Here is a 57,671-nt window from a genome sequence, read left to right as displayed (position 1 = left end):
AGCGTTCCGATACGAGTAACGAGTAGCCGAGCCAAGCTAACGCAACGCCGACAGGAAACGCCGCCATCCGTTCGACGCCGTGCGGAAACATCGAGAGCAGGGGAGCGGCTACGGCCCCGACCGCCAACAGTCCTCCGGCCCGACGCGACAGCGTCCCTGCGCGGAACGTGGCGAAGCCTAGCAGCAGCGAGCCTAGCAAATACAAGATCCCCGTGGCCGGCCATAATACCGTAAGCGCCCGGAGATCGACTTCGTTCTCGGTCCCGACCACAAGGCCCAAGTACGCTTCGACGAACTTCGGCGACTCCGTCGCCAACACGGGCAAGATGAAAGCTTCCACGAATACGAATGCCAGCGTGATGATCCAGAAAAGGCCGAGCAGAAGAGCGCCGGCCAGCCCAGGCCAACCGATCCTGCCTGCTTGCCGCAGGTAGATTCCCGCGACACCGACCGCTCCGAAGAGGCACATGACGATCGTCAAGACATGGACGATCGCCCATCTGGCGGTCGTGACCGACGATACGAGCTCGGCGGGATGAATCAGCTGCAAGAAGATGAACAGCCCTCCCGCGGCGATCGCGCATATTCCCCCCCAGCGGTTGACATTCGGAACGTTCGTTACTTGTCTCTCGTTATGCATTGTCGTTGTCTCCTTTGTCATTCGAATTAGACGCAACCGGATTAACCGATAGCAACGGCAACGCTAGATCCCGAACTTGCCGCAGTAACCCGTGCAAGGCGGCTTGATCGGCGACCGGGCCGCTGAGAACGGTCGTTCCGTCGTTCTCGTAGCTGAACCGCATGCCTTCGAATCTGTCCTGCCACCGGACATCCAGTCGTCCTCTCAATCGAATCTCGTATCGTTGAGAATCGCGAGACCCCTGCTTTGACCGCTCGAACTCTTCGCTCATCGCGCACCTCGTTCCCTTCGGTTGCTAGTTCGATGATAGACGACCATGCAGCGATCGGGCATCATCACATGTGATGATCGAGGCATGAAAATAACGAAATAACCCCGGACCGCGGTCCGGGGTTAGGTAACGACGCTTAAGGTCAGAACAATCCGAGTTCTTCGGAACGCCGGACCGCGGCACGGCGATTGTTCACCGCAAGCTTGTCATATATGTGCTGGGTATGGGTTCGCACCGTATTCAAGGATACCATGAGCTCTCGGGCGATGTCCGGCCCGCTCCGATCCGTTCGAAGCAGCCGCAGTACTTCGCGCTCGCGTTCGCTTAGCGGTTCGATAATCGGATTGCCCGCCGCGGGCTTCGCCGGCGCGGGGCCGCGGATATGGATGAAAGCCGCCTGCAACCGGCGGACGTACGGCCGAGCGATCCCCCTTGTCGCGGCTGCTTCCAGCAGGGCTGCCATAGGCAAGCCTTCATCCGCGTAGATACGGACGTAACCCTCCGGCTCGGACAGCGTCAAGGCGCGCTCCAACGGCACGAGCGCGGAGACCGCGTCGCCTTGCATCCGGCAAGCGAGCGCCTGCGCGATCAGAATGTCGAGCGCGCTGCCCGCCCTTCCTCCATCGTCCGCCGACTGCAAGAGACGTGCCAGCAGCCCCTTCGCCTCCCGCAAGAACCGTTCGTCGCGTTCGTTCTCGTAACGTGCCAGAAGCAGCCTGGCCAAGGTAATATGCTCGAATTCGCGCAGATATCCGAGCTCGTCGCGGGCGGACAACCCTTGAGACCGCGCCCATTCGATGGCCTCGCCCAACCGTCCCGTAGCGATATGGATTCGCGCTCTCATGGCCGCGATCGGGCGCACGTTCGGGAACAAGTCTCCCGCGTAGCACTCCTCCGCCTCGTCGAGCAGCGCGATCGCATCGTCCGGATTGCCTTGCGCCGCTTGCAAACGCGCCATGGCGACCCGCCAGCGGTACCGGTATTGCGGGAACCCGGTATGCTCGCCTTGGCTCCGGCTTCTCGACAAGAGCTGCATGGCGGCCGGCAAGTCGTCTTGCTCCCGGCGCAGCTCGCTCATGCCCGCGTACATGTCAGCGGTTCCCCGCATGGCAGGCTCTCCCTGCTCCCTTGCGAGGCGCAGCCCCTGCTCGTAGATCTCCATCGCCTCGCGGATCCGTCCTTGCGAGATCCGAATATCTGCCAACGCGATCGAGCCGCCGATCGCGTCGGAGATGTTCCCGGCCAGCCGCAGACTGTCCATGCCGTTCGCGAACGTCCGGTACGCCGTCTCGATATCCCCGAGCGTCCAGGAAGCCAATCCCAGAAGACCCGCAGCCGCTCCTCGCGAATAACGGTCTTCCTCGGGCGCTCGCTCGAGCACCAGCCGGGCATACGGCATGGCCGCGGCCGCATCGCCGCGAGCAAGCGCAAGACCGGCGCGGTACATGGCGATCGAAGCCGGAAGCCGGCGGAATTGCTCCTCGTCCGCGACCGCCATCCCGATCGAGGTGTCATTCGCGCGCTCTCGCGGCTCCGATGTCCCGAGCCATCGTTCCGCATCCCTCAGCCGGTCCTCGACCCCTTCCGGCTTGCCGGCCGTTAGCAACGCGCCGGCGAACCATACGCCGAGCACGGGACGGCGACGGATATGCCCGTCGGGGAGCGCATTCAGCCAACCGAGCATCGTCGCTTCTTGCCTAAGTCTGCTCATCTCCGGGCAAACCAGCTCGATCATGGCCGCCGCCCGTTCGTAATCTTCCGCCGCCAACGCATGCCGTATCGCGTCGGCCGCCGTTCCGTTCCGTTCGAACCATTCGCTCGCTCGCCGATGAAGCGAGGCCATCCAGCCGGGCCTATCCGCCTTCAGATGGACGGCAAGAACTTCCGCGAACAGATGATGGTAACGATACCAGCCGCGACGATTATCCAGAGGAACGACGAAAAAATTGCCCCTCTCGAGCGCCTCCAACCGCTGTTGCCCGTCCTCTCCTCCGGTGACGGCGTCGCATAGCGGACCGTTCAGTCGTTCGAGAATGGAGGTCTGCAGCAAGAAGTCGCGTTCGGGCTCGGTCAGACGCCGCAGCACCTCTTCGGCCAGATAGTCGACGACGTAACGGTCGTCTCCGGCGAATGCCCGAATGTATCCAGGGATATCCTCGCGGCTTCGGAGCGAGAGGCCCGCCAGTTGAAGCCCCGTAATCCAGCCTTCCGTTCGGGACTCCAATACGGCCGCATCTTCCGCCGTCAGACTTAGACCCATTCCCCGGTTAAAGAAGTCCTCCGTCTCGGCGGAAGTGAAGCGGAGATCGACGGTGCGAAGCTCGGTCAATAGACCTCTGCCGCGCAAGCGGCCGAGGGGTAGCCGCGGATCGTCGCGGGAGGCGACGACCAAGTGCAGATTGTTCGGAAGATGCTCGAGCAGGAAACCGAGCGCTTCGTCGATGCCGTCTGCATCGATGACATGATAGTCGTCCAGGACGAGCAATAACGATGACGGAAGAGCCGCTATCTCGTTAATCAGGAGGGTCAATATCATTTCGACGGCCGGCGGCTGCGAGGAATCCAGCATACGGACGGCTTCGCTTCCGATCGTATCGGCGATCGTCCGAAACGCGGCAGTCAGGTGCGCGAGGAATCGCGCCGCGTCGTTATCCCCTTCGTCCAGCGACAGCCAGGCGACGGGCCGCCCGCAGCCGGCGACCCATTGGCCGACCAGCGTCGTCTTGCCGAAGCCCGCGGAAGCGGAGATCAAGGTCAGCTTGCGATCCATCCGTAATCCTTCGTTCATCCGGTCGACCAAGCGCGGCCGAGGTACGGCTGCCTTGCGCGGCGAGGGGATATATAACTTCGTGCTCAAGATCGGCCTATTCATCGCGCGTCTCTCCCCCAACCGGACTTCTTCCGGCTTCCGACGACATCCGTGATTGTCGCTACGACCACGCGTACCCGATCGCCGTCAGCCAAGCTCTCGCGATGATCATATGGCCGGTCTGCGTCGGATGAACCCGGTCCGCGGCCAGCTCGAGCGAGTAATGATGCTTCAGGTACGCGTCGAACGCCGACTGGACGTCGACGAATCGCGTGCCGTACCGCTCGCTGATCCTCTTGACGGCAGCGCCGTATTGCAAGGTCATGCTGCGGAGCAGGTCGTCCTCGTTGCTCTCGATGAAGAACGGCGTCATCAAGACGATCTCTTGCGCGCCCGAAGCGATCGTCTCCGCGACGAGCGCTCCGAGCGTCTCCTCGTACTCTTCGAGCGAGACGTGCAGCTCCGTCATCCGTCTCCGGTTATAATGCCGAAGAACGTCGTTGATGCCGATCATGATCGACACCCAATCCGGCTTCAGCTCGATGACGTCGGTCTGCCAACGCGCTTTCAGCTCCCGGACCGTATTGCCGGCGATGCCCATATTGACGATGCGCAGGTCCAGCTCCGGGTAGGTCGCGCCTAGCAAGGCGTGCACTTGGGCGACGTAGCCTCTCCCGTACGGATCTTCCTTGCCTTCGCCGATCGGGCGCGCCCGATCGCAGTCCGTAATCGAATCCCCGATCATGACCAGCTTGCTGCCGTTAGATATCAACGCATCATCTCTCCCCGTTATCCATTCACTAGCAATATACCAAACGGAAGCGAGATTAGGAATCATAGCACGATAAGTCAGTATTTTGCCCGTCCGATGAATTGCGCGGATTCGGCCTCTTCCGCTATCGTAGACGTAAACCCGAGTAAGTAATCGAAGCGGAGATGATGGGATGAACGCCTACTTATTCGTGCACTTCAGAGAGAAGAAGACGCCCGACGGGGAGCAAGTGTACTTCGGGCTCAGCACCGACGGCTTCGATTGGGAAGCGGTCAACGGCGGCAAGCCGGTACTCGAATCCTCCGTCGGCGAGCGCGGCGTGCGCGACCATGCCATCGTGAGAACGAAGCACGGCAAGTTCTATATTCTATCGACCGATCTGAGCCTGGCGAACGAATTCCACGGCAAGTACCGGGGCGATTGGGGCAACATCGCGACGGACGGCAGTCCGTGCTTGGTCATGTGGGAATCGGACAATCTCGTCGATTGGTCGAGCGGGCGGCTCGTCCGGTTAGGGGACGGAGAGTTCGGATGCCTGTGGGCGCCGGACGTCGTCTACGATTCGCATCAGGACGACTACGTGCTCCATTGGTCTTCCTCCCACGCCTCGAACGGCTACGGCCCGAAATCGATCTACTACGCGAGAACCCGGGACTTCGAGACGTTCACCACGCCGACGCTGCTCTGCAGCAAAAAAGACAGCGGAATCATCGATTCCGCTATCTATGAGGAGAACGGGTGCTTCTATCGGTTCCTCAAGAGCGAGGCGAATCCGGCGGGCATCATCTTGGAGAAGGGCAGCTCGATAACCGGCGACGATTACGAGCGGATCGCCGCCTTCGACGAGGAGATGGCCAAGCTCCGGCAAGGCGTCTATGAAGCGCCCGCCGCCTTCCGGCTGAACGACGGCAGATGGTGCGTCATGCTCGACTTCTACGGCGTCGAAGGAGACGGCCAAGGCTACGTGCCGTTCGTCGCCGATACGCTGGAGAGCGGGCGATTCGTCCGTTCGGACGAGCAATTCCGGTTCCCGTACGGATTCAAGCACGGAACGGTGCTCGAGATTACGATGGAGGAATACGAGCGGATTAAGGTGCGGTTCGGGTGATCGCGTTCACGCATGTCCGCACGCGCGCGCCTACTCGAACCGAACTTGAATATCGACGATCTCGGAGCGCGTGCCGATCCGAATCGGCGGACCCCAGAAGCCGAAACCCGAAGTCACGATCGAATGCATGCTTTCTTTGCGCAGATAGCCCCAATCATTCTCGTAGATCAGATCGGTAATGAGATTGCCGGGAAAAATCTGCCCGCGATGGGTATGGCCGGACAACATCAGATCGATGCCCAGCCGCTGCGCGATATCGAGCTCATGGGGCTGATGCTCCAATAGAATCGCGGGCTTCGCCGGATCTACGCCCTCCATGAGAGCATCCAGCGGCATTCGATAGCTATCGCTCTTGTCTCTGCGCCCGATGATCGTGAATTGGCCCTGCACCTCTACCGTCTCGTCGTACAGCACCCGAATGCCGCCGCGCTCGAGCGCTTCGATAAGCTCTTGAATCGTTCCGTCGTGCTTGTCGTGGTTGCCCAGCGACGCATATACGCCGTAAGGTGCTTGGAGTCCGGATAACACCCGATCGATCTTCTGATCGAGGAACGGCCGAACGTCGTCGTCGAACAGATCGCCCGGCAGCAGGATCAGGTCCGGGCTCAGCGCGTTCATCTCCTTCACCAACCGCTTCGCGTGATCGCGGCCCGACAGCAGACCGAAGTGCGTATCCGCCGCCATCGCGATATGAAGGGTATCGAGCGAAGACGATCCCTTATCCATCCGGATCTCGTAGTCGCGAACGACGGGGCTGTACGCGTTATAAGTGCCGTAGGCCATGAAGGTTATCAGCAGAACGAGCGTGACGGCTCCCGCCCACTTCTGCGTGCCGTGCCTCGGCAGCCTCGTGAGACGCAACAGGATTACCGTGAGATGGGCAAGCGGAACGAGCATTAACAGCAAGAAGAAGCACGCCATCCAATAGGCACCGACGATATTGATATACGAGACGCCGGACATGCGGCCGACGATGAACGACGTGGCGGCCAATACGACGACGACGATATAGATAAGCTTGAACCGCCGGCTCGAGGACTCCGGCCGAAGCCACCGATACCCCCGCCAGCCGATATAGTAGACGAGCCCGCCATAGATCAGCATGGCTAGTAGCAGTACGACAACGAACATCATTTCTTTGCGATTCCCCTTTTCCCGTCTATCTCGAGGTTAAGTAACTTATCCGTTATACGTTATCGCGCGATAGCGGGTTTCTTAATCTCGTTAAAGGCGGAACGAGCACATAAAAAAGGCGGTCCCTTGGTCATCTCAGATGACCAAGGGATCGCCTCTTCAACATGCTAAGAGCCGGCATTCGCAAGCGTCGCCGCCAGCTCCGTCATGTCGGCCGCGATCGATCGAAGCTGCCGCTGCGTCGCATCGACGCCGATAATCTCGTACGAGAAGCCGGCATCGCGCAGCTCGCGCTCGATAAGACTGCGGTTCACGTCGCTCGGCAATACGCCGAAGAACTTCGTCCGGGTCGGCGACAGCCTGGCGCGCATCGCATCCGACCCGATCCGCAGCTCCGGCAAGCTTCCGTCGGCGTTCGCGGCCAGCCGCTCGATATCGCGGCGAACTTGCCCTCCGCGCTCGGTGAGGATGATCTCGCGCTCGACGTCCGCGATCGTTCGGCTGAACGGCGTGCCCGCTTCTTCGGCCGCTTCCCGCAGCTCGCGCCAGACGTCGCGCGCGTACGCCCGCAACTCCGTCCGTTCGGCCGCCGACAACGAGGAGATGCTGCCTCTGGCGACGCTGAGTTCTCTAGCCGCGCTGCTGCCGGCTTTCGCTTCGAATACGGCCATGATCTCCAGCACGCCGTCCTGTCGGATCGCCAATAGGCCGTCCGTGATCTGGCGACCCGAAGCATCGCGGACGAGATGCCCGGGGATGAACTCAAGCTGACGGGCGCCCGTCTGTATGCCGAGCGCGAACGAGCCGGCACGATCGCGCAACCAGGGCACGAGGCGCGATTCCAGCAGCTCCTCGAGCAGCTGTCCTTTCAGGTGGTCCACGTTCGGTCCTCTCTCCAGAATCCGTTGGAACGCTTGCGCGTCCAGGCTGTTCAGAACGGGATTCGACGCGCGAAGCCGGTTGAACAAGTTCAGCACCGCTTGGTCCAACGCGGATAAGGCCGGAGCCGCTTGGCTCACGACTTGCGGAAGCGCGGTCGCGACTCTCTGCGCGAGCGGTCTCGCGACGCTCCGTTGCGTCCGCAGGGCGGCTTCCGCTTCGTCGATCGTCCGCATTGCCCTCCCCGCGGCCGAGACGCGGCTTCCGGCTTGAATCGTCCGGCTCCATGCCGCAGCGTCGCGCCCGTACAAGGCGACCAATCGCGCTTCGCTATAGAGCAACCTCCCTCCCTTCACTAACCTGCCCGCCAAAGGCAGCAGCACCGTAGCGGCCAGAACTGCCCGCTCCGTATCGGTCAGCCGATAGCCGAATAGATCGACGCCCTCGTAAGCTTCGTAAGCGGCAACCAGATTGCCAACGACCGGAATCAATCCGATCGCCAGCTCGACCGCTTCGACCGAGGCCGGCCTCCGGACCGGTCCTTCGCTGATCTCCGTATCGAGCGGCAGCGTCTGCGCCATTCGCAGGAGCGCAACCATGTCTTGACGCTCGCGCAAGAAGGTCGCGAGTCCCGCCCTGGCGCTCATGCGAAGGAACGCGCGATCGATCCGGCGCGACTCGAACCATAGCATCAACTCGTCGGCGATAATCCGCATGATGCGAGGGACTTCCGGATTCTCTCGCATCAGGTAGCTCCTCCCGGTCCGATCGTCGACGACCGACCGGTGCCGCATATCCGGAGAAGCGACGAGCTGGCGTCCGAGCTCCACGTACTCCAATCTCAATCGGAGATAAGCCTCCGAAGCAGCGTCGCTCGCCTGATGGGGATACAGCTCGTCCCTTGCGGCTTGGATCGAGTCGAGGCGCCATTGCTCCGGTCCTGTCGCTCCCGCGGCGCGGCGGCGAGCCGGACCTTCGTACGCGGCGAGAGACGCCGGGCTGACCCGGATGCACTCCTCCATCAGCTGCGCGGCGCGTCTGGAGATCGCGACCGAGGACGCCGAAGCGCTCCCCGACGCGAGCCGGGTCTTCAGCTCCGTCTCCGCGGCGCGAAGCTGGTCCATGTACGGACGTAGGTTGACCGGCACGCTTCATGCTCCTCCCGCGATTAGACTTCCGTCCATTCTCCGCTCTCGTCCTGCTCCCAACGGGGCAGCTTATCGTCCGCGCGCAAGCGCACGAGGTTGGTCGGAATGCGGACCGTCCAAGGTTCGCCCTCCGGATATTCGGCTCCCGGACGGTCCAACCGCTCGGCGAGCTCGTCCGCGATCGGCAGATAGAGCGGGCCCGATATCGGCGGCAGCGGCCCGCCGTTCCAGATCTCCCCGTACGTCATGAAGTGGTCGATCGCGCCCTCGAAGCCGGGGCGAGCCGGTACCGCGATGCGGCAATATCCCGCCTTGATGAAATCGTTGAACGGCTTGTCGGTATCCTCGAAGGCGATCCGTTCGCCCCAAGCGGACTTGCGTCCCCAGAAATACGGGTACGTCACCCACGTCATATGCTCCCATTCGAACGCCTGCTCGAAGAAGCGAACGTACGGACCTTCCGCTTCGTTCTCGTACAAGTCGATCCGCGGCATTCCCTCCGCGTCGTAATCGATCGCGCCGAACAGTTCGAAGTGTTGCTCCGTCATGATGCTGATGCAATTTTTCTTCAATTCGTCTCTGATCAGTTGAAGGTTCAGTTCGGGGTTCTTCCCCTTGATCGCGATACCCGCCTGCATCTCGAGCTGCGCGAGCTTCTCTTCGTATTCCGACTGTCTCGCCTTGTAAGCCTGGGTAAGCTTGGCGTGCGTATCCAGCTTCCACTTCAGCATCGCGCGATCCGTGCGCTGGCACTTCACTTCGACGGCGACGGCCAATTGAGCCACCTTGAAGCTGTCCGCCGCGAAGGGAACGGTTCCCCTCTCGTCGTCGAGAGAGGTCGTCCACACCCAGCTCGTGTCCTTGTTAAACCGATGCGTCCGGTTGCCCAGCGCCAGATCGATGGAGTGGGATTGATCCCATATGTTGTAGACGACGGCCGCCGAGCCTTGAATCGCCTTATAGCCTTCGTCGATCTGAAGCTGGCCGGAGTGATTGTAGTTCGTGTTGCTGTCTCCGCCGCCCGCTTTGAAGTCCAGCGACTTCGTCACGTAGATGTCCGGGGGAGGCTGAACGTCCGTCGCGCCGTAGCGATGAACCCACGAATGGTAATTGGACTCCGTGATCTGATCGGGCTTCAACGCGAACGCGATCGGTTTATCGATTTCCGTCGCATGCGCATGGCTGCCGCGCATCGCTTCGATCAGGAATGCGCCGGGCTCCGGAACCATGAAGTCGAACATCGTGCGCATGCCGTAATTGAACATCTGAGCTTGATACACTTTGTTGACCCATTGGTAGACGCCCGCGGTGTTGGCGTCGCCGCCATCCAGCGTGTGGCGATTCGTCTCGACGACCTCGTTCGTTACCCGAAGCGAGGATCGCTCGAGGATGCGCTCCGTGATCTTATGCGCGCTCTTCTGCGTCACTTCTTGGGAGAACTTCGCCGCGGTCTTGATCGATTCTTCCTTCGAGCGCGATAGAGACCCTTCCGCGCTGACGGAGAACTCGACGACCGGGCCGTAGCTGCCGCTAATGCTCAGCCCCGCCTTGAGCGACGCTTCTTCCTTGATCGTCTCGCTCGTCTCGCGGCTCATCTCGAACCGGTCCGCGGTTTCCAGCTCCCGCTCCTCCGTCGTCGAGACCTCCGATTCCCGGAACGTCAGTTGCTCCGTCTCCGTGCGCCGGACATGCTCGCGCTCCTTCTTCTCGCCCTTCAGCACGTTCTCGATATGCGCGATATCGGCTCCTTCGTACCGGACCAGTTGCTGCTTCACGACCAGCAGATCCGCGACGCCGGCCGGCGCCACGCTTCCGTGAGTGCGGGGAACGCGGACGTCGGGGATCGGGAAGACGATCGGAGGCAAGTAGAAGCTGCCGCCGATCGCGATATCGCTCCACACGGACGGCAACGGCGTCTTGATGGCGACCATCGCGCCGCCCATTCGCTTGAAGCTCATCTGGACCTGACCGCCGTATAGACGGTCGAGATCCCCGCCGATTGACGTCAACTCCGCTCTCAGCCGATCCACGATCCGATCGAGCCGCGTCTCGGATAGCGACAAGCCATGCTCCCGCAGCAGCTCCGTCGTGCTCTTCGACAGCGTCTTCTCTGCTTCCGCCTTCAACCGGAACGCGATCGGATTCCTCTCCAGCAGCCTTCGGGCCGGACTCCCGCTCTGGACGAGCCCCAAGTACTTGAACGACAGCCCCGCAAGGTCGTTCTTGAGCGCGCTCTCCTCCAGCTGAAGCTGGAGCCCGTCGAACGCCGCTTTCTCCAGACGCTTCAAGGCGAGGGCTTCCTTCTCCTTCATGCCCGTATACTCGAGGTTGCGGTATTTGGCAAGCTCGTTCAGCCATACGTTGCCCGCCCTCAGTTCTTCCGGCACGAGATATCCTTCGTCTTCCGCCGCTTCGGTCTCGAGCAGATGCTCCCCGCCGAGTCCGGTCAGCTCTTCGACGGCTCTCTGCAACCGCTTGTACGATTCGAGCTTCGTCTCCGCGTCCTTGCGCCGGTTCGACTCGCTTTCCTTGCGCGCTTGCTCCAGCTCTCGCTGCCGATCCATCGCGGACAAGCTCGACCGCAGCTCGACTTCGGTCGGCAGCTGGATCGAACGGCGGCGATACCGCCGAAGCGCCGCGCCGCTTCCCGGAAAATCCCCTCCGGCAACCGCGCGCAGCAGCACTTCCCAATCTCTTAATCGATTCGCGAGCGCCTCGACCGGCCGACGATGCTCTTCGGGGAGCAGCTTGATCGAGACGATGCTGTCCCGCAGCCGCCCTATGGCTTCTAACGCCGGCTTGTCCTGGGCTACGATCTCCGCTTCTTCGCCGAACGCCTCCTTGATCGCGTTCGCGAGCATTCCGGCCGGCACGCTCTCTTCCTTCTCCAGCTCCGTCAGCTTGTCGCCCAATAGGCGAAGCTTCTCTTCAACGTCCAGCTTGTCGGGCGCGCCGACGAATTCCGCCGAAGCGACGAATCGCTTCGCCGCGGCCTTAAGCGCCGGTCGCGGTTCCGATTGGGCTTGCGCCTGGCCCAATTGCGCTTGAAGGAGGGAATTCTGCGCGAGACGGATGCTTGGGGCTTCATCGCTTTGAAGGACGGGCGCGCGAGTCAGCATAAGTCTGAATAAGGTTTCCATATTTTCTCTCCTCTGTTAATCTATTGATCGTATGTATTCGCCCCCACTATACGCCGGCAATGCCGAGAAATCTCTCGGATCGTGTCGAGGTTCGTTAAATGATGCTTTCAGCATGGGCGCTTGTGACGTTAGTCGGAGTCCGCGCATAACGAAGATGCCTGCCTCCTATCGGAAGCAAGCATCTTCGCTATCTTATATTCCGGTCGCCTACGGCTTCCGAATCAGAATAAAATCGTCCATCGCGGCGAAATTATTCGCGTTGGCGTCCGCCCATATGCCGAGCTCGATCGTGCCGCTCGTGACCGGAATGTTGTCGATCGTGAGCAGCGTCCAGTTCGGCAACGCCGCCCCGCCCGCGAACGCTTGCATCTCCGCGCCGCCGTAACCTTTGGCATAGAGGTGCAAGGCGTTCTGCCCGCCCGTCGAACGAATCCAGACGGACGCCTTGTACGTTCCGTTCGGCACGGTAATCGTCTGGTACGTCTTCTGCTTATAGGCCGAGGCATACTCGTAGGCTAGCTTGTAGCTTCCGCCGTTCGTACCGCCGAACTGCACCGTCTGGGCGCTGCCTACGGTCGAGTATTGCGACCACCCCGTAGCGGTTCCGGTCTCGAAGCCCGGATTGTTGACGTAGTTGCGCGTCAGGACGAAGTCGTCGAACGCTGCCCAGTTGCCCGCATTGCCGTCCGTCCAGATGCCGAGCTCGACCTGTCCGTTCGTCACCGGGATGTTCGGAATGGTCAGCTCGGTCCATGACGAGAATGCCGCCCCGCCCGCGACCGCCTGCAGCTCGGCAGAGCTGCCGTAGCCCTTAGCATAGAGGTGCAAGGCGTTCTGTCCGCCGGTCGAACGAAGCTTAACGGAAGCCGTGTAGTTGCCGTTCGGGACGGATACGGTCTGATACGTCTTCTGCTTGAACGCCGCGGAGCTCGTATGGACGAGCTTGTAATTGCCGTAAATCGTCCCGCCGTACTGAACTTGGTAGGCGGAGCCGACATTGGAATATTGCGACCAGCCGGAGTCGTTGCCCGTCTCGAAGCCGGGATTGTCGAGAACATTCGTCTGTACGGCGGGCTCCGGAATTTGCGTCGGCAGTATCGTGACCGGCGCATGGAAGGCGCGGTCCGTGATGTTCATCTCGAACAGATTTTGCGCCGGGACGGCGCTGCCGGGCATGTAGACACGCTCGAACGTAATACCGTTAATGGAAGCTGCGCTGCTATGGCCCCTTAGCTTGCCCGCGGTCGTCCCCTTGTCGCGGACCGTAATGTCCCGAACCGTCAAGCCGTTGACCGGACCGCCGCCGAAGCCGTCCGCGTTCTGGACGACGAAGAACGCCCACGTGCGATTGTTGTCGTTGGTGAAGCTCAGCTTCTCGATGTCGATATTCTCGAACACCGCATTGGATAAAGTCCCCGATCCGTACTTGTGATGGACACCGATGCCGACCGAGGCGTCGTAGACGACGCTGTTCTTGAACGTGACGCCGCTCTGGCTCTGGCGCATGCCTTTTCCGATCTTGAACCCGTAGCAGTACGTCCAGGAGATGAGATCGTCGAAGGTGACGTTCTGGACCATCTCCGGCGAACCCGGCCAACCGAGGGCGATATCGGTCGTCTCGTCCCACGCCTTGGTCGTATAGGGGTCGTCCAACCCGATGCCGATGCCATGCTGAACGAGAACGTTCTGCGATTCGTTGACGTCGATGCCGTCGTTCTCCCCGATGTCGAGCTCGAACCGGTTGAGCAGCTTCATGTTCTTGAAGGTCAAGTCGTTCGAACGCGCGGGCGTGACGGCCCAAGAGCCGGAATCCCGAATGATCAGCCCGTCCACCGTAAAATAGGAGGTCGCGATCGGGACGATGATGTTGTTACCGAATTTGCCCGTGTTCTTCGAATACCGCCCGTTCCCGTCGAGCGTCCCCCTTCCGTACAGCTTCACGTTCGTCGCGCCGGCCTGGGTGTAGATCCACCAGGTAATGTCCAGATCCTTCGAGTCCTTGTGCCAGTGCATCGTGTAATCGCTCTTCACCCCGGTGCCCCGGAGCACCGCCCCGGCCTGCAAGTAGACGGCGACGTCGCTCTTCAGCTCCAGGTTGCCGACCAGATATACTCCCGCCGGCACGTAGACGATGCCTTGGCCTCCCGCGTAATTGGCGGCGTCGTTGATCGCGTTCTGGAACGCGGCGGTCGTCAAGCCCGTTCCGTTGCCGTTCGCGTTATAAGGAGCGCTCGCCACATTGTAGATGCCCGCTCCCGATGACGCGGGAACGTCCGTCTCGAGCGGATCCGCGATCAATACCAGCGCGCGCGCGCCGGCGATCTTGATAATCAAGTATTCGTCGTTCGGGATGGAGAACGTCAGCTTGTTGCCGCTGACGGATCCCGTAATGCCAAGCTTCCTCGGACTGATCGTATAGGAGCCGATGCTGGACTGACCCAGCAGTGTCACCTCGATCGTCGTCGTTCCGGGCGACATCGAGAAGTGCGCGTAATCGTAATCTCCCGTGTAATTCACGACGGGAATCGTCGTGCCGTTCGCCTTCACCGAGAAGACGGACGAGCTCGCGTAGATCGATGGCAGCGCGTAGGGCGAGATCGTGTTGGCGCTCGCCGGCCGCGGCATCGCCAGCAAGGGAGACAACGTCAATACGGCGAACAGCAATGCGGATACCAGCTTCTTGAACCTGGACATCATAAATCCTCCTTCATGAGGGTATGGACTGCAGGTTCAGTATAGGGGTTTGCAAGCGGTTACATAATGCGGCAACAAGAAGATGTTAGGCAGAAATACGGAGATGCACTCGGGTTGTGGATCGGCCATATGATAGAGCATTAGCCATCTGAGGAGGCTCCTGCCTATGGATTTCGAGAATGCGCTGCGATCGAACATTATCGACGCGGCCAAGAGCATGAACAAGGGAGGTACGAGGTTCGCGACGTTCCGCACGTCGTTCTGCAACGAGAAGCTGTGGATCCTGACGAACAGAGGCGGCTTCTTGCTTCGGAACGACGCGACGCCCGCGAGGGGCATTAACGACATCTTCTCGAACGGAACGAAGTACGGCTTCGAATGCGCCGTGGCCATCGTGATCTTGTTCTATAAGGGCGTACTGGACACGATCGGAGCGGATAAGTTCAACGAGCTGTTCGCGAACCTGCATCTGTTCAGCTGGGACGCAGACAGCGATCTGGGGATCACCTCCGCGCGCGTCGGCGCCCAATATGCCAGACCCGGAGATTGCCTCTACTTCCGAAATCCCGACGTCAATCCCGAGAAGACGGAATGGCAAGGCGAGAATGTCATCCTGCTGGAAGACGGCCGCTATTACGGCCATGGACTCGGCATCCGGGACGCGGACGGCATGATTGCGGCATTGAACAAGCACCGCAAGAAGGATGCCTCCCGGTCGGCTTATCTGGACGACACGATCGCCTATCCGGATTACGATTCGCTCTCCCAGTATGCGCCGCCGACGATGAGCCGCTATTCGATGGTCTCCCGCTTCCCCGAGGCGATCGCGGCCGGGGCCGTCCGCTCGAGAATCGGGAAGCGGCGTACGATCGGCGTGTAACCACGCGGGATAACAAAAAGCCAAGGACCGGTAATCGCGTCCTTGGCTTCCGCTCGTTAACGGGGCTAACGATATACGGCCTAAAGTTGACTTGCGAGGTAATTGGCCAGTTGCTCGAATGTTCCTGCGAAGCCTTGACCGACCATTGGAGCCATGGCGTCGAACGCCGCCTGTTCGTCGTCGGAGGCGTTCAACGGTCCGCCTTCCAGCGTAAGCACCGTAACTCCGTCGTTCTCTACGAGCGTCAACACGTTCAAGATCTCGAGCGGCCAGTTCGGGTTGAACGGCGCCCGCACGGTGTTGCCTTCCTCGTCGGAGAACGACTGCACCCATACGAGCTTCTCCGGCGCTTGGACTTCCCGGTATACGAACTTGCCCCACATGGCGTGCTGTCCGTCCGGAGACTTCTGGCAGCCGAGGAACATCCCGCCCGGGCGGACATCCATCTTCGCCACTTCGAGCGAGAAGCCCTTCGGGCCCCACCAGCTTCCGAAGTGCTTGGGCTCCGTCCATACCTTGTACACCAGCTCGCGCGGGGCGTTGAATTCGCGTTTCAATAACAGTCCTTGTCGATTGCTCATCCGATTCGTTCTCCTCCAAACCTGTAGTTTGCCTTATTCATGGCTCGAATATACCATTACAGGAATATGCCTGTCAAGGAATATTCATTCGAATGCCCCGTTCCGATGAACGGTAGACGATACGAAAAAAAGAATATTGTGCCCGAATGGAACCTTACCTATAATTAAGCCATTCTTACGACCGCGCGAACCGATCGCGCATTCAGGGGTGGCCCATGAACCATTGGCAAGCTAGCTGGATTACGGATCCCGAATATGCGGAGCTGCAGCCGCTCTCCATGCTGCGCAAGGAAGAAGTCCCTTCCGCTCCTCTGGTGGACGCACACCCGAGATCCTTGATGAATCGCCATGTATACTTCCGCCGAAGCTTCGTTCTTAATCGACAGCCTCGGAAGGCTTCGCTGCGGATATCGGCCGACGATTATTACAAGCTATATGTCAACGGCCGTTTCGTTGGACAAGGTCCGGCCCAAGGCTACCCCTTCCGTTACTATTACAACGAATGGGAGCTGTCCGAGTATCTCGCAGCCGGGCATAATACGATCGCCATTCATGTCTATTACCAAGGACTGCTTAACCGGGCTTATAACAGCGGAGACCTGCGGATGGGCGCGATTGCCGAATTGAATACGGATAACGGTTTCGCGTTATTCACCGACGCGACGTGGAAGTTCATGCGCGCCGCTCAATTCCAATCCTCCGGCACCGTCGGTTACGACACGCAGTTTCTTGAAAATATCGATCAGAGGTTAGCCATTCCGAATTGGCATGCGCCCGGGTATTCCGATGAAACGTGGGAGCAAGCCGCGGTGAACCAGCGTGCCGATTATGAACTCTTCCCGCAAGAAACGCCGGCGGTCAGCGTCTACCGGATCGCGCCCGCTCTCGTGACGCAACTGGACGAAGGCCGCTATCTGCTTGATTTCGGTCATGAGCTTACGGGGCAATTCGAGATGACGGCCAAGGGCGATGCCGGGCAACGGATCGAGCTGCGCTTCGGCGAGGAGCTGGAGCTTGGGGATCGGTCCGTTAAGTTCGAGATGCGCTGCAACTGCAATTATCGAGAAACGTGGACGTTGTCGGGTCGTGCGGATACGCTCGAGCAGTTCGAATACAAGGCGTTCCGATATGTCGAAGTGATCGGCCCGGCCGAAGCGATCGATCCGGATTCGTTCGCCGCGATCGTCCGCCATTATCCGATAGACGCCGAGGCTTGCCGATTCGAGACCGAGGACGAGCTGCTGCAGCGAATCTGGGACATCTGCAAGCTCGGCGTTCAACTATGCGCGCAGGAGAACTTCGTCGATTGCCCTTCCCGCGAGAAAGGCCAGTACTTGGGCGATAACACGGTGATGGGCCATACCCACATGTACATCAGCGGAGACCTTCGCCTGTTCAAGAAGGCGATCCGGGACTTCGCCCTATCCGCCACTGTATGTCCGGGTATCATGGCGGTCGCGCCGGGCAGCTTCATGCAGGAGATCGCGGACTTCAGCCTGCAATGGCCGATGCAGCTGCTGAACTATTATCGTCATAGCGCCGACATCGCGTTCCTGAAGGAGATGCATCCCGTAGCCGAGGGGATCTTGTCTCACTTCGGTAGCTATCGCCGCGCGGACGGCCTGCTCGAGAACGTCAAGGACAAGTGGAACCTGGTCGACTGGCCGGACAACTTGCGGGATGGCTATGACTTCCCGCTGACCCGGCCCGTAAGCGACGGCTGTCATAACGTTATTAATGCGCTGTATTACGGGTGCATTCAGACCGTTCAGGAAATCCGCCGCATTCTGAATATCGATCATGACGACGAGTTGCCGCAGTTGAAGCAAGCATTTATCTCCGCCTTCTACCGGCCGGATGCTAGGCTGTTCGCGGACGCGACGGCATCCGGCCACGCTTCTCTTCACGCGAATATTTTCCCGTTGCTGTTCGATATTGCCCCGAACGATTCGATCGATTCCATCATGGCGTTGATCGAACGGAAAAGATTCAGTTGCGGCGTGTACATGTCCTACTTCCTCTTGAAGGCGCTCGCGAAGCACGGTCGGAAGCAACTCATCTACGACCTGATCACCTGCGACGACGAGCGTTCCTGGGCGAACATGATCCGGGAAGGCGCGACCTCCTGCTTCGAAGCGTGGGGCAAAGAGCAGAAGTGGAACACGAGCTTGTGCCACGGCTGGGCCAGCTCGCCTATTCCCGTTCTCATCGAGGACGTAATAGGGATATCTCCTATGGAACCGGGCTGGGGGAAGATCGCGTACAAGCCCGGCATTCCGGAGGGGATGCCGGACTTCCGATTGAAGTTCCGTACCGTCAGCGGGGTCATCGAGGCGGCGTATGCGCATGGGGAGTTGATCGTGACGCCTCCTGCGGGGGTGGCCGTGGTTATCGCGTAGTAAAGGCCTCCATCCCCTGAATGCGGGATGAAGGCCTTTTATTATCGAGAATATGGCTTACGCATGGGCTCTCCGTTTGTAAGCCCGCACCGCGAAATAATAGGAAACGATCAGGATCCCCACGCACCACGCGAGAGCAACCCAAATGTCATTGCCGACCGGTTGATTCGACAATAGTGAGCGGATGGTCTCTACGATCGAGGTCACCGGCTGGTTGTCGGCGAAGGCGCGCACGACGGACGGCATCGATTCGGTCGGCACGAACGCCGAGCTGATGAACGGTAGGAAGATGAGCGGATAGGAGAACGCGGTAGCGCCTTCCATCGAATTCGCGGCCAGTCCGGCGATCGCCGCGACCCAAGTCAGAGCCAGCGTGAACAGCATGAGGATGCCGGCTACCGCAAGCCATTCCAGTACCCCCGCCGATGAGCGGAAGCCCATGGCGAGCGCGACGATAATGATGACGATGACCGATAAGGCGTTGGATACGAGCGAGGTTAGCACGTGCCCCCACAGCACGGCGGAACGAGCGATCGGCATGGAATGGAATCTCTCGATGATGCCCCGTTGCTTATCCTGGAACAGGCGGTATGCCGTATACGATATTCCGCTTGCGATCGCCATCAACAGGATGCCGGGCAAGAGATAGTTGACGTAGTTGTCCGTGCCGGCCTCGATGGCTCCGCCAAGTACGTAGACGAATAGCAGCATCATGGCGATCGGCGTGATGCATACCGTGATAATCGTGTCCATGCTGCGCATAATATGGCGCATGGATCGTCCTAGCATGACGGTCATGTCGCTGAAGAAATGTTCATTCATCGTTACGCGCCCTCCTTATAACCGATTATGGCGAGGAAGATCTCTTCCAGAGAAGGTTGTTTCTCCACGTACTCCTTCTTGGCGGGCGGGAACAGCTTCTTCAGCTCCTCGAGCGTGCCGTTCGCGATTATGGTGCCCTTATGCAGAATGGCGATTCGATCGGCCAGCTGTTCCGCCTCTTCCAGATACTGCGTGGTCAAGAACACCGTCGTGCCGCCGTTCGCGAGCTCCTTCACGATCTTCCAAGTCTCGATGCGCGCCTCGGGGTCAAGGCCGGTGGTCGGCTCGTCGAGGAAGATGAGCCGCGGATTGCCGATCAGGCTCATCGCGATGTCGAGTCTGCGGCGCATGCCTCCTGAATAGGTGGACGCCTTGCGGTCGGCAGCGTCATTCAAGCCGAAGCGAGTCAGCAGTTCCTCCGCTACTTGACGCGGATTAGGCAGGGGACGCAGCTTGGCGATCATGACCAGGTTCTCCCGCCCGGTCAAGATTTCGTCCACGGCTGCGAATTGCCCGGTCAGACTGATCGCCTGCCGCACCTTGTCGGGTTGAGACGCGACGTCGAAGCCGTGTACGGCGGCGGCGCCTCCGTCCTGCCGAAGCAGCGTGGTAAGGATGCGGACGATCGTCGTCTTGCCCGCGCCGTTGGAGCCGAGCAGGGCGAAGATCTCGCCCCGCTTCACCTCGAAGTCTACGCCCTTCAGCACTTCCGTGTCCTTGTAAGCCTTCCGCAAGCCTTTCACTTCGATCGCTTTTTCCATGGGGGTATCCCTCCTCTTCACTTCAATTTGTCCGTGGCCTTATGGATGGCCTTCTGAACTTCCTCATTAACCGATTCTTGAAACAGGTCGGCGTACGTCTTCGAATCCTTGATGAGCTCGTCGCAGAACGCCGCTACGTCTCTTCCCGTCACTTCCAGGACGCCTTTCCCCGATGCCGCGCCTTCTTCGAACAGATCCACGAGGCCCGAGAGCAAGTTCCCTTCGGTGAGATCGACGGGTCCGACCTTGAACAGATACTTCTGAATTTCCTTATACGCGATCTGATAATCCTTCGGGAGCGCCTTGACGCGCGCCACGTGCGCTCGCCATTGTTTTTTGCCTTCGATGAGCTCTCTGATTCCCATTCGATCTCACTCCTATTTGTTTAATTTTTTGGCGATATTATCGTTAAGCTGCTTGCGCCACTTGTCGCGGTAAGTCTTTGCCCCTTGTTCGCCGGCCAGCGCCGAGCAGAAGCCTTGAATATCGTCGCCCAGAGCCTCTTGCACGCTCTGACCGTCCGCCGCCGTCTCTTCGAGCAAGCCGAGCACGCCGTCCAGTATGGGCATCAGGTTGCGTCCGGTGAAATCCGAGTGCGGCCACAGATGGCCATTGATCGTTCCCCATGCCGCTTGATAATCGGCCGGAAGCTTTTTGATTCGCGATTCGAAATCTTTGAATTGTCTCTTCATGTCGTTGCCCGTAATTTTATCCCAGAAGTTCATTGCGTTCTCTCCTTTAACTCGCTCATTTTGGAATTGACGAACTCCCACTTCTCCCAGAACTTCCGCAGCTCCTCGCGCCCCGCTTCGTTGATCGAGAAGAACTTGCGCGGCGGCCCCATGTCGGACGGCTTCTTGGCGATCTCCACCAACTTGTTCTTCTCGAGCCGGATCAGGATCGTGTACACCGTACCCTCCACCACGTCCGTAAAACCGAGGGCATTCAGCCTCCGCGTGATTTCATATCCATATGTCTCTTCGCGGCTTATGATTTCGAGGACGCTGCCCTCGAGAACCCCTTTGAGCATTTCCGTCAGATTATCCAACACGATCACCTCTCGCTATTGTGCGTCGCCGGTACTCTGTGTCACCGGTATTCAGTGTTACTGGTATTCAGTGTTACTGACTACTTCTACAAAGTAACACGTAGTAGTGTCGGTGTCAACAGGTTTTGTTATGCGAAATAAAAATAGGCAACCAGAATGGCATTCTGGTTGCCCCGTATAGAAGGATGGCCGATCTTGAACATGACGCCGCATCCGTCCGTTAAACAGACAGCGCGCTCCGCAACGTTACCGTCGCCGAGATTCCCTCTACCTGAATCTCGATTCCCTCTGGGGCCGTAATCTCCCCGGTTAACGTTCCGTCCTCGCCTTTCCGCCAAGAGACGACGATCGGGCCGCGAGGCGTATGCACGGCGCCGGAGCAATTCGCGATGCCGCCGACGGAAGCCGGACGGAACCGGACCGACGCGAAGCCGGGAGCGAGACACGCGATCCCGAGCACGACTTCGGAGATCCACTTGACCGGCGTGCTCGACCAGGAATGGCACAGGCTGATCCGGTACGACCCGTAGGCTTCGTAGGTCGTAAGCGCGTCGTGGAAGTCCGCGCCCGTCTCCTGAAGCGTATAGCTCTCCCAGAAGGTCGTCGCGCCGCGGTCCAGCATCCCGCCCCACACCTGCTCGATAATGGCGGCGGCCCGTTCGTGATCCCCGTAAAGCGAACAGCATTCGGCGAGCTGGTAGGCGGACAGAGGCGTCAGCGGGTCTGCCAGCGCGAAGTCGCTCAAGTACGCGCGAGCCCGCGGCTCGCTCACCAACCCGGACAAGATGCCGAGCGCCTTGATCGCGAACGGGCCATCCGGCCGCATGAATTCGTCTTCGTTGGTCGTTGGCCAAGCGGGCAATCGGCCCAGGTCCAATTCGGGCGCGTGTACCCTCAATCTCTCCAATGCGCCAAGCGTCATGGCATAGATCGCCTGAAGGCCCGAGCTGCGCTCATCGGCCGTCATCGGGACCCACTCGATCAGAATGCTGCCATCCGCCGCCAGCCTTCCGGAGACGGCATCGACGTTCTCGAACACCCATCCGGCATGCCGCCGCAACGGCTCCGACAACTCGAGCGCGAAGTCGCCATCGCCCGAGTAGAAGCAGTATTCGGCAACCGCCTGCAGCCACCAGAGCGTGTATTCGCATATTCCGTTCATCCACTTGCCATGAGGCGTTCCCTCTCCGAGCTCTCGGAGCGCGCGCTTGATGACCGCCGTATCGTCCCATAGGAAGTAGCACGATCTGGCGGCCATGTACAGATCGAACATCCAGTTCAACCGGTCGCGCTTGATGCCGTCCCACAAGCCGATCTGGTGGCAGATGCGACTCGTATGCGCGGACACCTCGTAGACGAGCGGGAACCGCGTGGCATCCGCTTCGAAGCGTCCGGTCTGCTCCAGTCGGACTTGAACGGCCTCGAAGCGGATGTTCGCGGCGATCGGAACCCCCTCGGTTCCTAACAAGTAAAGCCGAACATAGCGCATTCCCTGGGGGAGCGTATGCCGGGTCTCGCCCGGGCCGATCGGGTACCATTCGGTAATGCAGCCGTCGTAGTTCTCCAATTCCTCGAGCGACTCGGCGCCATTCCATAGCACGGTCAGGGCGTCGTTGCCATCGTTGGCCAGCCGCATCCGCGCATTGTACTCTCGTCCCAGATCGAAGGTCGCCTGCGGCAGCGAATCCAGCGGCAACCGGAGCTGCGCCGTCCTGCGGGCCTTCCACTCCTGTTGCTTGCGCAGATGATAGAACAACTCGAGCCGCTCCACGGCCGGCTCCTCTAGAGCGGCTCCTCCGTCGCCAGAACAGATCCCGCGCAGCCCCCACACGGCCGCCTCCCGAACGGCTGCCAACCCGGACCGGCACGCCATCGCGCATACGCCGTCTATCGGCACGGCCTCGATGTCGTCGAAGCCGCCGCGGACGAACCACTCCGGCGAAGCCTCGAGATCGCCGAACGGCTCCTCGCCGAGAAGCGCGACGACCGCGGCCCTCTCTCCGTCCGCCAGCCAATCCTCGCCGCTCGGGAGCCAGAAGCCGCTTCCCTCTATATAGCCGATGAACCCCACCCTGCGCCTATGCAGATAGGCATTCACGTCCGCGATGGGATACAGTTCCGTCGCCTCGATCTCGATCGTCAGCGTATGCCGTCCGGCCGGGATCTCGGTCGGAAACCCTTCGACGGGAGCGAATGCCGACGCCGCGGCAGGCGATTCGGAGATGCGCGCGACGATGTCCCCGTTCCAATAGACGTCGGCCGCGCCCGTGAGCGCCATGCGGAACGACACTCCCGGAACCGTATGGTTCGTCTCTATGCTCGCGGTCAGCGCGAAGCGTTGTCGATGGTGAAGCTGCCGCTGCCAGATCCACGCCGGCAGCGAGCGATCGATATGATCCATCTAATGATCAACCTCTTCCCGAATGATTAATGTCCCGAACTATGGAGAAGCCGCCGATCGTTCGATCAGCGGCCTCCATGACGAATCGCGCTTATGCTTCGCTATTGTTTAATGAATTCGACATTGTCCACGTAGTACCACGTCGAGCCCGGCGAGTTCGAGTAGAACCCGATCGTGCATTTGCCGTTCGTCACGTTAATATTCGGAATGCTGATCTGCGTCCAAGCGGACGAGGTCGGAATATTCGCCGTAACGCTGGATCCGCCGTAGTCTTTGGCCTGCATATAAGCGGTTCCTAAGCCGCCGTAATCGTTCTTCACCCATGCCTTAAGCGTGTATAGGCCATTACTTAACCCGGTCATCGTCTGATAAGTGTAAGATTCGTAACCGCTGTTCTTCCAATGAACGAGCTTATAGTTGCCGTGATAGGCGCCGCCTTCGGTATAGTCCGAGTCCAGGTTTCTCCCCGTCGTATACCAGCTGGAAGGCGTCTGAACGGAGGCGGTGTTGTCTTCGAAGCTCGGGTTGGCGACATGGTTATGGACGTAATTCAGGCTTACCTTGCTCAATTGCGGATTGTAAGACAAAGCGCCGCCCGTCGGGAATTCGACCTTCACGTATTCGGTTCCGGCAGGCACGGCGTTCAGCGCGTACGTCCTTCTCGTCCAATCTCCTCCGTTAATGGAGGTATCCGAGTTCGTCCATCCGGTCTGCTGCGTCCAAGTCGTGCCGTTAGGAGACGTATAGAACTTGAAGTTATTGATCGCTTCCGCATGGGTCGCGAACAATCCCGTCGCGCCGAAGCTTCTGATGCCCGGGTATTTGTAGACGACGTTCTCGGCGGGAGACGCGTTCGTATTGTTGCGCGACGCGCGGCTGGCATCCTCGAGCACCGAAGCATTGGCGGTATCGAAACTTAATCCGGAGCTATGCGAGTGCGATTTGCTCCAATCGTTCAGCTCGTCGGTCATCGGCGTACTGGCGACCGTATTCGTCGCGTTCGTGATCTCGTAGAACACGACGCCGTGCGCGGTCAGCGTCGGATTCAACACGAGCTTATTGCCCGTTACCGTTGCCGTCGTCGTCGTCGGGCTTATCGTCGCCAACGCTTTGTACGCGGATTCGCGAGAATACCAATAGTTGCGATCCGATGCGTGAACCAAATATTTGGGCACTTCCATGGAGTACTTCGACCAACTGTACGCCGTGTTCTGCATCCCTCTGGCCACGACGTCGGAAACCCAGGTGTCCCAGAAGTTCCCGTGGGTGTCGTCTACGATCCACTGCTTCACCGTGACGGTGCTGCCCGATACCGGCGCGATGTTATCGATCGTCAACGTCGGCGTCTCGCTTACGGACGCGTTCATGTTCGCATTATGGTTGTAAGCCATGACATGCACCGTGTTCGTGCCCTTATTGAAGCTCGCCACCCCGTCGACCTCGTTCGTGGAATCCGCGGCCCATCCCGTGACGGCCAAGCCGACCCGGTTGTCTCCGACCATTTTATAAGCCAAGTTCGCGATATGGGTGCCGATGGCGGTCGCGCCGCCCCAGAACGCTTCGGTAGACAGCCCCCACGTCGACAACCAATTGATCTGCGCGTCGTTCATCGTCTTGAACAACTTCGCGTCGTAGGTACCCTGGTAGCTATGGGCTAATATTCTCGAGAATAACGCTCTGTTGTCGTCGCCCGGGCCGTTCAGAATGCGTCCCTCGTCGATGCCGAACTTCAGATTCGTCAAGCCCACGGAATTGGCCTTGTCGCGAAGCAGGTTGATCGTATCCGCGAACGAGTTGCCCGAGCTGCCTTGCCCCGGCGCCAAGTCGTAGTAGGAAGCTGACAAATAGTCGATCTGCGTGCCGACCGCGCCCGTCTTATAGTTGATGCCCGTCGCCACGTGGTCGATGAACTCCCTCTCGTCCCACAGGGCATTAATGACGGACATGCTGTGCGCTCCGACGTTCAAATTGCCCGCTCCGATCGCCGCTTCCAACGCGGCTACCGTGTAGTCGTACAGCTTGAAATACGCGATCTTCGTCGAATTCGGAGAACCGTCCGCGGTAATGAACCAATCCGAGTTCTCGTATTCGGTCAGGACGCCCCAGGTCCACGTCTTGACTTCGTTGATGCCGAACTCCGCGACGACCGCGTCGGCGATCGCTTTAATATAGTTGTAGTACACGTTGTAGTCGGCCGGCGGTCTTACGTTCACGCCGAACGCGGGCGAGATATACGGATTCGTCGAATACTTCATCGGTACCGCGCCCGTCTTAATGAACGGCTTCAGCCCTTGATCGACGACATTGTGCAAGGCGGCCAGCAGCTCGTCGAACTTATAATCCGTCATCGTGGACGTATCGTTCGGATTCACGAACAAGTCGCGCGTCGCGTCGCCGCCCGTTGCCGTCATGAACTGCACGTTCTTGACGAAAGGATAGTTGTTGGCGAAATAGTTGGAAGGCCGGCCCGTTGCTTGAGAAGTCCAATGAATCCTGAAGTCCCATACGTTGATCATGGAATGCTTGTTTTCCATCACGGGTCCTTGGGCAGCCAAGTTCACGTTGATCTTCACGTTGCCCGCCGCTGCCGCCTTGCCCGGAGAGCCGGTCAATATGAGCGTCGATAACAGCCCGAACGCGGCGCCCCATTGCGCAACCCGACCCATAACCCTTCCAACCTTATTCATGCCAAGTCATCTCCTTCGCGATTTGGTAAGCCTCATTCTTTCACGCTTCCGAGCACCATCCCTTTGACGAAGTACTTCTGAAGGAACGGATACACCAATAAGATCGGCAATGCGCCCAACAGCGTCTGCGCGGACTTCAGCGTCCGGTCGGAAACCTCCGCGAGCATGGAAATGTCCGTAGAATTGATCAATGCCAGATCTTGATGAATGACGACGGTTTGCAGATAGCTTTGCAGCGGGTAATTGTCGGGCGAGTTCATGAGAATAAGGCCGTCGAACCACGCGTTCCAGTGCCCTACGATCGTGAACAATCCGATCGTCGCCATGGCCGGCAACGATAACGGCACGAATATTCGCCACAGAATCGTCCAGTGTCCCGCCCCGTCGACGAACGCCGACTCCTCCAGCTCCTTGGGAAGGGAACGGAAGAAGTTAAGCAGCAGCACGACGTTGAACACGGGAACGGCTCCCGGCAAGACGAGCGCTCCGATCGAATCCAGCAAGCCCGCCTCTTTGATGACCAGATACCAAGGAATGAATCCGCCGTTCACGAAGATCGTAAGAACGAAGAACCACGCATACCAAGTCCTTCCTGTGAAAACGCGGGACTCCTTGGAGAGGGCGTAGCCCAGCATCACCGTCAGCCCCATATTGACCGCGACGCCCAAGAGGACGCGTTGCAGGCTTACCTCCATCGAATGCAGGAATTCCTTCTTCCGCAGGACGAATTCGTAAGACTTCCAGGTGAAGTCGACCGGCCATAAGTCCACGATGCCGGCGCTCGCGGCCGTGCTCGAACTCAGCGATACGGCGCCGATATGAACGAGCGGGAGAATACAGATCAGGCTAAGCGCGATGAGAAACACGTAATTCGCGACAGTAAAGAGTTTTCCGCCGAAGGACGTATGAACCATCTGTCTCTCTCTCCCATCCTTCTAGAAAATGCGATAGTTCGCCAATCGGTAAGCCAAGTAATAGGACAGGGAAACGAACAGGACGGAAACCGCCGATTTGAACATTCCCATGGCCGTCGCGACGGCGTACTGCGCATCCACGAGCCCGAGCCTGTACACGAGCGTATCGATAATATCGCCGCTCTCGTAGACTTGAGGGCTATAGAGGTTAAAGACTTGATCGAAGCCGGCGTTCAATACGTTGCCTAAGCTTAGCGTGGACATGAGTATAATAATAGGCAGCATGCCGGGGAGCGTAACGTTGAGCGTCTGCTTCCATCTGCCGGCACCGTCGACGACGGCGGCTTCGTACAGCGTCGGATTGATATTCGTAAGCGCCGCCAAGTAGACGATCGTACTGAAGCCGAACTCCTTCCACACGTCCGAGAGCACGAGCAGATAAGGAAACCACCGGTTATCTCCCAAGAAGAAGATCGGTTCGATTCCGAATGCGCCCAACATCTGATTCACGATGCCGTTGGATGGAGAAAGAATGTCGATCAATATGCCCCCTAGAATGATCCAAGACAGGAAGTGCGGTAAGTAAATGAGCGTTTGCACGCCGCGCTTGACGAATTCGATTCGAACCTCGTTCAGCAGAAGCGCGGTTACGATCGGCGCGAACAGGCCCGCCGCGATTTTCAGGAACGCGATGAATACGGTATTCCACACGACGTCGATCGTCCCCGGCAACGCGAACACGTAACGGAAGTTGTCCCATCCGATCCAGTCCGAGCCTCTGATTCCTTTGACGATCGAATATTTCTGGAACGCGATGACCAGCCCCGCGATCGGGCCGTAGCTGAACACGAGAACGAGCAGCAGCGCCGGCAGCACCATGATATGAAGCGGCATTTGTCGGGACCAGTTTTTTCGTAACATCGATTATGCCACCTTCTCGGAGACATAGATGGGGACCGCGCGAGGTCCCCATCTTTGTTCGCCGTTTTATTTCGTTGCGTACCATTCGTTGACTTCGGTCGTGATGTCGTCCCCGCCGAGCTTCTTCCAATCCGCCACGAACGCATCGAACTCGTCGATAGGAGAGCCCAGAATGATCTTCGTGAACGTCTCGAGCTCGAGCTTCTCCAACGTTGCTTTTCTGTCGCCCATCGTTGCCGTCGGCGCGCTGATGAACTCGTTGACGATCAATTGCTTGTTCTGATCGTAATACTTGCTGATTACGGACCATGAGCTCTCGTTTCCGAATACCCGATCCGTTCCCCAACCTGAATTGTCGCCTCCTTGATGTGCGACGATTTTATCGTAGTAACCTTTTTCTTCGCCTGTCAGCTTCGAGGCATCTCCCGATTCAAATGCTGCCTTAATGTTTCTTTGAACGCCGATCAAGCCTTCGCCGGTTCCCGTATTGGCCAGGAGCGCGTACTTGTGGAATTCGATGCCGTCTTTGCTATGGTACACTTCCGGGTTTTGGCTTTTTCCCTTAGGATTGAAAGTATCCACGATCAAGTTAAACAACTTGATAATCGCTTCCGGATGTTCGTAACCTTTGCGGACGACCCAGAATTGGTTGTAATCGAGGCTGCTTTGGGCTTTCGCGACGGTGCCATCGATCGAAGGAATCGGGAACGGCTTCCAATCGGCTTGAGGCTCCTTGTCCTTGTTGCCTTGAAGCGGGAAGAGCGGGTTCCACATCGCTCCGAAATGCATGCCCAGCTTCCCGTTCACCTCTAGCTCGGACGCTTTGTTCGAGTCCTTCACGCCGAATTCCTTGTCGATTTGACCGGCTTTGAACATTTCCTGCAGCTTGGCCAGCGCCGCTTTGACCTCCGGCTGGATGCTGCCGTAGACCAGCTTGCCGGATGCGTCCTTCACCCAGATCTTCGGATAAGCGTGGAAGCCGTTCATGAATCCCGTCACGTCCGGATAGCCGCCGAACAGCTCCTTCGACAGCGCCAAGCCCAGCGTATCCGCCTTGCCGTTGCCGTCCGGATCCTGATTCGTAAACGCCTCCGAGATCGCGAACACGTCCTGCATCGTCTTAGGCTCGGGAAGTCCGAGCTTGGCAAGCCAATCTGTGCGTACCCAAAGCAACGGCGCGCCTCCAAAGTAATCCTGTCCTTGAGGAATAGCCAATAGCTTGCCGCCTATCGTCGATGCAGCCTTTGCGACTTGTCCAAGCTCTATCGATTCCCGACCCAACGGGGAAGCGTATTTCTCGTATACTTCGGTCAAGTCCTCCAACTGGCCGGCATCGGCAAGTTGTTTAAATTGAACCGCATTCACCCTGAACACGTCCGGCAGATCTCCCGCGGCGATTGAAGCATTCATTTTTTGATCGTATTGATCGCTTTGCACGACCCACTTGTTCACGATCTGAATGCCGAGCCGATCGGCGTACGCGGAATTCCAAGCGTTCTTGTCGAAGGATTCTCCTTCTTTGAATTTAACAGTCGAATCCGTATTTCTGACGACGGCTACTTCGATTGGCGGATCATACTTGCCGAACGGATCGATCGTTTCCGCGGAAGCGCTTTCAGAGGCTGCAGAACTTGCTTCCGGGCTTGCCGTTGCTGTAGTCGAACTGCTTTGGCTTTCACTTGCGTTGTTGCCGTTGTTTCCGTTGCCGCATGCCGCGGTCGCGAACATCGTTGCGATCGCCAATGATAGGCCGACGTACTTTGCCGTGCGTTTCATGCGAATCCCCCTAGAGTCGATTTTGTATAGAGCAGCTGTCCTACGAGTTTCATTATAGGTGCGGAGGAATAGGGTTAAAATCGCACTTTCTTGACAATGCTCATTCAATTCTTTACTTCCTGTCCCGATACTCCTGAGGCGTCATCCCGGTCTCTTTCTTGAAGAATCTGCCGAAATAGTTCGCCGAATCGAACCCGACCTTGCCGGCGATCTCATGAATCTTCAGCGCGGAGCGACTTAATAGATCCTGCGCCTTCAGCATCCTCATCTCCGTCGTGTAATCCGAAATCCCGACGCCCGTCTGCTGTTTGAACAGCCGGGAAAGGTAGGAGGGATTCAAATAGACGATATCGGACAATCGGCCGAGCGATAAATCTTGGTCCAGATGATCGGCGATATACGACTTGAGCCGGCCGATGATCGAATGCGTGCTTTCCTCGCGATTGTCCTCCTGCAACTGGGTCCAGGTCTCCAGCCGATCGTCCAAGTACCGCAACGCCTGCTCCCAGGAACCGTGCTCCCCGAGACTCGGCCACTTGTAATCGTCCGATTCTCGCGCCGCCTGTCCGCCGCGATTGCGGTTCGACAGGGAAATGAGCAGATAGCCGACTCCGTAGTAGATTTCGGACAATACCTCGACCTCGTTGCGGCAATGCAAGGAAGCCTCCTTCAGCTTCGCGTACGTATCCGAGAAGCTTCTCTTCGCTTCTTGGGAACCTTCCGGCTGCATGGCGACCAGCTGCTGCAGCAAGCTTCTCGCTTGAAGCTCGTAGACGCTCTTGTCCTCCTTGCCCGTCGCCGCCAAGTAGCGGTCGGTCAACAGCATTTCTTCGCCCTCGCCCAGCCCGTGGAAGAGCACGTCGTTCAATTCCGCGTACTTGGCCGGGAGAGATGCCCATTCCGACAGGCTAGATCCGGTCGCGAAAGAGAGCGCGACCTTCAGATAGGTTCTGCTAGCGGACTGAATGGATTCGAGCGTACCCTGAACGAACAGGGCGAGCGAATCGGCCTTCTCCTCGGGAACGGCATTCTCCTTGCCCGATTCCGGTTCGGCTTGCAGCAGCCATACGAACCGGGAAGCGTCCGTCATGATGGAGAACAACGCCTTTCGCTCGAACAGCTCTTCCGCCATCTTCTGGACGGCATAGGAGAGCAGCGTCCGATCTCTGGGCGACAATTCTTCGCGCCAGCGATCGACCCGGCCCACGACCATGAGTACGTCTCGCTCCGCGTTCAGTCCGATTCCCAGCTCGTCCATTCGCGCCTGCGACGCCTTCTGTTCTCCGCGCAACAGCGAGGTCACGTATTCTTTGCGCAGCATCGGCAACGTCTCGTTGAATTGTTCGGCAGCGCTCTTGATCCAACGCTCCGTCTCCATCTGCCGCGTCAACATCTCCGCGGCCTTCGTAACGGCCGCTACGATGGCTTCGTCGCCGTCGGTCTTCAGCACGTAATCGACGCCGCCTTGACGGAGCGCGGCTTGAACGTACCTGAAGTCGTCATAGCCGGACAGGAACACGACGTGGCAGCGCGGCCAACGAAGCGTAACTTGACGATGCAACTCCAAGCCGTCCATGCCGGGCATCCGGATGTCGGACAATAGAATGTCGATTTTGATTTTCTCCAAGCATGCCAAAGCTTCGGCAGCGGAGAACGCCCGGTATACTTCCAGCTCGAGTCCGACTTCCTCTTCGAACAATTGCTGCAAGCCTTTGACGATTTTCGGTTCGTTGTCCACGATTAACAGCCTGTACATTCATTCGCCTCCCTTGTCGACCGCCGGCAGCTGCAGCTCGATCCGAAGCCCGCCGCTATCCGACCTGCTTGCCTTCATCGTTCCGTCCTCCCCGAAGAACAGCTGGAATCTCCGTTTGACGTTATAGAGTCCCGCGTTCTCCTCCGGAGACTGTTTTTTCTCCAACAAGCCGTTGATCTTCGCCAACTGTTCGTCGGCTAGATCCCCGTTGTCTTCCACGAAGATCGTCAGCAGCCGCTCGTCCTCGAGGAATCCGACGCGGATGAATCCCGGTTCGTCCCGATCCTCCAACCCGTGCTGATACGAATTCTCGAGCAACGGCTGCACGATCAGCTTCGGAATCAAGCGTTCCCGCCAACGCTCCGGAATGTCCTCGAATTCGACGCGAATCTGATCCTCGAACCGGATTTCCTGGATGTCCGCGTAAGCCTTCGCATGCTTGATCTCCTCTTCGAGGCGGATACGATCGCTCCCTCTCGTGATATAACGGAAATACTCGCCCAGACTCCGGGTTACGCGGATAACCTGATCGATCTCGTGCATCTTCGCGATGCGGTACAGGTTGAAGAAACAATTGAACAGGAAGTGAGGATTGATCTGGGATTGAAGCTGCTTCAGCTCCGCGACTTTCGCCTGGTATTGCTGAACGTACACCTCGTCGATCAGTTCCTTCAAGCGATAGACCGTCTTATTGAACCGCTCGAACAAGTAACTGAATTCACCCTTGCCATTCAATTGCATGGCCTCGTCCATCTCCCCTCTCTCCAACTTGCGGAAGGAGTAGACGAGTTGCGCCAACGGCCGGTGAATCAGCCGATAAATCCAGTACGAGAACAGGACGACGATGATGACGGAGGCGATTGACAGCCACCAAACCCGATCTTTGTATTGTTTTAACGGCCCTATGATTTTGCTTTCTTTGACGAATACCGAGAGGGAGAGCCCCAGCTTGTCCGACTTCTCGATGAAGAGATAGTAAGATTCCCCGTCCACCTTGATCGTTGCGGATCGTTGATGAATCGCGGCGTTCGCGTTCTCGCCCAGCTTCTCTTTCACGGCTGCCGTAACCGAAGGATCGGTCTCTCCGCTTCCGACCATCCAATCCAGACCGTCATGCGCGAGCAGACTGCCCCCGTCTTGCTGGTCGGTATACTCGTTTAAAAACGCTTTCAAGTTTGCGTCCGATATTTCCAATCCCAAGGTGAATACCGGTTGACGGTTCGCCGTTCCCGGGTACGGCAGCGTAATCCAGAGCTTCCCTTGATGAACGATGAACGGGGATTCGAGCCGGTTGGTCGGCTTATAGAGGACGGCTCCGTCCCCGGGAGGGATTTCGCCGTACGCATCCGTGGCGATTCGCCTGTCGAGTAGACTGATATCCACGAAGCTGTCATGCACGAAGCTTGCGGCATTCTTCATCAGCCGGAGTCGGTCTTGCAGCCTGGAAACCGCGGCCGTGAAGTTCACGTAGGACAAGTCTTCCCGCGTGCTGAGAACGTCGATATCGTCATCGTTGACGTACTCGGTCTGCAGCCTCATGGCGCGTTCGAAATCCAATTCCAACGTGCTGATGAACGATACCATCCTCTGTTCGATCGACTGCGTGATTTCCTTGCGAACGAGCTCCTTGCTCTGCTCGTTCATCCGAATGCTTAATCCGAACAACGGCAACAGGACGATTAGAAAAGCAAGGATCAGTTTCGGAAAGATCGTCATTCGGTCTCCCCTGCGCATTTTCATTTTCCACTCACCCTCGCCCGTTCCCAAATCGCCTTGCCTCTTAATTTGCGAATGCCGTGTTCATTCTTCTTGGCGGAATTGATCATCGCTTGCGCCAATACCACCGTCGGCATAGGCGTCTGAGAGCGAACCAGCCCCAACCGATTCAATAACCGAATGACCTTGAATCCGATCACTTCGCCCGCTCGATCGGTATTCTTGCGTATCAAAAGCGGCGGATTGAAGATCGTCGTATGGGCGAATCCCAAAGCTTTGACCGCTTCTTCCAGTTGCCCCTTCATCCGGGGATAGAAAGAGCGGGCGTTGGGCGAGGCAAAATCGGAAGATACGAGTACGTACTTGTTCACGTTGTTGTCGCGGGCGATTCTCGCAAACCGATACTGGTAGTCGTAATCGATCTTCCACTGCGCTTCTTTGCTTTCCGCCGCTCTAAGCGTCGTCCCCAGACACGAGAATAGAACGTCACCCTTAACGAGATGTCCCCACTGTTCCGGTTGATCGAAGTCGATCACGCGTACGAGTAATTTAGGATGTTGAATATTCACGTCGCGTCTAACGAATATATCGACCCGCTGAACGGCGTCGTCTTGCAGCAATACGTCCAGCAAGTCTTGGCCCGTTGCTCCGGTTGCCCCGATCACGATCGCATGCATGTTCTTCTCTCCTCATCTCATCGAAAAAGCGTGCCATACTGGATACCAGTATGACACGCTTTGCCTTCGCTATCCAATCGTATCCTGCAAGCGGTTGTCGTCGTTCCGGCGCCGCCCCTCCCTCACATCTTAAGCGCGCCCTGCGTCATGCCTTGGATGTAATATCTCATTCCGAAGGAGAAGATCAGAAGCAAGGGGACGGAAGATAGCGCGTACGCCGCGAACTGCGTACCTTTGTCCGTAACGCCGAATTGCTTCGTAAAGATCGTAAGCCCGACCGAAATGACTTGCATATGGCTATCTTGGATCGTTAACAGAGGCCAAATATAATCGTTATAGACGCCTACGGAATGCATAATGAACAGAGTCGCGAGAATCGGCAACGATAGCGGAATGACGATCTGCAGGAATACCCGAGCTTCATTCGCGCCATCCATCCGTGCCGCCTCGAACAGCTCGCTCGGCAAACCCGCCATATAAGTACGGCACAGAAACGTACCGAAGATCTGTCCGCCGGCCGCGCTGGCGACGATAATGACCCACGGCGTATTGGTCAAGCCCATGTTATCATAAAGCACGAAGGACGGGATCAATGTCAGCACGCTCGGAATCATCATAATCGCGAGCATCATCATGAACAACATATTCTTGCCCGGAAACTTCTTCTTGGCGAAGATATAGCCCGACAGGGAGGATAGCGCCATGACGCAGAGGCTTGCGGCCACCGCGTAACCGATCGTGTTAGCGATGTAACGCCATATCGTTCGGAAAGCATCGCCGTAATTAAACCACCGCGCCGGCGAAGGCAAACCCCAGAAGTTGCCCAGAATTTGACCGTTACTCTTCAAGGAACTGAGCAGCATGAACAGAATCGGGACCAGCGTCAGGAAAGCGAGAGCGGCAAGCGACAAGATGATGATGATCTGACGGACATGGGCTGGATTTATAATCCTCAAGGCTGCGCCTCCTACTCTTCGGCTGATTTGATGAACTTCAAATTCAAGACGGTAATGACCAGGATAACCGCGAACATGCTGACGCCAAGCGCCGAAGCATAGCCAAGGTCGTTGAATTTCGTCGCCGCGTAGTACATCTGCAAGGCAGGAACGTACGTAGAGTCCATCGGACCGCCGGCCGTAACGATAAGAATGCCGTTGAAGTCTTGAATAATGCCGATCAGCCCCAGAATAATCAGGAACTTGAATTGTCCGGACAGAAGCGGCAGATGAATCGATCGAATGATTCTCCATAGATTGGCGCCGTCGATCTTCGCCGACTCGATCAATTCGCTCGAGATCGATAACAGTCCGGCATAGAGGACGAGCAACTGCAAGATGCCGACGAACGGGAATCCGATGAAGATTACGGACCATAGGGCGGTATCGGGATCGCCCAGCCACCCGTGCGCCCATGAGCCGAGTCCGATCAATTCCAAGAAGTGATTGAATAAACCATGGTTCGGATCATAGAAGTTTTGCCATATAAGCAAACCCGCGACGCTCGGAATGACCATGGATGCCGTAAAAGCCGTACGGAAGACGTACTGGAGCTTTTTGCGGCGAAGATGATAGATCAGCTCTGCGACGATCAGCGGTGGGATAATCAACTTGATAAGTCCGGTAACGATGAGAATCAATAGATTAATGAGTCCTTTCGTGACGAAAGGATCATGGATCATGCGACGGAAATTATCCAGACCGATATAGGTCGATCTGCCTCCCGGCCGCCAGTCGTATAACGAGTGGAACAACCCCGAGAAGGCGGGAAAGTACAAGAACGTGAAGATGAGGATGAAGCTTGGAGCAAGACCGATATAGATCCATTTGGAATTCCAGATTTCCGCGAACAGGCCCAACTTATTGTTTTTCTTCATGTAAAGCAACGTTAAAGCAATCAGCGCCAGCGCTGCCGCGATCCCCAGCGCCCACAGTATAATTACGTTCCTGGCATCGTTCTTCGCCTTTGCGACCACGCTGTCGACGTCGAACAGAAGGATTCTGCCGTCGTCCGTGCCCGCGAATAACGTCTTCCCGTCCGGAGCGAACGCGATGGATCTCCCCGCTTGTCCGTCCTTCGTCACCCATAATTGCTTGCCTTGTCGATCGAAAATATAAAAATTACCGGTTAAATCCGTCACGCCGATGTTGGCGTTATCTTGGGAAAACGCGATGGACGATACGCTGCCGCCGATACGGAAGTCGCGAATGCTCTCGCCCTTCGAATCGTACAACCCGATTTGTCCGTCGCTCGTGCCGACTACCGTCTCGCCGTTATCGTTGATATCGACCGATTGGGTCTGTCCATTCGCTCCGAATTTATGAATAAGCTTGCCGCTATTGTCCAATAAGTGCAAGAACCCGTCCGCGGTTGCCGCAACGGTCCATTGCCCGTTATCGGATACTTGCGCCGTCTTCATCATCGTCCCGATGGGAGTCATGCCCGTCTGTTCGCCCGTCTTCGGATTCACGAACAGAAGATCCGTATTGCGTTGCGCAACGACCGCGATGACGGAGCCGTCTCCGGAAGCGGATACCGCTTTGACCTGACGCTTCATATCCAGATCCCACAGCAAAGCCCCCGTCTGGTCGTACGCATAGAGATGCCTATCGTCCGATGCCACGAGCAACGTGCCGTCGTCTAACAAGTCGACCGCATTAACGACGTTTTTGGCTTCTTTATTGAACAGCGCATGGCCTTCGGAATCGAATAAGATCGCCTGGGAGCCATGGGTGCCTATCGCGATTCGGCTTCCGTCCTTCATAGCCGAGATCGATGTAATATCGCCCGCGTCCTCGATCGACCATTGACCTTGCGCCATTGCGTATTGCGGGGCAAGCCCCAGGAACAACGCCAGCACCAAAAAGATTCTTGAGGTTATTTTCATAGACTTCTCCTTAACTCGCTGTTCATTCTCGATCATTCGCAAAGATGATCTGCACGGGTCAGGATCGACCCGTGCAGATGGCACGCCGTTATTGGTTTCTCTACGATTAGTTGCGTTCAGGCGGGCGCTTCTCCGGCGTCTCGAGATCGGACAGCTCCAGCTTATCCCGCTTCAGCATCGGCACGAGAGATTTGTCTATGTTCTTTTGCAATTCTTCCAAGTATTGTTCGGTCGTAATCTTGCCTGCGAAGAACTTTTGCACGCTGCCAACCCACTCCTGTACGGAAGGTTGATAGTCGTTAAGACCGCGGGCCAGATTGTTCGCGGCGGATTTGTACCCTTCCGTGTTCCCGATCGGCGCGAAGTCGGCGAACGCCTTCGTCATTTCTTCCGGAAGCGTAATATCCTTAAGCGCCGGTGATCCTGCCAAAGAAGCGTCATCGCTGTTCTGAATCGCTTGGGCGTAAACCATATAACCTTCGGGGCTGGTCAGGTACATCATGAAGTTCACGCTCAGAGCGTTCTGCTCGGCATCTTTGCTGACGAGACCGTAGAATCCGATCGGAATTTGAATCGTACGGGCAGGAGCTTGAACCTCTGGGCCTTCCATAGAAGGCATATTGAAGAATCCATATTCGAACGGCTTAACTCCGCCAGCGGCACCCGTCTTCTTCTCGTCCGCGAAGTCCTTCGGAAGCTGCCAGTAAGAACCCGGAGTTCCGACCATCGTAGCGGCTTTGCCCGTCAAGAACAATTGATAAGCTTGCTCTTCCTTTACGCCGAAGAACCCATCTTCCGCATAAGAGAACAATGTCTTCAGATTGTCCGCATAAGCCGCCCATGCAGGGTTCCCGGCGATTTTATACGGACCGGTCTTTTCTTTCACGGCTTTCCATTGACGCAGATCGTTCTTCGTAACATTGCTATTGGCGTCATTGAATGGATCCGAGATATCGAATTTCCATTTATCATCAATATTCGGCAAGTAGGTGTAGTCGTCCGGCTGCGAACGAGTAATGTTAATGTAGTCGCGCAAATATTGGTCTGCATAGATCCGAACCAACCAACCCGCTTGACCGCTCCAGATCGAATTCGCGTCGCCGCCGATTGCAAGCGGTACGAAGCCTGCTGCCTTCACTTTGTCGAAAGCGGCAACCAGCTCATTGAACGTCTTAGGCGTTTCCGTAATTCCGACTTTATTGAATATTTCCTTGTTGTAAGTCCAGACGATCTGTACGGACTCGAAGTTCAGGTTATAGAGATGATCTTCCGCGCCTACGCTGTCCAAGTTAATTCCCATCGCTCCGAGATCGAGCGAATCTTTCCAAGGCTTGCCCGTATAAGGATTCGTTTGATCGAAATAAGGATAGTAGTCCACGAATTTCTTGTCCGACATCAGATTCGCCACTTCATTATTGACGACGAGATCTACTTCTGGCGTCCCGGAAGCGAACTGGGCCGTCAGCCACTCTTTGTAACCTTCGGCAGGCTTGTTATCAACCGTTACCTTGACGCCTGGATTTTTGGCCATATAAGCTTGAGCAACCGCGTTCCAAACGGATGAAGACGCATTCGGAAGAGAGATCTTGATGTTGCCGCTTAGCGAGGGAGCGGATTCGCTTGCGGTCGGGCTGGCATCGGTCGTTGCCGACGGGGTCGCGGCGGACGGAGCCGAGGCCGACGGGGAGGCACCCTGTTCGTTATTGTTGCTGCAAGCGGCCATCGTCATTACTGCCATCGCTACGCATAATCCCGTTATTAATTTTTTGCGGACCATCATTTTCGTTTTCGCCTCTTTCTTGAATGGATGTGATAAAGCGCTTACGTTCCCCCACAAAAAAAAGAATACCTTGAATACCCTGTAAAGTATCGCTTTTAATTTATGTATACTTTACATATCAAAGTATACTTGAATAGAAAATAATATGCAATAGGTTTTTCCAACAGCCCAAAAACGTAAAAGAAGCTATCGTATACGTTACGACAGCCCCTCTATTTACGATTAAAACTCAGTTTTCATTTGCCGATGCTCGTGGTCCCGTGCTTTCTCTATGAATCAAAGTGGGCACGATCTCGTCTTTGACTAGTTTCCCGTCCGTAAGTTCGAATAACAAGATCTCGACGGCGCGTTGACCGATCCGTTTTGTATTCTGGTTAACGCTAGTAAGCGACGGATACGTATACTCGCTTGCCCTGAGATCATCATAGCCGATAATGCTGACGTCGTCCGGAATCTTAAGCTTCCTCTCTTTGGCCGCTTCCATCGCTCCGAACGCCTTGAAGTCGCTCGTCGCGAATATGGCCGTCGGAGGGTTCTCGAGTTCCATCAACCGATTGAATCCTTCCGCCCCCATCTCCGTTCGTTCGTTATGACCGCTCATGAAGGCGATCAGATCCGGATCGAACTCGATTTGGTGCTGAGACAGCGCCAAGCGATAGCCCTGCAACCGCAACGAGAATTCCTGATTCATCTCCAGCATCGATTTCCCCGTAATGATCACTCCGATCCGCCGATGACCGAGCGAGAGGAGATGTTGGGTCGCCAGGTAACCCCCTGTCAAGTTATCGACGATAACGTAAGGAATCCCCAGATGAGGATAATAGAAATGAACCGTAACGATCTTGCGGCTTTCTTGTTGCCATGCGGTCAAGCGCGATAAGTCGAATTTGAAAGTGCCCGTAAGCAGGATGATGCCCGCATGCGGATCGTCGGGCAGCTCGTAGTCTTTGCCGAGATTCCATAGATGGAACGATAACCCGTTCTCCTCGCAAGTCCTCTGAATTCCCTCGAACATATCGTTGAAGAACGGGTGATTGAAATCGGACAGATCGTTATGATGGGCAAAATAAATCGATCGGATCGGCTTTGAACCTGCCGTGTTCGTTAAATTCTCTTGGACGAAACTTCCTTTGCCGCGGATCCGGTAAACATACCCTTCCTGAACCAACTCGGAAAGCGCCCGACGCGAAGTAATTTCGCTCGTGTTGTATTCTTTGGCAAGCTCTATCTGCGTCGGAAGCGGATTATGCGGCTGCAACTCGCCAGATTCGATTCTACGCTTGATATCGTTAATAATATATTGATACATTGGAGCTTTATCCGGCTTCTCCGTATTCACTTAACCATCCCCCCGACTTGGGTTAAGTATACTTTATCTATCGTTTATTCGCAAACCAAATAAGCGACCTCGAACTCGTCCTTCTGCCCGGGTCGCCTATCTTGGATAGCGAATTACTTCATTCATTGGCCGTCAAAAGCTCTTGCGAGCGTGCAACGGTACTTGTTATTCGGGCTGTCACTCTTACGAAACCGGTCTCCTCATGGACCGAAGTCACGTCCTCGAGCCCCCTCGCTTCCCAAGAGAGTTGGCTAGGAAGCTTGGCCTGGAATTGAAGGACTCCGTCCTCTCCTCTTCGCCACTCCGCATACAGATTGCCGTATTTGGTAGGAACAATGCCCTCCGCCCAATCGACGCCATTGACGGCATTAGGCTGCAAGATCACGCCGGTCGTTTCGGCCGAAGACATGTTCACTCCTAACAACTCCCGGCTAAGCAAATACGTAGGCGATGCCCCCCACCCATGCGATAGACTCACGGGAATCGAATCCATTAGATAAGTCGGCGTATGTCCAAGATATGCGCTTGGCGTCGTCGGGAAAGGCAAAGAAGGATCGAATGTCTCCCACCAGGTCGTCGCTCCTCGGTCCAGCATGGCGCCCCAATAGCCGCGGATGTGCTTCATCGCCTCTTCGGTATATCGGTACCGGAACAGCGTTTCGAGCACGATATGATAGAAGAAGGCGCCCTTAATGCGCGGAAGCTTATTCGCCGAATAGTAATCTTCAATGAACGATGCCGCTTCGGATCGTTCCATGATTCCCGACCATGCGGCCACGAAGTTCGTCTGCGCGGTGATGCTCGGCGACAATCCCTCGCCAGATAAGCAATCCGAATACACGTTAGTACCGGGAACGCGCAGCAACGAACGGATCGAAAGACGCAGCGCCTTGGCTTTCATGCCGAGCTTCTCTTCCCTTTCTTGCTCGCCTAGCAACCCGGCGATGCTCGCGGCCGTCAGCAAGAACTTGTAATAGAAACAAGAGATGGCCGTTACGCGGTCTTTGCGCTCGATATCATCCGACCAATCGATGAAACACCACCAGCCCTCGCGATCTGCCCCCGCGAACAATCCATCGCGATTCTCTTGGTTCTCGAACCAGTCGATGAGCCGAAGCACGTTCGGCCATATTTCTTCCAAGAACTTCAGGTCTCCGCTATAGGCATAATAATCCCACACTCCGAAGAGCCAATGAGCGCAAAAATCAGGCAATAAGAAGGCGCTTCTCTGCGGCCCGGCTCCCGGAATCGATCCATCCGGATTTTGTATTCTAGCGAGCTGCAGCAATGATTTGCGTATAATGGCCGGATCGTCGGAGATATGATAGACGACTTTAGACATCACCACGGCGTCCGCTACCCATAGCGCAGCCTCGCGATAAGGACAATCTTCGAAGTGATTCTGGCTATTCACGATCGTCGTATAACGCCCCGTCTCCCAAATTCGGTTCAGCAACTCGTCGCTGCAGAGAAACCTCCCTTCGGCCGAATAGGGATAGTGAACGAATTCAACCTTCAGCTCCTTAACCGTTATCGGTACGGGCGTAGCCATCGCCGCGACTTTCATGTACCGGAACGCGCGGCGGCCGAAAGGGGCGAGCACGTTGTCTCCCGGGCGTAAGAGGAACGTGTCCATTAGTGCCATCTCAAGCGATTCTCCGTAGTAGAGTTGGACAACGCCGCCTTCCGGCGCCGACACTTCCAGTCTCGAGTAACCTACGATTTCGGCTCCGAAGTCGTAGGTGACCTGCGGCAGGCTTCCCGGGACGGAAGCATCCATGACGAACGATTCGGACGAGCCCCTATCCGCAACAACGGCTTCAGGCGAATAGACAGCGCCCAAATAAGCCTCCGCCGCGACATAGCCGATCGGATGCACGATCGTCTTGCTGAGAAACGGTATCTCTCGCGGCAGCAACCGCGGCCAAGGGGATTGCCCGATCTTCCCGACTCCTACCGCCGCCGGCCAAGCGGAATCGTCGTAATCTTCCGTTAACCAACCATCTTCATAATTAACGTCATAAATCTCTCGGTACCCGCCCCAGAGATGAAGACGACTCGTACCTTGCTTCCAGCATGCCGATCGCCTGCACCGCCAATCGGTTCCGCTAGCGATCGTCCCTATCGGCTCTATGCCGGAACTCCCCTCCGCATACAAATCGACCTGACAGATCAGGCCTCCCGGCCCCTGCGCCTGCATCGTGACGATCTCTGCGTGACCGAAATTATTGGCAACGATCGCGATCACGTTCAACCCGTCTCTCAAATGGTCGATGACCTCGTAGGTATCATAAGATATCCAATCCAAATCGGAAGGAGCCGGTCCTCTCCCCAACTCATCTCCGTTCAAAAAAAGCTTGTAGGACTGATTCGCCGAAATCCTGATGCAAGCTCGGTCAGTTCCCGCGGGAACTTCGAATGTCTTTCTTGCTTCCACGAACACATCATGATGTCCGAGCGTACCTTCCGCCCATATCCATTCCGCGGTCCAACGACTTTCCATCATAAGCTGCCTCCCAAGCTTGTATGCTAACGGTTTGTCACTAAAGTATTCTTTGAAACCATTATAATATACTTAAACAGATATGTGTATATAAAAATATACGAAGTAGAGCGGTCGCTCCAGGCCGCCGCTTAATGAAAAAGCTCATCCGCCGCAGCGGATGAGCTCCTTTACAATTACTTGTCCTCATTCGCTCGGGCGCACGGCTCGCCCTAAACCGGATTTCCACCATATACTTGAAAGTCCCAGAGGGAATAACCCCAATCGGACGCCGGGTTTACTCTTTGCGTACCATACATGCGAATATAACGCCCCGAACCCGATAAACCCGTCAAATCCTGAATGCCGCCCGTACCCGTGGACGTACTATATATGGTCGTCCACGCGGTAGCATTGTTCGAAACCTGGATTTGAAAAGCCTTCGCATACGCCGCTTCCCAATTTAAGACCACTCTATCGATGCTGTATGTCGATCCCAAGTCGACTTGCAGCCATTGCGGGTCGCTGTAAGCGCTTGACCAGCGGGTGTTCAAATGGCTATCTACGGCCTTATTCGCCGTATATGTCGTATTTGGCGCCACCGATGAGGCTGTTACGCCCACGATAGAGGGAGAGCCGTTAAACCCGATCTGATCAATTTGATATCTTGCATCCCAAAGGGCCGTCGTATTCGCGCTAAACCAAATCTTGATTTTGTCTATGCTGCCTTTGTGAGCCCAGCCGCTCAAGTCCATAGAAAACTTGTTCCAGGAATCGGTTGTCAGCAGCGCTTTGCCTTCGATAATGTTGTCACCGCTGTAAATACGCACAGTCACATTGTACTGGGTCGCGCCGGGAGCCCCCCCATAAGAATTCATCGCGAATTGAAACCTGGGCGTGCTTGTTACGTCGATCGGAGAAGCGAATACTTTGGTAATGCCCTTCTCCGCCCTCGCTCCGCCTTCCGCTTCTCCATTGGAGTTGAATATATTGACCTCCAACGACTTCGAACCGGCAAACGGCGTTCCCGGGCCATTGGCAAAACTTGTAACCGCAGCGGCCGACCGGGAATATTCCGAGATCTTCCACCCGTCGTTCGAAGTCTCGAAGCCGGAGACGTATGCAGTCGGGCCGATCGACGACACGGCCGCCAGACTGCCGACGGCGGGAGGCGTCCTGTCAGCCAACTGGGACGCGTTGTACCCCGGAATGACGGAAGACCAATCGCTAATGCCGATAATGCTCTTCGCGAATTCGGTCGCGGCCGCGGATTCGCTCGTATCGATTTTTTTGAATACGTCGTAAATGTATTTCGGATCCTTGGGGGCGAAAGCAATCGACTTGGTCGCGTCTCTCGTCCATAGACCGAAATTCAAGCCGTACTCCCCGCCATGATCGACATGCCTATGCAGGATGAAGGAATCGATCCCTCCGACAAACTTAGCCTTATAGTAGGAGTATGCGTAACCTGCCGCCTGAATCTTCTGATCGGCCAAGGAGTTGCTCATGGAATGGAAGCCTTCCTCGGACAAAATAATTCTCCTCTTGTTCCCGTTAAAGAGATACGAAGATGTCCCGATGTAATCGGTCAATACCTGCAAGTTCTTAAAGTTAATCTTGACGGAATAGGGGCTGTTCGTAGGGCTGGAGTCGGCCCACACCGTCGGGTCCGATAGATCCTCCGGGTAAGGATGGTACGCGATATTCCATGGGATGTTGCCCTCCGCGGCAATCCGTTTGTTGAATTCGTCCAACACGGCCTTCCCTTTATAATATTTCAGAGCATCGCCTGCGAGGCTGCTGTTCCAGAAAGGGTCAAGCGAGATATACGTTCTCCCCTTGTCGTAATATTTCTTCACGGCGGTTTCCGCGATTCGATAAGCCCTGGCGTATTGCTCTACGAAATCCTGTAAATTCTTGTTCCCCATCTCGTACCAATCATAGGGGGAATTCACCTCGTTGCCGACAATGTAATTCACTGCTCTGCCATATAGCTCGTCACTTCTCGTATATCGGCTGGCGAGAAACTCCATGCCCGCTTTCCAGTAACGTATTCCGTCGGCGTTCGTTGTGTTGATCGCCGCAATGATTCCGTGTCCCGAATAGTCGGGATGTATGAGCTTGGAATTGATCGTACCGCCGGCGTTCTGCATGAGCAGAATCAGCGTTACGATGACGTCGTCGTCGGACAGCGTCTTAATATCCTTATCCAACCGACTGACGTAATCTTGATTGAAGTAGTAGGTAACGCCATCCATGACGAATGCAATGGCGTTGGTCGCATTATCCTTGAACATATCGTTAAAGGTTACGTTAAGCGCCGCATGCCCGATTCCGAGCTTCTGCGCGTCATCTACGTTCTGCACTTGCAGCCCTTTGATCGATTGAGCGGTCGGAAAAGCATACGTGTTCACGGAAGATGTCAATTGGTTCACGTAAGTCGGACTTGCAATCAGCTTCTTCGTGGCGCGATCGACGACGACGAACTTGGAGTAAGCCTTGTCGCGAGAAGCTGCCATACGCGGCGTACTTAACGAGAAGCTTGCTACGCCTCCGCTCGGAGTGATCGTCTGGGTAGCCTGAGGAGTGTACGTCGCAGTCATATTGTATTGCTCGTAAGGCTGAAGCTCGATCAAATCCAATTGAGCCGAAGAAACCGTTGTATACGTGCCATTAGCCGTAATCTGCGATGCATTGGCGGATATTTGGCTAACCGCGCCCGGATACGTAGCCGGGTACGCGGAGAAGCCGATGTTATCCAGCTGGTGCTTTCCCCCGTCCCAATTGGATGTATAGGTTTTGGACCTGAAAGCGATTTCAATTCTAGTTACATTATTGCGATAGCTCCAACCGTTCAAGTCCACGCTAAGCTCGTTCCACATGTCGGCCGAGATGTTCTGAGTCGAGATATAAGTCTGCGCGTTACTGTAGAAGGTGATTCTCACCTCGAATTGATTGTGCGTGGCATTGATGCCGTAAGTGTTGAAGGCACCGTGGAAATAGGGAGTCGCGGATACGTTGAGACCTGGCGAGAAGTCTTTGTAGATCGCCCGCCATGAAGTTCCCGGCACCGTCGGAGTCGACAGCTCTCCCATCCTGTTGCCGGCATAAGGGGTAGTAGGTCCGTTAATGCTGCTCGTCGCATGGCCCAGCCCGTTCACGTTGCTTCCCCATTGCCAATTGTCCGTACCCGATTCGAAGCTGCCATAATCCGACTGGAGTACAGCCGCTGTCGCGGGGGCCGCCCCCGGAACGAACGGGATCATTAACGTTATGCTCAATAAGGAAAACATCAGAAAAGCAATCGTCCTTCTCTTCATCATGTACCACCTCATTAATTGTCTTATTTATGTAAAAAGAGTAAACGGCATGATTCAAAAATGCGGTTTACTCTTGAAAGCAAATATTTATGAAACGCAACATTAATAATACTTTAACACAAACTAAGTATACTTGATAGTATCAATATATACTTTGATCAATAGATTAGCAATAAAAAAAAGGAAAGGTGCGATTGCTCGCACCTCTCTCAACAAGACATAGACCACAAAAACTACGGCCTGCAACGATTATTCAGTTACGAACCTCTCTCCTAAACCGCTACAAGCACGACGTCGTCAATGAAATCCGTATTGTCGCCGGTCGTCGTACCGACGAAACGAATCGCATGCGTGCCTGCCGCCGCCGTGAAATTGCTCGTCGTATACGAAGTGAACGTCGCGGTCGAAGGCGTATACGTGCCGATGACGGTGGAATCGAATAGGACATTGAAGGTTTGCGTGCCGCCGTGCGTCGTGCGTTTGGCCGCCTTGAAGCTGACCTTGTACGTCCCCGCCGTCAGACTAACGGATTGGGCCATCTCCCCGCTCCGTTGAACGAACGCGGTTTGCACCCCTACCGGCGCTGCCGTCGCGCCGAAGGCGCCGCCGTTGCGCTGAATGCCCGCATCGTTCGCGAACGTCCATGTCGCGCCGAGCGGTCTGTATACGTAATCGGACGTGGCAGGCGATTCGAAGCTTCCGTTGGCCAATGCGCCCGAGCTTGGGGTTTGTTCGGTTAATTTAATGCCGATCACCGACTCGTACGGCGTCCAGAAGGAGATGCTCGCGTTCCCGCCGGCGTTCGTCGTGAACGAATTCGTGAAGCTGACCGAAGTGCCGTTCTGCCAAATGCTCGCTTCATAGGCCGTAGCGACATAAGTCGTATTGGCTTTAAGACCATTGAAATTCACGATTTGATTGTCGCCGCCGGAAGTCGAAGTATTCACGACCCAAGCGACGTGATTGCCGCTCGAGTTGGTGGCGCCGCCGGCAACGATATTCGATGCTCCGTTTACCCACGAACTGCCTCTTAAAGTGAATGCACCGTCCCCGAGTCCGAGTTGTTTCGCCAACACTCTGTAAGTGTTCATTTTCGGCGTTAAGCTTCCGTTGGCGTAAATAGAGTAGAAATCCGCATGCGTCGTTTGCTTGTTGAAGGCGAAATAGCCGGTTCCCGCAACGTTGTTCCAGATCATGTCGTTTAATCTCTGGGCGACGTAAGGGATGGCATCCGTCGAATCGTTATTCATCGAAGATCCGATATATTGCCAATCCCAGTTCCATTCCGTGATATAGATCGGCATGTTGGACACGCCGTTCGCCGACGCGACATTGCGCAAGGCCTGAATATTCGGCTCGCCGTTAGGGGTCATTTGATAATGGTGATAGGACAAGAAGTTGACGTTCGGCTTGATGCTCGCATCTTGCAGCATGGCGTTCGCCCAGCTCGTATCCGTCGTGGACAATGCCGGTCCGCCTATCGGGATCGTCGCGTTGACGCTGCGGATCGCGTTGGCCGCATGCAAGTAAATCGCTTTGTAAGCCGCCAAGCTGTTGGCGTAACCGCTATTGGCGACATCCAAGAAGTGGGTCAGATCCGGCTCGTTCCACACCTCGATATAATCGATTTTCCCTTGGAACCGCTGCGTGATCTTCTTGACGATATCCTCGTACACGGTCCAGTTTCTCGGAACGCCGTTCGTCGCGTTATTATACGATAGCCACGGCACGTTGTAGGACAGGATGATCATGGTCCGGAGACCTTTGTTATCGTAGGTGTCCACCCACCCGTATTGGCTCCAGTCCCAGTTATTCGGATCGTCCACTCCGCCAGCGACGGACATATCGGCGAGATATTGCGTTACCGTCGTATTCGGCAGGATTTGAGACAAGTACACGTCGCGGCGCGCGAAGCCGATCCCGACGGAACGCAAGGCATCTACATCGGACGTGCCGTCCAGAACGTTGATCGCTCCTCCGAAGACGTTAGGGCTGCGTTGACCCAAATTCTGATCATAACGAATCGTAGCGGACGTTGCGGCAGAGCTGATTTGAGGAAAGGACAACATCATCGTCATCATCATGGTCAGAACCAAAGTAAGCGATATCCGCTTTTTGTTAGGCACAAAATTCATTAATCTCACTCCCGTTCGATTTGATTAAGCGCTTTCAATTCTCCAACTCGTCCGATAGTCGCCCGAGCCCAGAACGATCCGATTGCCGTCTACTTGATAATCCGAATCTTCCGCTAGCCTTTGCCCGCTCTCGGCGATCGAGACCGAACTTGCCATGGCCGGCAGCTCTATCGCCATGGATCCGTTAACCGGCACGGACGTCTCGAGAACCCATTGCTCTCCATCGCGTCTCCAACTCGCGGCGTATTTTCCTCTGATCGTTGCAATCGATGCTTGGGCATAAGTTAGCTTGGAAGTCGTTGGAGGTTTCACGATGACGCGGCCGAACGCAACCGATTCGTCGCACATCCGCATTCCTGCTACATGTTCGTACATCCACGCGCTAATGCTGCCGAACATCGGATGGTTATGGGATTCGAGTCCGTCCCATCTCTCCCAGAGCGTCGTGGCGCCTTGCTTCAGCATGTAGCCATAGCCGGGATACTCATCCCTGACTGCCAAGGCAATCGCGGTATCCGTCACCCCCCATCCGCCCAACGCGTCGAATAATAACCCCGTGCCGAATATCCCCGTATCGATGCAGCCGTCGTTCTCCTCCGCATAGCGCGCAAGCAGTCTTTGCCTGATGAACGGTTCCGCATCGGACGGGACGCATCCCAACGCATAGGCGAATAGATCCGACCCCTGCCTTCCGATCGAATACTGGTTCAACCCTCGGTCAAGGAACGCTTCATTGAACGCCGAGCAGATTTCCTCGTATCGCCGTTCGTATTCCTTCCGGTCCGCGGATAGACCCAGCGCATGGGCGATGCGTCCGAGCAGCTTCGTGACATAGCCGTGAAAATAGGTGTTGACGACTTGCTCCGGCAGCTCGATCGAACCTGGAATGCACCAGTCGCCGAGACACCAACTGCCCGGCTCTTCCCTCACGACGATGCACCCGTCATCGGTGCAGCCGCGTAAGTACTCCGCCCATTTCCGCATGCCTGCATAGTGATCCCGCAGAATGCTCAGATCTCCGTACGCCCGGTAGATAAGCCAAGGGACGATGACGTACGCGCTGCCCCAGCCCGGCCCGCCTCCGCCTCCGTTGAAAGGAGCGGTATGAGGGACGAAGCCGGTTTGACGGTTCTGGGCGTCTGCGATATCCTGAATCCATTTGCGATAGAACGAGGCCATCCCGAAGTTATAGATGGCGGCCAGCGCCGTTATATGACCGTCTCCCGTGTAACCCAGTCTTTCGCGATGAGGACAATCGCTCGGGACGCCCCCGTGCATGTTGCTAAGCTGAGACCAACGGTACATGCTCTGCACGCGATTCAATGTCTCGTCCGAGCATTCGAACGAACCGGCGGATTCGACCGCCGAATGCACGACTACGCCGATAACCGCGTCCTCGGCCGGTTCTTCGGCAAATCCGGCGACTTCGACATACCTGAACCCGTGCCAGGCGAATCGCGGCTCGTAGCATTCGAAGCCATCGCCTTTCGCGATATAGACGTCCCGTTGAATCTGCTCCGTCCCGCCCGCGCTCGTAAAGTCCAGCGCGCCGTCCGGATCCAATTCCTCGGCATAGCGCATCTCATACCGACCGCCATGCTCGGACCTCACCCGCAGCCGAACCCACCCCGAGAAGTTCTGGCCCATATCGAATACGTAGACCCCTTCTCGGAGCCGCGTCCGGCTAACGGGTTGTATCGTACCCATCGCCTTATCCGGCGGAGATTGCTGCGCCGTCAGCCGGCCGCTCGGCGCCTTCATGGACTTCGCGAATCGCCACGACGAGTCGTCGTATGCCGCCTCGCTCCATCCTCTCTTGTCGCATCTCGCGTCGTAAACCTCGCCGACGAAGACATTGTCGAACACGATCGGACCGCTCTCGCACCGCCAGCTTTCATCGGTTACGATGCGCTCCTTACTGCCGTCCTCGTATATTAGCTCCAACTGGATTAATATACGGGGGAGTCCGTAGGACATCCGGCCCTCTATCGTACGAACGGTTTGGTTATAGAAGCCGTTGCCTAGCATCGCGCCGATGCATTGCTTGCCCGTAGTCAGTTCGGAAGTGATATCGTAAGCGACGTAGTAGACCGTCTTCGAACCGTTATCTTCGTAAGGATACAGCAGCCCTTCGATCGTCCGATGGTCGTAATCGCTCCAGTTGGGATCCAGCACGTGGTCGCCGACCTTGTTGCCGTTGAAGTAAAGCTCCCCGTAGCCCAGACAAGCGAAGTACGCGACGGCGCGAGCGCAGGGCCGGTCGACCGTGAACGTCGCGCGGAACAACGGCGAACCGGCGACGTCCGGCGCGCCGATCCATTGTCCGTTCCAATCCTCCGCCCGGTACAGTCCCGTATGGAAGAAGGAGATGTCGCCCGGCTCCCCCTCCGCATCCGCTTCATCCCACGCAGCGACGCGCCAATAATAGCGAGAGTCGCTTGCCAGCGGACTGCCCGCGTATTCGATGTGAACCTGTTGATCCGATCGTATCTTGCCGGAGTCCCAATGCAATCCGCGCCCCGCCAGCAATTTCCCGGGTTCGTCGGCTACGGTAATCCGATAAGCCGTTTGAAACCTATTGCGTCCGGCAGCGCTTAATTGCCAGCTGAACCGCGGCGTCTTCGCTTGAATCCCCACGGGGTTCGCAGCATACTCGCATCTAGGATTAACGACATGAATGGTCTGGCTCGCTCCTCTATTATCCTTTGACACCGGAGAACGACACGCCCTTCTCGATATACTTCTGCGCGAAGACGAAGATGACGAGCAGCGGGATCATGGAGATGAACGAGCTGGCCATAATCATGTTCTGCTGCACGTTGCTCTGGTTCTGCAGATCGTTCAGCGCCACGGTGAACGTCCAGTATTGCGGCAGATTATTGACGACGAGCGGCCAGACGAATTCGTTCCAGACCGGGATGAACGTCAGCACGGCCACCGAGGCGAAAATAGGCACGGACAGCGGAACGACGATCTGCAGGAACGTCCGGAATTCGGATGCGCCGTCGACCCTTGCGGCCTGCAGGAGCTCCTTCGAGATTTGATCGAAGAACCCTTTGAACAGGAAGATCACGATTCCCCAGGCGGAGTGCGGCAGGATGATCGCCCACAGCGAATTCACCAAGTGCAAATCCTTCATGAGTAGATAGAGCGGCAAGAGCAGCGATATATCGGGGATCATGATCGTCGCCAGGAAGAACATGATCCAGAAAAACTGCCACTTCCTGCTTCTGATCAGATGAGCCAGCGTATAGCCGGCCAATCCCCCGAAGAACAACTGAAGCCATACCGAAGACAACGTCACGATCGCGCTGTTCATGAAATACTTCATGAATCCAAGAGGACCTGCCGCGTTCATGGCGATCTTGTTCAGCGATACGAAACTGTCGAACATCCGGGTCCACGCTTTCTTCTCCTCGATCTTCACGACTTTGCCTTGGAATAGATCCGACGATCCGTAAAAATCGGCGAACCGCGTCGACAGATCGGTTTCGGCCACGCCCGGCACCGGCCGTACGGCTTGGCCCGCGTCCCCGTACCAAGTAAACTTCGACAGCTTCTTCTCGCGAATGATCGGAAGCTTGCGATCCATCATCTGGTCGTTGAACAGCGTCGACGGAACGACGGTCGGCTGTCCGGCTCGGAAGTTGGAAGAACTCGTCCGCGCCTTATAGATCGTTTTTCCGTTCCGGATGCCCGTTACTTTGACTTCTCCGATATTCTCGCGGATATTTTTCATCCATGGATACCAGATCGCCTCCATGGCATCTTTCTCATACTGAAACTCCTCCATGGGCTCGAGTCCCGAATAATCCAGCGTGACCCTGACCGATTGCGGAATGCCGGGAATCCATTTGGGAGGATAGGCATCGATGTCTTTGTCCGACTTGAAGGCCGAAGAGATCATCCACAGGAGGGGAACAAGCGAAGCAAGCGTGAACAATATCGTGACCGCATAGGCCGTTACGGTGAGCGACCGTTGTCCCTTCTCCGCCATTCTCGTTTGTTTCATAAGGCTCAATCCTTTTCCGCGGAGATTTTATTCTGCACTACGGTCAATATCGCGATAACGACGAACATGAACAAGGACATGGCGCCCGAGATGCCGAACCGGGATTGTTGGAACGCCGTGTTCACGACGAGCATCGATACGACGGTCGTGCTGCCCGCCGGCCCGCCTTGGGTCATCACGTAGATGTTATCGTAAGCCAGCAAGACGCCGGACATGAACGCGATGAATTGGATGACGACGATGAACCGGATGTTCGGCAACAGCATCGTCCACATTCTTCTCCAGGGGCTTGCGCCGTCTACCTTAGCCGCTTCCAGAATTTCCGCCGGAATCGATTTGATCGCGGAATAATAGAGCAGCAGCGAAATCCCGTTGCCTGCGAATACCGCGGGCAACACGATCGCCAGCTTCGTCATATTCAAGTCGTTAAGCCACATGTACGGACCGAGTCCGATGTGATCGAGCCAATAGTTAAGCAGACCGAAATCGGGGTTGTACATCCACTTCCATACGAGAACGCCCGCTACGGCAGGCATGATTGTCGGCAATTGGTACATGAACCGGAAGAACGCGTTCGCCTTCCGTATATCGCTAAGGAGCAGCGCTTGCACGATCGGAATCCAGAAGGTAAGCCCTAGATAAAGCGCGAAAAAAACGAACGTGTTGGACAACGCCTGCCAAAAGGTAGAGGAAGACAAAAACTCGGTATAGTTGGCCAGCCCTACGAAATCCCCGGGCGGGTTGACGATGCTGTAGCGGAAGAAGCTGACGTAGACCATGCTCAGCAGCGGATAGTACTTGAACAACAAATAGCAAAGCACGGATGGAAAGAGAAACAGAACGGGCATCCAACGGATGTTCGCTATTCTCGTCATGCGGTTCCTTCACCCCGGAATAGAAATCGGGGTTCCCCCTTTCGAAAGAACCCCGATCGCTCTTATTTTTTGACTTCCTCGTTGAATTTGTCGACGACTTCCTTCTGGGCGAGATCTTGCGCCGCTTGCAACGAAGCCAGCAGATCGGTATCCTCTTTCAGGAGTGCCTCTTGAATCGGCTTGACGATATAAGGGCTCAAGCGAGCTTTAAGGAAGTATTCCAGGTGCGTGTCCTTCGCCGCCGACTGAACGCCGGTCACGAGCTCCGCCGGCAAGCCGTCGACGTACTTCGTCACTTCCACGTCGGTGCGAACGGAGAGCAGGTTCGGGAACATCCCGTTGTCCTTGTTGTATTGAAGCTGCGATTCGAGATACTCCTTGGACGTGATGAAGGTCGCGTATGTGAACGCCGCTTGTTGCTTCTCGGGAGATGCCTTCGGATTCAGAATCCAGTAGCTGCCGCCGACTTGGGCCGGCGCCTTGCCCGACGGACCGACCGGGAGACCGGAGAACCCGATGTTGTTCAGATCCATCCCCTTGGCGACCAGACCGCCGATCCAGTCAGATCCCGCGATCATCGAAGCCGCGCGTCCCGTGTAGAAGTCCTTCTGGTTATCGTCCAAGCTCTGCACGACGTTCTTCTGGGTTGCCTTATACTTGAACTTCAGATCCTTGTAATACTGAAGCGCCTTAAGCGTCGGTTCGGACGTGAACGTCAGCTTGGCCGTGCCGTCCGGTTGCTTCTCCGTCAGATCGCCGCCCGCTTGCCAGACGTAGTACTCGAAGAACCAGTCCGCCCAATCCATGCCGAGAATCGCGTAACCGTACGTGCCGGCGTCGGCGTTCGTGAGCTTCTGCGCGGCGGCTCCGAAGGAATCCCAGTCCTTCAAGGCGGCAGCCGGATCCAGTCCCGCGTCCGCGAACATTTGCTTGTTGTACAGGAGACCCGTGACGTACATATCGTTCGGCACGCCGTAGATTTTGCCGTCAACCGTCGCGGCGTTCAGGGACGAAGGCAAGTAGTTGCCTTTCCCTTCGAAGCCGTTCCACAGATTCGAGATGTCGGCCGCGATGCCTTGCGCGATGTACGATTCCATGTCCGGATACGGGTTCTTGTACAGATCCGGTTGCTCTCCGCCGGCAACCGCGGTCATGAATTGCTCGCGTTCCTTCTCCTTCGTCTGTTCGACGTGCGTGACCTTGATATGCGGATATTTCGCTTCGAATTCGGCGAACTTGGCTTCCTTGAACGCCTTGTCGGCGCCGTCGGCGCTCGGCTTATCCCATACGACGATCTCGACGTCTTCTTCGGGCGCGGCGCCCGAAGATTCGGACGACGGCGCGGCAGCGCTGCTCTCCGCGGCGGTGCTCGAACTCGGAGATGCATTGCCGTTACCGTCGTTCCCGTTATTTCCTCCGCAAGCGGTGGCCAGCAATGCGACGGACAGCAATAATGCGGATGATGCGGACAAGCGAAGCTTCTTTTTCATATTTGCCTGTTTCCCCCTCGGTTCATCTCGTCTTGCTTACCTTCATTATAGATTCGCCGATTCCGAGGATTAAGCGAATATCTTAAGGGGTTAACCCGAATCGATATGAAATTCTTAAGGCGAATGCGTCCGTTCCCTGTATTGCTTCGGCGTCTCTCCGTAATGCTTGCGGAAGACGCTTCCGAAGTAGGCCGCGTCTTCGATGCCTACCCTTTCCCCGATTTGATGCACCTTCAGATCCGTGTCCTTCAACAGCTTCGCGGCGACGTTCATTCGCGTGTCGGTTAGATAATCGATGAAGCTCTCGCCGTACTTCTCTTTGAACCGCTTGGAGAAGTAATTCGGATGAATCGCGAACCGTTCGCCGATCGCTTGCAAGGACAAGGGCTCGGCGTAATGAACGTCGATATACGCGCGGACGACTTCCATGATTTCTTTGCCCGAAGGGTCTCCGCTTCCGGCAAGGCGACCGATGACGTTGGAAGCCAACCCGATCATTCGATCTTCGATTTCGCTAACCTGCATGACCTGTTGCAGCCAGCGCAAGAGGTCGTCCAGCTCTCCGATCGTCCACTCCGCGTCGACGGCATTGGCCAGCAGATGCTTGTTGAACAACAAATACAGGTCGACGCAGAACCATTCGATTTGCACGAATACGGCGTTCGGATCTTGCGTTATCGCGCCTAGACGCCGTCTCATCCACCGAACGACTTTGTCCGCCTCCAACCGATCGAGCCATTCCCCAAGCAATTTGCTGTCTTCGTTGCCGATGATGGATTGCCGATTCGCCTTATAAGGGGGCTGCGCGGTCCATGGATACACGCGGTTGACGCCATGCAGCACCGCGTTCCGCGCGAATTGCTTCGCGTCGCGGTAAGTGTCCTGGATGCGGTCGATCCGATCCAGGAACGGACCGATTCCGACCGCCGCGTTGATTCTCAGATAGCGGCGAATGCCGGAAGCGATCGTTTCCGCCGCGGCGACGACGCTCGCGCGGTCTTGGCCCGCCCGGAGTCCGAGCACATAGACGAACTCGCACCGGTTCAGCGAATGGTGGATGAGGAAGCCCGATATCCCTCCGGCTTTGAACGCTTCCGAGATCATGTTCTTGATCGCGAACCAGATCAGCTCCTCTTCGTCCTCCGCGAACGAATAATGCGGCAGCTTGAACGGCTCGACCTGGAAGACGACGGCCGAGAACGTCGCGCAGCTGCCGGACAACGCGTCCAACGAGGGGTCCGTCAGGGTCGCTTCTTCTTCGGTCAATAATCGGGTGAGCGTATGGCTCCGCGCCGCTTCCTGTCCCGTTTCCGCTAATTGCTGAAGCTTCAACACCGTCTTCTCTCGATGATCCTCCGCCTGCATTCGTTCGACGAGGCCGTTCAGCGCCTCGTACAGCTCTTCGTCCTCTACCGGTTTCAATAGATAATGGCTCACGCCGAAGCGTATCGCCGTCTTGGCGTATTCGAAATCGTCGAATCCGCTCAGTATGATGTATTCGAGCCGCGGATTCATTTCCTTCGAGAGGCGAATGAGCTCCAGACCGTTCATGCCGGGCATCTGGATATCCGTCACCACGATATCCGGCTTCGCCGATCGAATCAATTCAAGCCCGGACACGCCGTCGTCGGCCTCTCCCGCGAACAGCAAAGGCAAGCCCGTCTGCCTGATCTTATGAATGACGCCTTGGCGTATGATGGGTTCGTCGTCCAGCACAATGTACTTCATCAGCCTTGTCCCCCATTCGGCATCGCCTTCTTGATCGTTAGATAGAACGTCGTTCCATACTCGCCGTTGCTGTCGAAGGTAATGCCGCAACCGTCGCCGTACAACAGCCTGATTCGGTCTTGAACGTTTAGCAAGCCGATGGAAGACCTGTTCTCGATCGATTCTCCGTTCTTCGCCGTTCCGGCTAGCCTCCCGCGAAGCCACTCCTGCCGTTCCGGCTCCATCGGCATGCCGTTGTTCCATATTCGAATCTGCACGTTATTCCCGTCTTCGATCGTGGCTTCGATTCTAACGATGCCGGCATCGCGACTGCGGCTTACGCCGTGCAGAATGCTGTTCTCGACGATCGGCTGCAACAGCATCTTCGGAATCGGCACTTGATCCAGTCCCGGCTCGACATAGATCAAGTAATCGAATTTCTCGTCGAACCGGATCTTCTGGATGGACAAGTACAGGCGGATTTGATGGATCTCGGCCTCCATCGTCGAAATGTCTTCTCCGCTGATGTTATAACGGAACATCTTGGCAAGCGATCTGCTGATATACGAGATTCTTGCGTCTCCGTCGATCGCGGATAAGCTGTCGATGATACCGAGCGTATTATAGAGAAAATGAGGATTGATCTGCGATTGCAACGATTTGATCTCCGCGTTCTTCTTCACGATCTCCGATTCGTACACTTTCATGATGAGCCGGTTGATCTCCTTGGCCATTCGGTTGAACGACGAAGTGATGTATCCGAGCTCGTCGTAGCTTCGAACCGGGAGGCTTACCTCGTAATTGCCGACTTCGATCGCCTTCATCCCTTTGCTTAATCCTTTAAGCGGCGTAATCGTTCTAGAAGAGAATAAGCCGGCCAACAGCATGGAGCATAGCAAGCTTAAGGATCCGAATATGAGGGTTCTCTTCGTGAAATCGGTGATCGGTTTCATGAGCTGACGTACCGGCGACATCGTCACGAGCATCCAGTCGGATCTCTCCAGCTTCTCGTAAGTGACCAATGCCGATCCGAAATCCTTGTCGGAATAGAAGTGTCCGCTCTTGGCCTTCCCGACTTCCTTCAGATCGTCGGCGCTTAGCAGGGAACCGCCTCTCTCCGACGGGAGGAGGGAATGCACGACCGTTCCGTCCTTGACGTTGACGATATACGTGCGGTTCGATTGATCCCCTTCGACTTTCTTGAACCATTGGTCCAACGACTGGAACGAGAGATGGTACATCATGACTCCGATGATCGGTCCCGGAGAGCTGAGCGAGATGCTTCGGATCGCTTGCACGAACGTTAGCGTCTGTACCGTCTGATCCGAGTTGATTCCGTAGATCGTTGACGGCACCCATACGCCCTTGCCGTTCGCTTCGATCCCGATGCGGGTAATACGCTCCTTCTCTTCGGTGAGCATCTCGGGAATGGCATTGCCGGCCCGCAAGGAAAAACCGTTAATCTGATCGACGGAGATCGACCACACGAACGGGTTGTCGTTCACGTAGATCGTTAAATTGCCCTTGTACTTACTCAGCGCGTCCGGATCGCTGCCCATGCTCTTGACGAACTTCTGAAATTCGGAGTCCCTGAAGTGATTCCATGCGAAGCCGCGAACGTTCTCCAAATACGAGTTGAAAGCGACCGCGGACTGCTGCGTCATGCGATCGCTGGTCTCGACGGCCTGCCTTCTAAGCTCTCCCGACGTGCGA

The 57,671-nt window shown here is 56.5% G+C and carries 38 protein-coding genes (2 of these 38 running past the window's edge); 3 read left to right on the top strand and 35 right to left on the bottom strand.

Annotated features, from left to right (window positions below; genetic code table 11):
- From ACFQZG_RS05365 to ACFQZG_RS05350, 4 genes are all read right to left on the bottom strand, one after another.
- On the bottom strand, nt 1-640 hold the 5' portion of the coding sequence (locus tag ACFQZG_RS05365; RefSeq protein WP_378150530.1) for a hypothetical protein. 23 nt of this gene lie to the left of the window's left edge; the window shows 640 of its 663 coding nt (coding positions 1-640); the start codon lies at nt 638-640; the stop codon falls past the left edge of the window.
- Entirely contained in the window at nt 633-848 is a 216-nt protein-coding gene (locus tag ACFQZG_RS05360; protein ID WP_378150529.1) for a hypothetical protein, read from the bottom strand. The genes ACFQZG_RS05365 and ACFQZG_RS05360 overlap by 8 nt, the downstream gene beginning before the upstream one ends.
- Nucleotides 849-1,053: 205 nt before the next feature.
- Entirely contained in the window at nt 1,054-3,783 is a 2,730-nt protein-coding gene (locus ACFQZG_RS05355) for a winged helix-turn-helix domain-containing protein (protein ID WP_378150528.1), read from the bottom strand.
- 58 nt (nt 3,784-3,841) lie between these two features.
- The gene (locus ACFQZG_RS05350) at nt 3,842-4,465 is read right to left on the bottom strand and encodes an SGNH/GDSL hydrolase family protein (protein ID WP_378151572.1); all 624 of its coding nucleotides are present in this window, start codon (nt 4,463-4,465) and stop codon (nt 3,842-3,844) included.
- Nucleotides 4,466-4,664: 199 nt separating this feature from the next.
- Here ACFQZG_RS05350 and ACFQZG_RS05345 point away from each other — a divergent pair, with 199 nt between their 5' ends.
- Nucleotides 4,665-5,600, top strand: a complete 936-nt coding sequence (locus ACFQZG_RS05345; RefSeq protein ID WP_378150527.1) for a glycoside hydrolase family 43 protein — start codon at nt 4,665-4,667, stop codon at nt 5,598-5,600.
- A gap of 30 nt (nt 5,601-5,630) precedes the next feature.
- On the opposite strand, the gene ACFQZG_RS05340 is transcribed toward ACFQZG_RS05345, so the two are convergent.
- The 4 genes from ACFQZG_RS05340 to ACFQZG_RS05325 form a co-directional block, all read right to left on the bottom strand.
- Entirely contained in the window at nt 5,631-6,731 is a 1,101-nt protein-coding gene (locus tag ACFQZG_RS05340; RefSeq protein WP_378151571.1) for a metallophosphoesterase, read from the bottom strand.
- Nucleotides 6,732-6,901: 170 nt separating this feature from the next.
- Nucleotides 6,902-8,761: a pre-toxin TG domain-containing protein gene (locus tag ACFQZG_RS05335; RefSeq protein WP_378150526.1), complete on the bottom strand. Its 1,860-nt coding sequence runs from the start codon at nt 8,759-8,761 to the stop codon at nt 6,902-6,904.
- Nucleotides 8,762-8,781: 20 nt separating this feature from the next.
- Nucleotides 8,782-11,901 carry a hypothetical protein gene (locus ACFQZG_RS05330; protein ID WP_378150525.1) on the bottom strand — a complete coding sequence of 1,040 codons (3,120 nt, stop codon included), beginning with the start codon at nt 11,899-11,901 and terminating at the stop codon, nt 8,782-8,784.
- A 207-nt stretch (nt 11,902-12,108) separates the two neighbouring features.
- Nucleotides 12,109-14,595, bottom strand: a complete 2,487-nt coding sequence (locus ACFQZG_RS05325) for a glycosyl hydrolase family 28 protein (protein WP_378150524.1) — start codon at nt 14,593-14,595, stop codon at nt 12,109-12,111.
- A 166-nt stretch (nt 14,596-14,761) separates the two neighbouring features.
- Here ACFQZG_RS05325 and ACFQZG_RS05320 point away from each other — a divergent pair, with 166 nt between their 5' ends.
- Nucleotides 14,762-15,475, top strand: coding sequence for a protein-glutamine gamma-glutamyltransferase (locus tag ACFQZG_RS05320; protein WP_378150523.1), 714 nt, complete (start codon nt 14,762-14,764; stop codon nt 15,473-15,475).
- A gap of 80 nt (nt 15,476-15,555) precedes the next feature.
- Here the strand turns inward: ACFQZG_RS05320 and ACFQZG_RS05315 are convergent, their stop codons facing one another.
- Entirely contained in the window at nt 15,556-16,056 is a 501-nt protein-coding gene (locus ACFQZG_RS05315; RefSeq protein WP_378150522.1) for an SRPBCC family protein, read from the bottom strand.
- A 215-nt stretch (nt 16,057-16,271) separates the two neighbouring features.
- Between ACFQZG_RS05315 and ACFQZG_RS05310 the strand changes: the two genes are divergently transcribed.
- Complete coding sequence (locus ACFQZG_RS05310) at nt 16,272-18,455, top strand: family 78 glycoside hydrolase catalytic domain (RefSeq protein WP_378150521.1); 2,184 nt, start codon at nt 16,272-16,274, stop codon at nt 18,453-18,455.
- Nucleotides 18,456-18,512: 57 nt separating this feature from the next.
- Here the strand turns inward: ACFQZG_RS05310 and ACFQZG_RS05305 are convergent, their stop codons facing one another.
- The 26 genes from ACFQZG_RS05305 to ACFQZG_RS05180 all read right to left on the bottom strand — a co-directional run.
- Nucleotides 18,513-19,277, bottom strand: a complete 765-nt coding sequence (locus ACFQZG_RS05305) for an ABC transporter permease (RefSeq protein WP_378150520.1) — start codon at nt 19,275-19,277, stop codon at nt 18,513-18,515.
- 2 nt (nt 19,278-19,279) lie between these two features.
- Nucleotides 19,280-20,038: an ABC transporter ATP-binding protein gene (locus tag ACFQZG_RS05300; RefSeq protein WP_378150519.1), complete on the bottom strand. Its 759-nt coding sequence runs from the start codon at nt 20,036-20,038 to the stop codon at nt 19,280-19,282.
- A 17-nt stretch (nt 20,039-20,055) separates the two neighbouring features.
- Nucleotides 20,056-20,403, bottom strand: a complete 348-nt coding sequence (locus tag ACFQZG_RS05295; protein WP_378150518.1) for a DUF1048 domain-containing protein — start codon at nt 20,401-20,403, stop codon at nt 20,056-20,058.
- A gap of 12 nt (nt 20,404-20,415) precedes the next feature.
- Nucleotides 20,416-20,763: a DUF1048 domain-containing protein gene (locus ACFQZG_RS05290; RefSeq protein ID WP_378150517.1), complete on the bottom strand. Its 348-nt coding sequence runs from the start codon at nt 20,761-20,763 to the stop codon at nt 20,416-20,418.
- The gene (locus ACFQZG_RS05285) at nt 20,760-21,068 is read right to left on the bottom strand and encodes a PadR family transcriptional regulator (protein ID WP_378151570.1); all 309 of its coding nucleotides are present in this window, start codon (nt 21,066-21,068) and stop codon (nt 20,760-20,762) included. Before ACFQZG_RS05285 ends, ACFQZG_RS05290 begins: the two co-directional genes overlap by 4 nt.
- A 238-nt stretch (nt 21,069-21,306) precedes the next feature.
- Nucleotides 21,307-23,487, bottom strand: a complete 2,181-nt coding sequence (locus tag ACFQZG_RS05280; RefSeq protein ID WP_378150516.1) for an alpha-L-rhamnosidase C-terminal domain-containing protein — start codon at nt 23,485-23,487, stop codon at nt 21,307-21,309.
- Nucleotides 23,488-23,588: 101 nt separating this feature from the next.
- A complete protein-coding gene (locus ACFQZG_RS05275; protein WP_378150515.1) occupies nt 23,589-26,174 on the bottom strand; it encodes a GH39 family glycosyl hydrolase in 2,586 nt (861 codons plus the stop codon).
- A gap of 32 nt (nt 26,175-26,206) precedes the next feature.
- Nucleotides 26,207-27,088 (bottom strand): carbohydrate ABC transporter permease, encoded by an 882-nt coding sequence (locus ACFQZG_RS05270; protein ID WP_378150514.1) that lies wholly within the window; start codon nt 27,086-27,088, stop codon nt 26,207-26,209.
- 21 nt (nt 27,089-27,109) lie between these two features.
- Entirely contained in the window at nt 27,110-28,009 is a 900-nt protein-coding gene (locus ACFQZG_RS05265; protein WP_378150513.1) for an ABC transporter permease, read from the bottom strand.
- Nucleotides 28,010-28,075: 66 nt separating this feature from the next.
- Nucleotides 28,076-29,785, bottom strand: a complete 1,710-nt coding sequence (locus tag ACFQZG_RS05260; RefSeq protein ID WP_378150512.1) for an extracellular solute-binding protein — start codon at nt 29,783-29,785, stop codon at nt 28,076-28,078.
- Nucleotides 29,786-29,897: 112 nt separating this feature from the next.
- A complete protein-coding gene (locus ACFQZG_RS05255) occupies nt 29,898-31,541 on the bottom strand; it encodes a response regulator transcription factor (RefSeq protein WP_378150511.1) in 1,644 nt (547 codons plus the stop codon).
- A complete protein-coding gene (locus ACFQZG_RS05250) occupies nt 31,542-33,257 on the bottom strand; it encodes a sensor histidine kinase (RefSeq protein WP_378150510.1) in 1,716 nt (571 codons plus the stop codon). It abuts the gene before it with no gap.
- 20 nt (nt 33,258-33,277) lie between these two features.
- Nucleotides 33,278-33,934 carry an NAD(P)H-binding protein gene (locus tag ACFQZG_RS05245; protein ID WP_378150509.1) on the bottom strand — a complete coding sequence of 219 codons (657 nt, stop codon included), beginning with the start codon at nt 33,932-33,934 and terminating at the stop codon, nt 33,278-33,280.
- Between the two features lie 122 nt (nt 33,935-34,056).
- Nucleotides 34,057-34,890 (bottom strand): carbohydrate ABC transporter permease, encoded by an 834-nt coding sequence (locus ACFQZG_RS05240; RefSeq protein ID WP_378150508.1) that lies wholly within the window; start codon nt 34,888-34,890, stop codon nt 34,057-34,059.
- A gap of 11 nt (nt 34,891-34,901) precedes the next feature.
- Nucleotides 34,902-36,818: an outer membrane protein assembly factor BamB family protein gene (locus tag ACFQZG_RS05235; protein WP_378150507.1), complete on the bottom strand. Its 1,917-nt coding sequence runs from the start codon at nt 36,816-36,818 to the stop codon at nt 34,902-34,904.
- 106 nt (nt 36,819-36,924) lie between these two features.
- Entirely contained in the window at nt 36,925-38,556 is a 1,632-nt protein-coding gene (locus tag ACFQZG_RS05230; RefSeq protein ID WP_378150506.1) for an ABC transporter substrate-binding protein, read from the bottom strand.
- Nucleotides 38,557-38,827: 271 nt separating this feature from the next.
- Nucleotides 38,828-39,937, bottom strand: a complete 1,110-nt coding sequence (locus tag ACFQZG_RS05225) for a GntR family transcriptional regulator (protein ID WP_378150505.1) — start codon at nt 39,935-39,937, stop codon at nt 38,828-38,830.
- 118 nt (nt 39,938-40,055) lie between these two features.
- Nucleotides 40,056-42,440, bottom strand: a complete 2,385-nt coding sequence (locus ACFQZG_RS05220; RefSeq protein ID WP_378150504.1) for a family 78 glycoside hydrolase catalytic domain — start codon at nt 42,438-42,440, stop codon at nt 40,056-40,058.
- A gap of 212 nt (nt 42,441-42,652) precedes the next feature.
- Nucleotides 42,653-45,742 carry a DUF5722 domain-containing protein gene (locus ACFQZG_RS05215; RefSeq protein ID WP_378150503.1) on the bottom strand — a complete coding sequence of 1,030 codons (3,090 nt, stop codon included), beginning with the start codon at nt 45,740-45,742 and terminating at the stop codon, nt 42,653-42,655.
- 269 nt (nt 45,743-46,011) lie between these two features.
- Nucleotides 46,012-47,874 (bottom strand): GH39 family glycosyl hydrolase, encoded by a 1,863-nt coding sequence (locus tag ACFQZG_RS05210; protein WP_378150502.1) that lies wholly within the window; start codon nt 47,872-47,874, stop codon nt 46,012-46,014.
- A gap of 24 nt (nt 47,875-47,898) precedes the next feature.
- Entirely contained in the window at nt 47,899-50,586 is a 2,688-nt protein-coding gene (locus ACFQZG_RS05205) for a family 78 glycoside hydrolase catalytic domain (RefSeq protein WP_445297462.1), read from the bottom strand.
- Entirely contained in the window at nt 50,573-51,886 is a 1,314-nt protein-coding gene (locus ACFQZG_RS05200) for a carbohydrate ABC transporter permease (RefSeq protein WP_378150500.1), read from the bottom strand. The genes ACFQZG_RS05205 and ACFQZG_RS05200 overlap by 14 nt, the downstream gene beginning before the upstream one ends.
- A gap of 5 nt (nt 51,887-51,891) precedes the next feature.
- The gene (locus ACFQZG_RS05195; protein ID WP_378150499.1) at nt 51,892-52,761 is read right to left on the bottom strand and encodes a carbohydrate ABC transporter permease; all 870 of its coding nucleotides are present in this window, start codon (nt 52,759-52,761) and stop codon (nt 51,892-51,894) included.
- A gap of 62 nt (nt 52,762-52,823) precedes the next feature.
- The gene (locus ACFQZG_RS05190; protein WP_378150498.1) at nt 52,824-54,251 is read right to left on the bottom strand and encodes an extracellular solute-binding protein; all 1,428 of its coding nucleotides are present in this window, start codon (nt 54,249-54,251) and stop codon (nt 52,824-52,826) included.
- A 114-nt stretch (nt 54,252-54,365) separates the two neighbouring features.
- On the bottom strand, nt 54,366-55,979 hold the full coding sequence (locus ACFQZG_RS05185; protein ID WP_378150497.1) for a response regulator transcription factor: 1,614 nt from the start codon (nt 55,977-55,979) through the stop codon (nt 54,366-54,368).
- Nucleotides 55,979-57,671 carry the 3' portion of a cache domain-containing sensor histidine kinase gene (locus ACFQZG_RS05180; RefSeq protein WP_378150496.1) on the bottom strand. It continues 122 nt past the right edge of the window, so only the last 1,693 of its 1,815 coding nucleotides appear in the window; its start codon lies off the right edge, out of view; the stop codon is at nt 55,979-55,981. The genes ACFQZG_RS05185 and ACFQZG_RS05180 overlap by 1 nt, the downstream gene beginning before the upstream one ends.

The sequence above is a fragment of the Cohnella sp. GCM10027633 genome (genome assembly GCF_042675445.1).
Taxonomy (GTDB): Bacteria; Bacillota; Bacilli; order Paenibacillales; family Paenibacillaceae; genus Cohnella.
This window is presented reverse-complemented; position numbering and strand designations above follow the sequence as displayed.

What these genes read in the sequence shown, in the direction of transcription:
- ACFQZG_RS05355 (WP_378150528.1), bottom strand. Translation starts at nt 3,783, where the DNA reads ATGAATAGGCCGATCTTGAGCACGAAGTTATATATCCCCTCGCCGCGC.
- ACFQZG_RS05350 (WP_378151572.1), bottom strand. Translation starts at nt 4,465, where the DNA reads ATGATCGGGGATTCGATTACGGACTGCGATCGGGCGCGCCCGATCGGC.
- ACFQZG_RS05345 (WP_378150527.1), top strand. Translation starts at nt 4,665, where the DNA reads ATGAACGCCTACTTATTCGTGCACTTCAGAGAGAAGAAGACGCCCGAC.
- ACFQZG_RS05340 (WP_378151571.1), bottom strand. Translation starts at nt 6,731, where the DNA reads ATGTTCGTTGTCGTACTGCTACTAGCCATGCTGATCTATGGCGGGCTC.
- ACFQZG_RS05330 (WP_378150525.1), bottom strand. Translation starts at nt 11,901, where the DNA reads ATGGAAACCTTATTCAGACTTATGCTGACTCGCGCGCCCGTCCTTCAA.
- ACFQZG_RS05325 (WP_378150524.1), bottom strand. Translation starts at nt 14,595, where the DNA reads ATGTCCAGGTTCAAGAAGCTGGTATCCGCATTGCTGTTCGCCGTATTG.
- ACFQZG_RS05320 (WP_378150523.1), top strand. Translation starts at nt 14,762, where the DNA reads ATGGATTTCGAGAATGCGCTGCGATCGAACATTATCGACGCGGCCAAG.
- ACFQZG_RS05315 (WP_378150522.1), bottom strand. Translation starts at nt 16,056, where the DNA reads ATGAGCAATCGACAAGGACTGTTATTGAAACGCGAATTCAACGCCCCG.
- ACFQZG_RS05310 (WP_378150521.1), top strand. Translation starts at nt 16,272, where the DNA reads ATGAACCATTGGCAAGCTAGCTGGATTACGGATCCCGAATATGCGGAG.
- ACFQZG_RS05305 (WP_378150520.1), bottom strand. Translation starts at nt 19,277, where the DNA reads ATGAATGAACATTTCTTCAGCGACATGACCGTCATGCTAGGACGATCC.
- ACFQZG_RS05300 (WP_378150519.1), bottom strand. Translation starts at nt 20,038, where the DNA reads ATGGAAAAAGCGATCGAAGTGAAAGGCTTGCGGAAGGCTTACAAGGAC.
- ACFQZG_RS05295 (WP_378150518.1), bottom strand. Translation starts at nt 20,403, where the DNA reads ATGGGAATCAGAGAGCTCATCGAAGGCAAAAAACAATGGCGAGCGCAC.
- ACFQZG_RS05290 (WP_378150517.1), bottom strand. Translation starts at nt 20,763, where the DNA reads ATGAACTTCTGGGATAAAATTACGGGCAACGACATGAAGAGACAATTC.
- ACFQZG_RS05285 (WP_378151570.1), bottom strand. Translation starts at nt 21,068, where the DNA reads ATGCTCAAAGGGGTTCTCGAGGGCAGCGTCCTCGAAATCATAAGCCGC.
- ACFQZG_RS05280 (WP_378150516.1), bottom strand. Translation starts at nt 23,487, where the DNA reads ATGGATCATATCGATCGCTCGCTGCCGGCGTGGATCTGGCAGCGGCAG.
- ACFQZG_RS05275 (WP_378150515.1), bottom strand. Translation starts at nt 26,174, where the DNA reads ATGAATAAGGTTGGAAGGGTTATGGGTCGGGTTGCGCAATGGGGCGCC.
- ACFQZG_RS05270 (WP_378150514.1), bottom strand. Translation starts at nt 27,088, where the DNA reads ATGGTTCATACGTCCTTCGGCGGAAAACTCTTTACTGTCGCGAATTAC.
- ACFQZG_RS05265 (WP_378150513.1), bottom strand. Translation starts at nt 28,009, where the DNA reads ATGTTACGAAAAAACTGGTCCCGACAAATGCCGCTTCATATCATGGTG.
- ACFQZG_RS05260 (WP_378150512.1), bottom strand. Translation starts at nt 29,785, where the DNA reads ATGAAACGCACGGCAAAGTACGTCGGCCTATCATTGGCGATCGCAACG.
- ACFQZG_RS05255 (WP_378150511.1), bottom strand. Translation starts at nt 31,541, where the DNA reads ATGTACAGGCTGTTAATCGTGGACAACGAACCGAAAATCGTCAAAGGC.
- ACFQZG_RS05250 (WP_378150510.1), bottom strand. Translation starts at nt 33,257, where the DNA reads ATGACGATCTTTCCGAAACTGATCCTTGCTTTTCTAATCGTCCTGTTG.
- ACFQZG_RS05245 (WP_378150509.1), bottom strand. Translation starts at nt 33,934, where the DNA reads ATGCATGCGATCGTGATCGGGGCAACCGGAGCAACGGGCCAAGACTTG.
- ACFQZG_RS05235 (WP_378150507.1), bottom strand. Translation starts at nt 36,818, where the DNA reads ATGAAAATAACCTCAAGAATCTTTTTGGTGCTGGCGTTGTTCCTGGGG.
- ACFQZG_RS05230 (WP_378150506.1), bottom strand. Translation starts at nt 38,556, where the DNA reads ATGGCAGTAATGACGATGGCCGCTTGCAGCAACAATAACGAACAGGGT.
- ACFQZG_RS05220 (WP_378150504.1), bottom strand. Translation starts at nt 42,440, where the DNA reads ATGGAAAGTCGTTGGACCGCGGAATGGATATGGGCGGAAGGTACGCTC.
- ACFQZG_RS05215 (WP_378150503.1), bottom strand. Translation starts at nt 45,742, where the DNA reads ATGATGAAGAGAAGGACGATTGCTTTTCTGATGTTTTCCTTATTGAGC.
- ACFQZG_RS05210 (WP_378150502.1), bottom strand. Translation starts at nt 47,874, where the DNA reads ATGAATTTTGTGCCTAACAAAAAGCGGATATCGCTTACTTTGGTTCTG.
- ACFQZG_RS05200 (WP_378150500.1), bottom strand. Translation starts at nt 51,886, where the DNA reads ATGAAACAAACGAGAATGGCGGAGAAGGGACAACGGTCGCTCACCGTA.
- ACFQZG_RS05195 (WP_378150499.1), bottom strand. Translation starts at nt 52,761, where the DNA reads ATGACGAGAATAGCGAACATCCGTTGGATGCCCGTTCTGTTTCTCTTT.
- ACFQZG_RS05190 (WP_378150498.1), bottom strand. Translation starts at nt 54,251, where the DNA reads ATGAAAAAGAAGCTTCGCTTGTCCGCATCATCCGCATTATTGCTGTCC.
- ACFQZG_RS05185 (WP_378150497.1), bottom strand. Translation starts at nt 55,979, where the DNA reads ATGAAGTACATTGTGCTGGACGACGAACCCATCATACGCCAAGGCGTC.